We start from the raw sequence: 52,804 nt of genomic DNA, 5'->3' as shown, positions 1-52,804 counted from the left end.
GCGTCACCAGCCATCCGCCACGCCGATTTCGCGCAAGCCTTTTTCAACGGTCTCGGTCATTTCTGACACCCCCAATTAGCAAGGCAATCAACACGACCGCCTTGTGGTAACTGGCTTATCACCGTTAATGGTAAAGATGGGCTTAACGCAGATTGCCGGAATCTAAATGATTGTTTTCGCTCAATATTAGGCGGTTCCGGCGGCGCGCGCCAGCGACAGGAACAGCCAATAGAGGCCGCCGGCGAGCGCCATTACCGCCGGCAATGTCAAAACCCATGCCAGCGCCATGTTGCGGATTGTCGAGGCTTGCAGCCCGGCACCGCTTGCTACGGTCGCCCCCGCGACACCTGATGACAGGATGTGTGTGGTCGACACCGGCAGGCCGAAGCGGTCGGCAAGCAGGATCGTCGCCGCCGCCATCATCTCGGCCGATGCGCCCATGCCATAGGTCATGTGCGTTTTGCCGATTTTTTCGCCTACTGTCACAACGATACGCTTCCAGCCGACCATTGTGCCGAGCCCGAGCGCAATCGCCACGGCGATTTTCACCCAGGTGGGGATGAAGCGCGTGCTGGTTTCGAGGCCCTTCTGGTAGCTCGATATCGTCGTGCGATCGCTATCGTTGAAAATCGCGTGATCCTTATCGCCCTTGAGCGCCAGTTTGCTGGCGTCGAGCGTCAGATACATGTCGGTGCGGAGCTTGGCGGTTGCCGCCGCTGGCACATTGGAAAGCGCACCATATTGCGACAACCGAGCACCGACGTCGCGGGCGACCGTGCCGAGCGCGGCATAGACCACCGGATCGCTCGCCGATTTGGTCTTCAGCGCGCTTGCGAGAACGTCCCGCGCCGTCCCGGGCGCCAGGCTCGCGGTGCCCGCGCGCCCGTCGAACACCTGCGCGGCGGCATTGGCTTGCGCAACGATCGCGACGGTGTCCCGCGCGCTGAGGCTGCGATCGAGCGCATAGGCGGTCGGCGCGCAGCCGATCAGGATCAGCATGATCAGCCCCATGCCCTTCTGCCCATCGTTGCCGCCATGGGCAAAAGAGACCGCCGTGCAGGTGAAGATCAGCAGTGCGCGGATCCCGGTCGGCGGCGGCTCGTTGGCGGCGGGACGTGCATAGAGTTTGGGATTGCGCAGGACCGCCTTCATCACGAACAACAGCACCAGCGCGCCGACGAAGCCGATTACCGGCGCGATCAGCAAGCCCGTCAAAACCTTCTGCGCCTGGCTCCATTCGACGCCCGAGGTGCCGCCGGTGCCGGCCGACAGCAGTTGGTTGGCGAAGCCCACACCCAGGATCGATCCGATCAGGGCGTGGCTGGACGAATTCGGCAGGCCCACGTACCAGGTCGCAAGATTCCACAGGATCGCCGCCAGCAGCAGTGCGAAGGTCATCGCAAAGCCGGCATTGCTGCCGACATTCAAAATCAATTCGACCGGCAGCAGCGTCACCACCGAATAGGCTACCGCGCCGCTCGACAACAGCACGCCAAGCAGATTGAACAACCCCGACCAGACCACCGCGACGGGCGCCGACAGTGAATTGGTGTAGATGACGGTCGCAACCGCATTGGCGGTATCGTGGAAGCCGTTCACGAATTCGAAGCCGAGCGCGATCAGCAGCGCGAGCGCGAGGAAAATCAGCACACCAGCGCCCAGCGTCTCGCCGACCTGCGCTGTGTCGCTCATCACGCTGTACCCGGCGTAAATCACGCCGCCTAGCAGCGTCCCCAGAAACAGCCAACGTCCCGCTGCGGGCAGCCCGCGGTCCATGTCGGGCCGGTCGGGGGGCACGGCCGCGCCGCCGGTTGCATCTATCGGGGAAGTTGCCATGGGTCGCCGCGTTGCCTGTCTAGTGTGTCAAACCGATGACGATCGGATCGATCATCCGTGCGCGGCCAACACCGCCGCCATTGCCGGCATTACTGCCTGCAGCCCCTTCACGGGGCGGATCATGACCCGGAAATTGGTGATCTTGTCGTCGGCATTCCAATGAATGATGTCCACGCCATTGACATGGATGCCGTCGAGGTCGAGTTCAAATTCGAGCACGGCGGATGCCTCGCCGATCCATTCCTCGATGTAGCGAAAGCTGGGCCGGCCAAGCACTGCCTGCGCCGCGCTCAGATATTTGATCGTGATCGCCTTGCCGACCTGCGGACTGTGCACCGCCGGGGACTGGAACACGCAGTCATCGGCAATCAGATCGTGAAGACCAGCCGCGTCGCGCGCCGTCATCAGCCGGTGCCAGTGATCGATTGCTACCGCCATATGCCCTTTTCCCCATCGGTGCTCTGCCGGTCCGCCTGCGCGCGGTCCGGCGCTGAACATGCTATCGGTGCAGCTTATGACTTGTCTATGCCGCACCGTGCCGCGTAACCCGGACTATCGCAAGCGTGCGGCGGCGGGGTAGCGGGGGCGCTAGGGGATGAAGGTGAGCGAATTGACGGGCGTGTCGCCGTGGACGCCAGATGCGCATGCCAATCAGCTTGATGACGATAATGTGTCGCCGGCGCATGCAACACCGGTCGCGCCGACAACGCTCGTCAAGCCGATCAAGATTCTGACCTGCCTGCACAGTTTCGACCCGGGCGGCGTCGAGCGCGTCGCCTTGCGGCTCAATAGCCGCTGGCATGAATCGGGCGCCGAAGTCCGCCTCGTCATCGGTCGTGATACCGATGCGTCGCGCCCGGGGCTGAGGACGCTCGCGCGCGGTCTGCCTTGCGAGATCATTCCCGGCGGCGAGCATATCGATCGACGCACGCAATTGCCCTGGATGCTGCGCCATCTGCCCGCGATCATCCGGCGCGAACGGCCCGATGTACTATTTTGCGCGGGCAACACCTATAGCTCGGTTGCGGTCGGCATGAAGATCATCCTCGGCCGCCAATGTCCGCCGATCATCGCCAAGGTGAGCAACGACCTCGAGCGGCGCGACATGGGGCCGCTGTTGCGCTTTTCCTATCATCGCTGGTTGCGGGCACAAGCGCGCTACATCGAACTCTACGTCGGCATGGCGCCTGCGATGACAGCCGAAATCGCGCATGCGACAGGCCTGGGCGGCGATCGGATCACGATCGTCAACGACCCCATCCTGCGCGCCACCGAGCTCGAGCGCTTCGCCGGCATCCACGTCGCGCGCGGCGTGCCAAACGGCGCGCGGCGTTTCGTCGCAATCGGCCGCATGATGCCGCAGAAGAACTTTGCGCTGCTGCTGCGTGCCTTCGCCCGGATGGCGACGGCGACCGATCGGCTGACAATCCTGGGCGAAGGGCCCGAGCGACCGATTCTGACCGCGCTTGCCGCCTCGCTCGGCATTGCCGATCGGGTGGCGATGCCGGGGCATGTCGCCGACCTCCCGATCTGGCTGAGCGATGCCGATGTCTTTGTCATGTCGTCGGACTATGAAGGCGTGCCCGCCGTGCTGATCGAAGCGATCGCTGCCAATCTTGGCGTCGTCGCCACCGATTGCAGCGTCAGCATGCGCGATTTGGTCGGCAATGGCGCCTTCGGGGAGCTGGTCCCGGTCGGCGATGAGGCAGCGCTGGCTGCGGCCATGGCGCGCGCGCCGCTGTCGCAGCGTGACCAGGCGGCAGCGCTTGACCACGCGCGCCATTTCACGCTCGAACAAGGCGCGGCCGACTATCTGTCGCTGATGCACGATCTCGTCGCGCGCACGAAGCGGGGCTGATCGCGCTATTCACTGGTTGCCCGTCGCGTTTGCGTTCCCTAATCGTTCGCTGATGACCCTGCCTGCGCCTTCGCCCGACGATCCCCCCTATCTGCGCGGCCTCAACCCGCCGCAGCGCGAAGCCGTGCTCACGACCGATGGCCCGGTGCTGGTGCTCGCAGGCGCCGGCACCGGCAAGACGGCAGCGCTGACCGCGCGGCTCGCGCATCTGCTCTACACACGCAAAGCCTATCCGAGCGAGATCCTGTCGGTCACTTTCACCAACAAGGCCGCGCGCGAAATGCGCGAGCGCGTCGGGCGGCTGGTCGGCGATGCCGTCGAGGGGATGCCATGGCTCGGCACCTTCCACGCGATCGGCGCGAAGATGCTGCGGCGCCACGCCGAGCTGGTCGGGCTGCAGGCCAATTTCACCATTCTCGATACCGACGATCAGCTGCGCGTCCTGAAGCAGCTGATCATCGCTGCCGATCTCGACGAGAAGCGCTGGCCCGCGCGCCAGCTCGCCGGGATGATCGACGGGTGGAAGAATCGTGGGCTGGTGCCTGCTGACCTCGACGCCGGTGAGAGCGAGGGCTTCGCCAACGGGCGCGGGCAGGAACTCTACGCCGCCTATCAGGCGCGGCTGGCAGCGCTCAACGCCTGCGATTTCGGCGACCTGCTGCTCCACATGCTGACGATCCTGAAGCGCGAGCCCGCCGTGCTCGAGCAATATCAGCAGCGCTTCCGATACATCATGGTCGACGAATATCAGGACACTAACACCGTCCAGTATCTCTGGCTGCGGCTGCTCGCGCAGGCGCGCAAGAACATCTGCTGCGTGGGTGATGACGACCAGTCGATCTATTCGTGGCGCGGCGCGCAGGTCGAAAACATCCTGAAGTTCGAACGCGATTTTCCTGGTGCTGCCGTGATCCGGCTCGAACAGAATTATCGCTCGACGCCGCACATTCTTGCCGCTGCCTCGGGCGTGATTGCCAACAACAGCGGGCGGCTCGGCAAGACGCTGTGGACCGCCGAACAAGCCGGCGAAAAGGTCCGCGTGATCGGCGTCTGGGATGGGCCCGAGGAGGCGCGCCGCGTCGGCGAGGAAATCGAAAGCGCGCAGCGCCAGGGGACGAGTCTCGACAAGGTGGCGATCCTCGTGCGCGCGCAGCACCAGACGCGCGAGTTCGAAGACCGTTTCATCGCGATCGGCATGCCGTACCGCATCGTCGGCGGCGTCCGCTTCTACGAGCGGATGGAGATCAGGGACGCCCTCGCCTATCTGCGGATCGCCCACCAGTCGGCCGACGACCTTGCGTTCGAGCGCATCGTCAACGTCCCCAAGCGCGGGCTGGGTGACAAGGCGGTCGCCAAGCTCCACATGCTGGCGCGCGCGACCGGCGTGCCGCTGTCGACCGCGGCGGCACGCATTCTCGACACCGACGAACTGACGCCGCAGGCACGTCGTAGCCTGGGCAATTTCGTGCTCGATCTGGCGCGCTGGCGGCAGATGGCGAACGACCTGCCCCACCCCGACCTCGCCCGCCAGATTCTCGACGAAAGCGGCTATACCGGTGCGCTCCAGGCCGAGAAATCGGTCGAGGCATCGGGGCGGCTCGAAAACCTGACCGAACTCGTCCGCGCGATGGAGGAATATGAAACGCTCGGCGCGTTCCTCGAACATGTCAGCCTCGTCATGGACAATGACGCCAATGCGGAGGAAGCGAAAGTCACGATCATGACGATCCACGCCGCCAAGGGGCTGGAATATGACACGGTCTTCCTCGTCGGCTGGGAGGAAGGGCTGTTCCCTTCGCAGCGCGCGCTCGACGAAGGCGGGACCGCGAGCCTCGAAGAAGAGCGGCGGCTGGCCTATGTCGCGATCACGCGCGCACGACGAAAGGCCGTGATCATGCACGCCGCCAACCGCCGCATCTATGGCCAGTGGACGTCGAGCATCCCCAGCCGTTTCGTCAACGAGCTGCCGCCCGCGCACATCGACAGCGAAACGAGCATGACGGGTGGCGAAAGCCTGTGGCGCGCGAATTGGTCCGAACGCGCCGACCCCTTCGCCGATGTCGCGCGCGGCACCGGGCGCGGCCCCGGCTGGCAACGCGCCGCGGGCACGGGATCAAGCTTCGTGCGCGAACCCGCCCGCGTGGTCGAAGCCCGCGCTTCCGCCGTCAGCCTCGGCAACAAGGGGCGCAGCGACCTGAGCGTTGGGATGCGCGTGTTCCACCAGAAATTTGGCTATGGTGCGATCGCCGAGATCGAAGGCAACAAGCTCGAGATCGATTTTGAGGAAGCCGGCCGCAAGCGTGTGATCGACAGTTTCGTCAGCGTTGCCTGATTGCTACGCGCGATCGACTGCGAGCAGCGTTTCGCCTTGATAGCGCTCGATGCCCGGATCGAACTCCTCGATCACGAAGAATGCGCGGTCGGTGATCTCGATGTCGTTGAGGCCGGTGAGCCGATAGGTACCGATCTTCGCCTCGCGCGGGGGCTTGCCGTCGCGTTCAACCGCGACCGCGTCGATATGGAGCTCGCCGTGGCGGGTGTAGAGGATATGCGGCGCGAGCACGACGCGCTGGCGATTGTAGGTGACGGCGATGCACAGGCGACGCACGATCGCCTCCAGGATCGTCGGCACGGGGCCGGTCGGCGTCGCGGTGTCGGGCGCACTGCTCATATCGATCTTTTACGGCATTTTGCTGCGTCGCAGCAAGCATCAACCCGATCCCTGCTTGCGATTCCTCGATCGCGGCTCTAGGCGCACCGCCAGTGAGCATCGGCTTCCCTTCCTGGCACCGCCTGGCCCTTGTGTTTGCTGCAATTGCCGACGCGCAAGGCGACCATCGTTATTATCTGACGCGCCGATGACGCCACTACGCTCACCGCCGCGCTCCGTCGCGCCAGCCGGTCGTTCGGCACGATCGACAACAGCGATCCGATCGCCAACACTTTTCAGCGCTTCGACGGCTTTACGGTCGTTGATCTGGGCGCGAGTTTTCGGGTTGCCAAGCAATGGCAGCTGGCGTTCGGGATCGACAATGTGAACGGCGCGAAATATTTCCTGTTCCATCCCTTCCCGCAGCGCAGTTTCGTCGCAGAATTGCACTGGCAACTTTGACAACTGGGTACACTGCTCCAATATCGCGGGCATGGGATCGGGGGCAGGATGGGTGGCCGCGACGGCGGCCGCACTGGCAATCATGGGCATCGGCTGGGTGCTGGCGGCGGCGTTTGTTGCTGCTCGCTTCCGCCGTCGCCTGCGGGCGCCGCGCGCTGCCGTCGCGCCCGAACCGGCAACGATCCTGAAGCCGCTCTATGGCGCCGAGCCGCGCCTCGGCGACAATCTGCGCAGCTTTCAGGATCAGCATTGGCCTGCGCCCGTGCAAATCGTGGCAGGCGTGCAGTCGAGCGACGACGGCGCGCTTCCAGCCTTGGACATTTTCGGCACGAGCATCGATACGGTGATCGAGCCGCGCCGTCATGGCGCCAATGCAAAGATCGGCAATCTGATCAACATGGCGTCGGCAATCCGCCACGATCTGGTGTTGCTCAGCGACAGCGATATCGCGGTGCCGAAGGATTACCTAGACCGGGTCGCGGCCACGCTCGCGGCACCCGGTGTGGGGGCCGCGACCTGCGCCTATGCCGGGCGCGGCGACAGCGGTATTTGGTCGGTGCTGGGCGCGGCAGGGATCAGCTATCACTTCCTGCCCAGCGTGTTGCTGAGTGTCGCGCTGCGCACGGGCGACGTGTGCATGGGATCGACGATTGCCATGCGGCGCGAAACGCTCGACCGGATCGGCGGCTTTGCCCGCTTTGCCGACATTTTGGCGGATGATCACGCGATCGGGGCGGCGGTGCGCGAGCTCGGGCAGAGCGTCGCGATTGCGCCCGTCATCGTCACGCATGCCTCGGCCGAGCGGAGTCTTGGCGAACTCGTGCGCCACGAATTGCGCTGGGCCGCGACCGTGCGCGATCTCAATCCGGGCGGTTATGTTGGCCTTGTCCTCACGCACCCCCTGCCCTTCGCGCTGCTCGCTGCCGCGCTGGCGCCCGGCTGGAGCACGTTGGCGCTGGTGGCGGCCGCCGTCGGCGCCCGCCTGGGTGCTGCGAGCGTGATCGACCGGATGGTCGGCCGCAAGACCGCGCCGCGCTGGCTCTTACCGCTGCGCGACTTGCTGAGCTTCGGTGTCTTCGTCGCCAGCTTTTTCGTGCGCAACGTCAGCTGGCGCGATACCCAGCTGGCGATGCGCAAGGCGGGCCGGATCGAGATTAAGCGCGCGTGAAAACGCTGATCGTCACTGCCGATGATTTCGGCGCCGCCGTCGAAGTAAACGAAGCGGTCGAGCATGCCCACCGGAACGGCGTACTCACCTGCGCCAGCCTGATGGTGACGGGTGCCGCCGCCGACGATGCCGTGGCGCGCGCGCGCCGCCTCCCCACGCTGGGCGTCGGCCTTCATCTCGTGCTCGTCGAAGGCACACCGGCCTTGCCGCCCGAAGCGCTTCCCGATCTCGTGGGTAGCGACGGCAAATTCCGCACCGACATGGCGCGCTTTGGTGCGACCTTGTTCTTCAAGCCCGCCGCCCGCGCGCAACTTCGCGCCGAGATCGAAGCCCAGTTCGCGGCTTTCGCCGCAACCGGCCTGCCGCTCGACCATGTCAACGCCCACAAGCATTTCCATCTGCACCCGACGATCGCCGGACTGGTCATCGAGATCGGCCGCCGGTACGGCATGAAAGCGGTGCGCGCGCCGGTCGAGCCGCGCGCGATTGTCGCGCAGGTTGAACCAGTGCCGACCGGCCTCAGCATCCGCATCGCCGATATCTGGGCGCGACGTCTGCAGGCGCGGCTGCGCGGTGCGGGACTGACGCTGCCCGACCAAGTGTTCGGCCTGGCGTGGAGTGGCGCCGTCACCGCCGAGCGGCTCGCCGCGTTGATCCCGCAACTGCCGCCTGGCGTGACCGAAATCTACAGTCACCCTGCAACCCGCGACGATTACCCTGGCCACTATCCGGGCTACCGCTACGCCGACGAATTTGCGGCCATGGTCGATCCGCGAGTGCTCGACGCGGCGGCACAGTCAGGCGCCTGTCGCGCCCGCTTCGCCGACCTCGCCTGACGCCCGTCTAGTTCAGACCAAACGCACTCGGCCGCGCTTCCTTCAGCATTGCCTGCCGCACCAGCGGCACTGGCGGTCCGCCGAAACTGAGAAAAGCGTCGTGGAAGGCCTTGGGATCGTCCTTCCCGCCATGCGCTGCGGCATAGTCGCGGCGCAGCGCCAAGATCATCAGCTTGCCGAGCGTGTAGTTGAGATAGGCAGGGTCATAAGTCCCCCGCGCCGCCTGCTGCTTGGCCGTGCCTTCGTCCTGATAGCATTCATTGCGGAACATCTTTTCCATCGCTTCCTGGCTCTCGCCGCCCGCATGCAGCTTGATCGCGGCGAGGAAGCGGCAGTTGCGCAGCAGCGCATTGGCAAGCTGGCCGATGTGCGTTTCGGGATCGTCCTTGTTGAGCCCCGCATCCCACATCATCTGCTCGGTGTAATGCGCCCAGCCTTCGGCAAAGGCATAGCCGACGAACAGTCGCGCAAAGATCGACGGCGAACGATTGGCGTGCAGAAACTGGACGAAATGGCCAGGCATCACTTCATGGACCGAAGTGAACAGCAGGTCCTGCTTGCCGGGGACGAAGCCGTCCTGCACCGCCTTGCTCCAACTCGGGTCGGGCGGCGAGATGTAATAGACCGACGGAATGCCCTTATCGAACGGCCCCGGCGGATCGATATAGGCCGAATTCTGCCGGTTATAGGGTGGGCTTTCCTCCACCAACGCCTGTTCGGTGCCCGGGATCGACACCAGCCCGGCCTTTTCGACGAAGGCACGCAGCATCGGAATCTGGCGCCGCGCTTCGGCAACGGGACCGCCGACCGGCTTGTTGGCGTTCATCTTGGCAATGCACGCAGTGATCGGCTTGCCCGGCACAAACAAGGTGCAGGCCTCGGTCAGCGCATCCTGATTGGCCTTCAAATCGGCCTCGCCGATCCGCTCAAGCGCAGCGAGCGGGACATCGACCATCTCGGTCGCCCACAGCATCCGCTGGAACCTCTCAGCCCCGAGCGCGAAGTCAGTGGTCGCCCGCGACCGTTCGCTTTCGAGCCAGTCGGCGATGCCCTTCATCGCAGCGGCAGCCTTGGCAGAGCTCGCCATGAAGCGACGTTGCAGTTCGGCGTCCTTCACATCGGCAAAGGCCTTGCGCGCGTCGCCCGCGTAGAAATCGGCGAACCCCTTGAAGGCATTGACGCCGTAATTGACGAAGCTGGCCGGCATCGGCGTCTTCAGGTTCGCGCGGATGTTGGCGGCCGCGGTCGGAATATTGTCGAAGAAGGCAATCATCGCCTTCATCCGCACCGCTTTGTCGGCATAGGCGCGCGCGATATAAACATTGGGATCAAGCCCGCCGCCGACATAATAAGCCGGGTTGGTGTGTGGCTGGTCGGCATCGTCGAGCCAGAACAGCTTACCCTCGGCGACCTTGATCAGATATTGGCGCTCGAACCGGTCCGCCTCCGACAGCTTTGCGGCATCGAAGCGCTTGGCCTCGGCGATAGCGCCGCGCAGGAAGTCGCTTTGCGCTTGCAGCCCTGCCGCGCTCCAGTCGGGCAATTTGCCGTCGAATTCATGCTTGCCCTGATAAACCGCATTGGCCGGATCGAGCTTGAACCAGTCGGCGATGAACTTGTCGCGAAAGCCTGCCCAATCGGTCGGGCGCGCGGCGTCGGCGGGCATCGTGAGGTTGGCCGCGCTTTCGGACGATGCCGAAGGGCTGCACCCTGCCAGCAGCGCCAGCGCTGCCACCCCCGCAAACACATTACGCATAACAACTTCTCCCCGTACCGATTCGCGGCGCGGCGAAACTGGCAGGTTGATCGCCGGGAGGCCAGACCCCGCACCCGCCGGGCGATAGCGTGGCTCGCAAGCCCTGCGAGCAAAGCTTGATTGCCCGCCGCCCCTTGCCCGGCCTAAGGCTGGCACGATGACTGCTGCGCCGCATCCGTTCCGCATCCCTGCTTTCCGCGCTTATTGGGCCGCGCGTTTCGCGACGACGATTGCGCAGAACGGCATGATCATCGTGATCGGCTGGCAAACCTATACGATTGCGCGGCTGACGATGAGCCCGCGCGAGGCCGCGGCCCAGCTCGGGCTGATCGGGCTGCTCCAGTTCCTGCCGCTGTTCCTGTCAACGCCGATTACTGGCTGGGTCGCCGATCGTTTCGACCGGCGCTGGATCGCGCGACTGACCGTGCTGCTGCAATTGAGCTGCGCGCTGGTGCTCGCGATCGCGACCTATTCGGGCACGATGACGCTGCCGTTGATTTTCGCGGTTGCAGTCGCGCTTGGCTTCGGACGGGCTTTCGCCGGTCCGGCGCTCGGCGCGCTCGCGCCCAATCTGGTGCCGCGCGAAGTGCTGCCGACCGCGATCGCGCTCAGTTCGATCTCATGGCAGGTCGGGACGATCATCGGACCGGCGCTCGGCGCCCAAGCCTATGCGCTGGCGCCGTGGAGCGCTTATGCGATTGCGGTCCTGCTGTTCGCCGTCGCCTTTGTGTGCCTGCTGCTGATCGGCCCAGTGCCGCGCACGGTGGCACCCGGCAAGGCCAACCCCATCCGCCAGATCATCGACGGACTCGCCTATGTTGGCCAGAACAAGCTGGTCCTCGGCGCGATCACGCTCGATCTGTTCGCGGTGTTCCTTGCAGGGACAAGCGCGCTGCTCCCCATTTACGCCGCCGATATCCTGAAAGTCGGGCCAGAGGGGCTGGCGCTGCTCGGCGCCGCGCCGGCGGTCGGCGCCAGCCTGATTGCGATCCTGTTCTCCTTCCGCCCGATCAAGCATGACGTTGGCCGCAAGATGCTGGGCGCAGTGCTGATCTATGGGATCGCGACGATCGTGTTCGGGGTCTCGACCTGGCTGTGGCTCAGCCTTGCCGCGCTGGCCGTGGCGGGCGGCGCGGACATGTTCTCAGTCTACATCCGCCAGTCGCTGATCCAGCTTTACACCCCCGACGACAAGCGCGGGCGTGTCGGCGCGGTGTCGCAACTCACCATTTCCGCCTCCAACGAACTCGGCGAGGCCGAGTCCGGCTTTCTGGCGGCGGCGATGGGGCCAATCGGCGCCGTGATCGTTGGCGGCAGCGGCGCGATTGTCGTGACCCTGCTGTGGGCCTATCTCTTCCCCAGCATTCGCAATGCCCGCAGTTTCGAACCCCCGGTCTCGCCCGAGACCAAAGCGATGGAGTCCGTGTGACATGAAAGCGCAAACGATCCTCGAGACGATCGGCAACACGCCGCACATCCGCATGGCAAAGCTGTTCCCGACTGCCGAGGTCTGGATAAAGTCTGAACGCTCGAACCCCGGCGGATCGATCAAGGATCGGATCGCGCTCGCCATGATCGAGGCAGCCGAAGCCTCGGGCGCGCTCAAGCCCGGCGGCACGATCATCGAGCCGACCAGCGGCAACACTGGCGTCGGCCTTGCCATGGTCGCGGCGGTCAAGGGCTATAAACTCGTGCTGGTGATGCCCGAGAGCATGTCGATCGAGCGGCGTCGGCTGATGCTGGCCTATGGCGCGACCTTCGACCTGACGCCGCGTGAAAAGGGCATGAAGGGCGCGATCGAGCGCGCGGTCGCGTTGGTCGAGGCAACGCCCGGCGCGTGGATGCCGCAGCAGTTCGAAAATCCTGCGAACATCGGCGTCCATGTCCGCACGACGGCGCAGGAAATTCTCGCCGATTTTGCCGATACTCCAATTGATGCGATCATCACCGGCGTCGGCACTGGCGGGCATATTACGGGTGTTGCCGAGACGCTCAAAAGCCATTGGCCGCAGCTCAAAGTTTATGCCGTAGAGCCTGAGGCATCGCCGGTGATCTCAGGCGGTGCGCCGGGGCCGCATCCCATCCAGGGTATCGGCGCGGGCTTCATCCCGACAAACCTGCACACCAGTGCAATCGACGGCGCAATTCAGGTCGCAGGCGACGCCGCCAAGGACATGGCCCGCCGCGCCGCCGCCGAGGAAGGCATGCTGGTCGGCATCAGCTCGGGCGCGACGCTCGCAGCGATTGCGAAGAAGCTGCCCGATCTGCCAAGCGACGCGCGTATTCTGGGCTTCAGCTATGATACCGGCGAACGCTACCTCTCGGTGCCGGACTTCCTGCCCGAAGCCTGAAGCCAATCGAACTTCGCTTCGCGCGCGCGCCGAATTGCGCTAAGGGCGCGCGCCATGAATTCGCTTCCCCTGCCGACCCGCGCGCGCGCCACCCCCTCGCCGGTGATGATCGGCGTGCTGGCGCTGACGTCTGTGCTGGCGATTGCGGTCCCGGTCGCGATCGTTGGCACCGCCGATTGGCGCCCGACCGCCGCGCGCAAACTCAACATGCCGCGCGCCAAGGTCGTGCCGCCGTCGCAGCTACCAGCCGTCGAGCCGGTCGCCTATGCACCGGTCACGCCTGCGGACGCCGTCGCCTTCAATGCGGCAATCCCCTTTTCAACCGCGCCCAATCCGCCTGCCCGGCCGTTCAGGCTTGCCGACACGCCGGCGGCGCTCGACCGGGCCGTTGATTGCCTCGCCGCTGCGCAACTCTACGAAGCCGGTGACGACGCCGAGGGCGAGCGCGCGGTGGCCCAGGTCGTGATCAATCGTGTCCGCCACCCGGCCTTCCCCAAGTCGATTTGCGGCGTTGTGTTTGAAGGGGCCGAACGCCCGACCGGCTGCCAATTCACTTTCACTTGTGACGGGGCGCTGGCGCGGCACCGCTTCAGCGATGCGGCGTGGGCGACCGCGCGGCTGATTGCGCGCGCGGCGCTGTCGGGCGCAGTGTACAAGCCCGTTGGCCATGCCACGCATTACCACACCAATTGGGTCGTTCCCTATTGGAGCGCCAGCCTCGACAAGGTGACGGCGGTCGGCACGCACCTCTTTTTCCGCTGGACCGGCTGGTGGGGGACGCCCGGCGCCTTCACGCGCACCGTCACGCCCGACGAGCCGGTAATCACGGCGATGGCCAGCTACTCGCCCGCACACCGCGCCGCGCTCGAATTGCAGGCCCCCGGCATTGCTGCCGACCGTGCGCTCGCCGCTGGGCTGAAAATTGCACCACCGCTCGCCGGCGATCCGGACACGATCATCGCCACACTCGATGCGACGATATCGCTCGCCGACTTGCCGACGATTGCGGCGGCGAAGTGCGGCGACCGCGCTTATTGCAAGTTCATGGCGTGGCGCAGCACCGGGGCTGGTGCCACGCCAACCAAGCTGCCGCTCGCCGTCGAAGAAATTCGGTCAATGGCGTTCAGCTATCGCCGCGACCAGAAGCTGGCGATCGAGCGCGCCTTGTGGAATTGCACGGTCTATCCGCGCAGCGACCGCCGCGATTGCATGAAACCGCAGCTCATCGACGACAATGGCGCCAGCGCCCTTGCCGCCAAGCCCGAGCTTCTTTCGGCCAAGCCGCAATTGCTGGTGCCGAAGCCCGAACTGATCCGGCCCGGAACAAAGACGCCAGCATCGCCCGGCCCCGGCGCGGAGCCGGGGCCGCAAGCGACGCCGCCGTCCGCGCCCCGGCGTTAGGCGGCTTCGAACATCTCGGGTTCGAGCGCCATCAGCGCATCGGCACCGCCTTCGATCTTGCGGCGGAGCGCCCCGGCATCGGGCAGGATCCGCTCGGCGAAGTAGCGCGCCGTCACCAGCTTGGCTTCGAGGAACTTGGCATCGCCCTCGCCCGCGTCGAGCAGCGCCGTTGCCGCCGTTGCCATCCGCAGCCACATCAGCCCGACCGCGACGATGCCCATCAGGTGCATATAGCTGTGCGCACCCGCGCCGACATTGTTCGGGTTCTGCATGCCATTCTGCAGGAACCAAACCGTTGACGCCTGCAGGTCGCCGAGCGCGCGTTCGAGCCGGGTCGCGAAATCGGCGAGCTTCGGATTGGCTTTGGCAACCGCAATCTCGTCGCCCACGATCTTGAACAGCAACTGCACCGCACGGCCGCCGTTCTGCGCCAGCTTGCGTCCGACGAGGTCCATCGCCTGCACGCCGTTGGTGCCTTCGTAGATCATCGCGATCCGGGCATCGCGGACGTACTGCTCCATGCCCCATTCGGCGATGTAGCCGTGGCCGCCGTACACCTGCTGGGCGTTGGTCGCGATTTCATAGCCCTTGTCGGTGCCGTAACCCTTGATGACGGGCGTCAGCAGCCCGATCAGGTCGTCGGCGGTCTGCCGCTCTTCCTCGGTCTGCGCCATATGCGCGAGATCAACCTGGAGCGCGCCCCACAGGCACAGCGCGCGCAGGCCTTCGGTCATTGCCTTGGCGTCCATCAGCATGCGGCGGACGTCGGGGTGGACGAACAGCGTGTCGGCCTTTTCGTCGGGCTCGGCCGCACCGGTGAGCGCGCGACCCTGACGACGGTCATGCGCATACTGGACGGCGTTCTGGTACGCCGTCTCGGCAACGCCCAGACCCTGCAGCCCGACACCGAGCCGCGCGGCGTTCATCATGATGAACATGGCAGCAAGGCCCTTCATCTCCTCGCCGACCAGCCAGCCCTTGGCGCCGTCGTAATTCATCACGCAGGTCGAATTGGCGTGGATGCCCATCTTGTGCTCGATCGACCCGCAGCTCAGCGAATTGCGCTCGCCGAGCGATCCGTCGTCGTTGACGATGAACTTGGGCACGACGAACAGCGAAATGCCCTTCGAGCTTTCTGGCGCGCCCGGCGTCTTCGCCAGCACGAGATGGATGATGTTCTCGGTCAGGTCATGCTCGCCCGACGAAATGAAGATCTTGGTGCCGGTGATCGCCCAGCTGCCGTCGGCATTAGGCTCGGCGCGGGTGCGGATCAGGCCGAGGTCGGTGCCGCAATGCGGTTCGGTGAGGTTCATCGTGCCGCCCCATTCGCCCGACACCATCTTGGGGACGTATTTCGCCTTCTGCTCGGGCGAGCCCTTGACGAGCAGCGAGGCAATCGCGCCGTGGGTCAGGCCCGGATACATGGCGAAGGCCATGTTGGCCGAGATCATATATTCCTCGAACGCGGTCGAGACGGTGTGCGGCATGCCCTGCCCGCCGAATTCCTCGGGCGCGCCGAGCGTCGACCAGCCGCTTTCGACGAACGCCTTATAGGCCTCCTTGAAGCCCTTCGGCGTGGTGACGCTGCCGTCGGGGTGGCGCGTGCAGCCTTCCTGATCGCCCGACTGGTTGATCGGGAACAGCACCTCAGCGACAAACTTGCCGCCTTCCTCGAGCACTGCCGTCACCACATCGGGCGTCGCATTCTGGAAGCCGGGCAGGTTGCTGTAACGATCGATCCCGACGACATGGTCGAGCACGAAACGCGTATCGCGGACGGGCGGCGTATATTTCGGCATGATTCAGTCCTTCTGGTGGTCGAGCCCCGGCTCGATAAGGTCGATGAATTGGCTGAGTTCGGCGATCGCCGCATCAATATCATGTTTTTGCGCTTCAAGCAGCGCGATCCGGTCGCGGCAACGCGCGATTGTGGCCGATCGCTGCGACCGCCGCCCGTCGCCGATGTCGTAGAGATCGAGCAGCTCGCGAATCTCGCCGAGGCTGAAGCCCACGCGCTTGCCCCGCAGGATCCAAGCCAGCCGCGCCCGGTCGCGGTGCGAATAAATGCGCGTCGTCCCGCGCCGCTCGGGCCGGATCAGCCCTTCATCCTCATAGAAACGCAGCGCGCGCGCGGTAACGCCAAATTCAGTCGACAGATCGGAAATGCTGAAGGCTTCGCGATCAGGGCGCGGATCGATCGGCGCATAGGCCGCAAGCGACGGCAGCGAAGACATGCAATCTTACTACCTCACCTTTACGTGAACGTCAATCAATTCCGATCAACTCTGGCAGAGCAATTTGCCTCGCGCGTTGCGTAGCGTTTTCGCCTCGGCAATCGAATCGCTCAGCCGCCGCACATCCAGCGCCGCAAGCGATGCCCGTTGGGTGCAGAGCCGCTCGCATCCGCTCGGCAAACGACCAGGGAAAACGATCCGGTCGCCTTCGAACCGGGCATCGAACGCGCAGCCCGACGCGCCGTCGAACGCTACGTGCAGCGTTTCGCCGACCCGCGTCACCTTGCCGCTGCCGCTGCAACTCTGGTCCTCGCCATAATCGACGTAAACGCCGATCCGGAAGTCGAGCGCGGCGGGCACAATGCAGACGCGGTCGGTATCGCGCGCGAACAGGCCGCTGATATCGGTGCTGTTGGGGTCGGCGATCACACCGGCGCCAATCGCCGCCGTTTCCAGATCGGGCACCGGCGTTGCCGCAGGCTGCTGTGTCCCGCGCTTGCCGCAACCCGCCAGCACGATGGCCAGGAGCGCGACTGCGACCCGCTTCCCCCTCATGCTACCGGCGCGAGCGCCCCGCCTTCGATCCGACGGTAGAAGCAACTCCGCTCACCAGTGTGGCAGGCGGGCCCTGCGGGATCGCAGATCAACCACAGCGCATCCTGATCGCAATCGATCCGCGCCTCGACGACGCGCAGGACGTGTCCCGACGTCTCGCCCTTTTTCCAAAGCCGGTTGCGACTGCGCGACCAGAAAGTGGCCTCGCCGCTCGCCATTGTCGCCGCAAGCGCATCGGCATTCATATGCGCGACCATCAGCACCTGCCCCGCGCGGTCGGTTGCGACGGCGGTGATCAGCCCGTTCGCGTCAAATTTGGGATCGAGGGTCAAGCCGGTTTCGCGCGGGTCCATGCCCGGTCCCTAAACCAAGCAGCCGCCTGAGGGAATCACCCATCGCCGCATCGTCACAGACATCGCACCGCGAATGATGACAAACAGGCGACAAAGGCCTCTGCCGTCCCTATATGGCGGACGCGACAGCCACCCGGCGGGATTCGATGCTGACCACAAACCCTTTCGACGACGACAAGCTGCGTGAAGAATGCGGCATATTCGGCGTCTCCGGCACCGGCGGTGAAGCCTCGGCGCTCGTCGCGCTCGGCCTCCATGCGCTCCAGCATCGCGGTCAGGAAGCAGCGGGCATCACCAGCTGGGACGGACAGCAATTCCACACCCACCGCGCGATGGGGCATGTCGCCGGCAATTTCGACCGCGACGACGTGATCCGCGGGCTTCCGGGCACTGCCGCATGTGGCCATGTCCGCTATTCGACGACCGGCGAGACGGCGCTGCGTAATGTCCAGCCGCTCTATGCCGAGCTTCAGTCGGGCGGGTTCGCGATCGCGCACAACGGCAACATCTCGAACGCCGCACGGCTGCGGCGTGAGCTGGTACGGCGCGGATCGATCTTCCAGTCGACCAGCGATACCGAGACGATCATCCACCTCGTCGCGACCTCCAATTACCGCACCCTGCTTGACAAGTTCATCGACGCGCTCAAGCAGGTCGAAGGTGCCTATTCGCTGGTGGTGATGACGCCCGAGGGGATGATCGGCTGCCGCGATCCGCTCGGCATTCGCCCGCTGGTGATGGGCACGCTCGACGGCGCGATCATCTTCGCTTCGGAAACGGTGGCGCTCGACGTCGTCGGCGCGAGCTTCGTCCGCGCGATCGATCCCGGCGAGCTGGTGATCGTGCAAGGGACCGAGACGCGCTCGATTCACCCCTTCCCCGCCCAGCCATCGCGGCCGTGCATCTTCGAGCATGTCTATTTCTCACGGCCCGACTCAATCGTCGACGAACAGTCGATCTATTCGGTGCGCAAGGCGATCGGCGCGCAGCTCGCGATCGAATCGCCGGTCGATGCCGACCTGGTGATCCCGGTGCCCGATTCAGGCGTGCCGGCGGCGATCGGCTATGCCCAGCAATCGGGCATTCCGTTCGAACTCGGCATCATCCGCTCGCACTATATCGGCCGCACCTTCATCCAGCCGGGCGACAAGGTCCGCCACCTCGGCGTCAAGCTGAAGCACAACGCCAACCGCGCGCTGATTCAGGGCAAGCGCATCATCCTGATCGACGATTCGATCGTGCGCGGCACCACCAGCCTGAAGATCGTGACGATGATGCGCGAAGCTGGCGCTGCCGAAGTGCATATGCGCATCGCCTCGCCCCCGACCCGCCACAGTTGCTTCTACGGCGTCGACACGCCCGAGCGGGCGAAGCTGCTCGCGGCTCAGCTCGATGTCGGCGGCATGACCGACTTCATTCATGCCGACAGCCTCGCCTTCGTCTCGATCGATGGGCTGTACAAGGCGCTCGGCGAAGAGCGCCGCTACGATGCCTCGCCGAGCCACTGCGACGCCTGCTTCACCGGCGATTATCCGACGACGCTGACCGATCAGGACGAAAGCGCGACCGTCGACCAGTTCGCGCTGCTCGCCGAGCGCGTCAATTAACGCTTCCGAGGAAAAATGCCGTGACCGATAAGCCGCTTGCCGACCGAATCGCGCTCGTCACCGGTGCCAGCCGCGGCATCGGCGCGGCGACCGCCAGGGCGCTCGCTGCTGCCGGCGCGCATGTGATCCTGACCGGGCGTACGGTCGGCGGGCTTGAGGAAGTCGAGGACGCGATTTTTGCAGGCGGCGGATCGGCGACCATCGCGCCGATCGACTTTCTGGAACCCGATGCGGTCGCGCGGCTCGGCGTCGCGCTCGGCGGACGCTGGGACCGGCTCGACATTCTCGTCCTTAACGCCGCGATGCTCGGCACGCTCGGCGCCGTCTCGGCGATCGACCCGAAGGAGTTGGCGCGGGTGCTGACGCTCAACGTCAGCGCGCAGGCGTCGCTGCTCGCCGCGTTCGACGCGATGTTGCGCCGGTCGGCGCACGGACGCGTTATCGGCCTCACCTCAACCGTCGCGCGCAAACCGCGTGCCTATTGGGGTGAATATGGCGCATCGAAGGCGGCGTTCGAGGTACTGCTCGGGGCCTATGCGGCCGAAGTCGCGAACATCTCCAAGATCCGCACCGCGATCATCGATCCCGGCGCGACCCGCACGGCAATGCGCGCGCGCGCCTATCCCGGCGAGGATCCGGCGTCGGTCAAACCGCCCGAAACGGTGGCGGCGCGCATCGTCGAATTGCTGATTGCCGATTTCGAAACCGGCCATTTCGAAGCAATCGGAGCGGTCACCGCTTGACGAGCGTGACCTGCGCAACCTCAAGGCCGCCGCCGCGGAACCCGCCTTCGCAATACATCAGATAATATCGCCACAGGTCTATGAAATTACTATCGAAGCGCGGCGGCAGTGCCCCGGCCGAAACGGCTTCGTCGAACTGCCTCCGCCAGCGCCGCAGCGTTTCGGCATAGTCCGCACCGAAAGCCACCCGATCGACCCAGTCGAAGCCCGCGGCCTCGGCCAGCGCGCGGAACCGGCTTTCGGACAACAGCATGCCACCCGGAAAAACATAGGCCTGCACGAAATCGACGTTGGCGGCGTAGCTGTCGAAGATCGCATCGTCGATCGCAATGAATTGGATCGCCGCACGCCCGCCTGGCTTCAGCAACCGGGCAATCGCCGCCAGATAGGCGGGCCAGTAATCCTGCCCGACGGCTTCGACCATTTCGATGCTGACGACCGCATCGAAGCTGCCGGTGACGTCGCGGTAATCCGTCAACGCTACCGTGACCCCCGGCAACCCGCGCGCGGCAACGAACGCTTCCTGCGCCGAAGACAGCGTGATCGCATGCACTTGTCGGCCGGCTGCTGCCGCCTGCGCCGCAAAAGAGCCCCAACCGCAACCGATTTCCAAGATGCGCTCGCCCGGCGCAGTCGCCGTGCGGTCGAGCATCGCGGCAAGCTTGCGCCGCTGCGCCGCTTCAAGACTGTCGGCGGACTCGCCATCGAACAGTGCGCTCGAATAGGTGAGCGTCGGATCGAGCCATGCGGCATAGAAATCGTTGCCGAGGTCGTAATGCGCCTCGATATTGCGCCGCGCGCCACCGCGGTTGTTGCGGTGCAGCCAGTGGAACGCGCGTTTGGCGAGCCGCGCGACGCCGCCCGATCGCCCGGTCTCGCCCAGCGTCCGGCGATTGCGGCTGAACACTTCGAACACCGCGACAGGATCCGGGCTCGCCCATTCGCCCCTGGTCCACGCGACATACCAGCCAGACGACCCGCCGATCGCGAGCCGCGCCAGCGCTTGCCAACTCCGGAGCTCGACGTGCGCCGCCGGTCCCTCACCACGCCCACCGAGCAGCCGCGTCTGCCCATTCGGCAAGCGTGCTTCGATGCTGCCAGCGGCAATTCCGGCGTCGACCTTGTCGATCAGGCGCAGGAAGAACGGCGCGATAAAGCCGATCAATTCGCGCCTTTTGACGGATGAAACGGGAATCGTGGCATTCATCGTCGGATCCCCGTTGCGCCGGTTCGCCGCCCTTAGCCGATTTTCTTCACCGCTTCCAAGGCGCGCGCGCGCGCGTCGCGGTGCCCGATCCGTTTCGGCGGATAATCGCGCGGGCGGCGGCCATATTCATCGGGATCGTGCAGCGCGGGCTCGGGCACGTCGCGCAATTCGGGCACCCAGCGGCGGATGTAACCCGCGGCGTCGAACTTCTCCGACTGGCTGAGCGGGGCCATGATCCGCACGAACATGTTCGAATCGACGCCGGTACCGGCATTCCATTGCCAATTGACCGCGTTCGATCCGTAATCGGCATCGACCAGACAGTCCCAGAACCATTGCTCGCCACGCCGCCAGTCGATCAGCAGATGCTTGATCAGGAACGAGGCCGTGATCATCCGCACGCGGTTATGCATCCACCCGGTTGTCCAGAGCTGCCGCATCCCTGCATCGACGATCGGATAGCCGGTCTGCCCTTGCTGCCATGACGTCAGATCAGCGTCCGCCTCGGGTCCCTCGCGCCACGGAAAGGCGTCGAAGCCAGTGCGGGCATTGGCCGATCCATAGTCGGGCAGCTGGAGAATGACGTTCTGCGCGTAATCGCGCCAGCCGAGTTCGGCGAGGAACTTGTCGACCGACCCGCCGCGCCCGGCCGCGCGATGCCAGATCGTCGTGGGCGAGATTTCGCCGAAGTGCAGATGCGGCGACAGGCGCGACGTGCCCTCGATCGATGGCAGATCGCGCCGGTCGCCATAGCCCGGTGCCGCGTCGAGAAAGGTCTCGAGACGAGTCATCGCCCCCGCCTCGCCCGGCATCCATTCGCTCTCGAACCCGCGCGCCCAATTGGGTCGCGTGGGCAGCAGAGCCCAGTCATCAAGATAATCGCTCGCCGGCCAGGTCGAGGGCGCCGGGATCGATGCAGGCGCCGCAATGGGTCGCGCAGGCGGCATGGTTGCCGAAAGTGCCCGCCAGAACGGGGTGAAAATCTTGTACGGTGCCCCTGCCCCGGTCGTGATCGACCCCGCCGGTGCAAGGTAATTGCCGTCGTGCAGCCTCAGGTCGAGCGCCTTGGCAACCGCCTTTTCGGCATTGCGCCACCACGGCTCGTAATGGCGCAGTGCGTGGATGCGGGTTGCACCAACCTCTTCGGCAAGCGCCGCCAGCACCGCTTCGCTGCGCCCGCGCCGCAGGATCAGCCGCGATCCCTTGGCGCGCAGATCGCGATCGAGGCTGGCAAGGCTATGGTGCAGCCACCAGCGTGAAGCCCCGCCCATCCTGCGATGCTTCGGCGTTTCGTCATCGAGTACATAGACCGGCACCACCGGCCCTTCGGCCACGGCCCCGGCCAGCGCCGCCTGATCAATGAGCCGAAGGTCGCGCCGCAGCCACAGGATCGTGGCCATCAGCTCTCCTGATGATGCGCGTTCTCGACCGTCCAGGTCTGCCCCTTGGCGACGAGCTTCTGCAGATCGGCGACCTTGCCGCGCGACGCCGACTCATTCTGGCCAACCACGGCCTCCTCGAACGTCGGCTTCGGGTCGTCGTAAAGCACACCGAGGGCCATCGGGAAGTCGCCGAAGGGGAGTTCGACCAGCATATGCGCCACGGTGCGGTTGGTGACGTCGTGAACGATCACGCCCGCCGCTTCCCAATTGCCGTCGATGACATCGACGACGATCGGCGTCAGCGTCATGTGATCGATCGCGATGCCCTTCGATCCGTCCGCGAACAGCATCGGCTTGCCATGTTCGAGCCAGAGCTGATGCCCGGCCGCATTGGTCTTCGCCGTGAATTCCTCGAACACTTCATCGTTGTAGACGATACAGTTCTGAAAGATTTCGACGAAGGCTGCGCCCTTGTGGTGGTACGCCGCCTTGAGCACGCTCGGCAGGTTCTTGTGCACGTCGATGCCGCGCGCGACGAACCGGGCGCCCGACCCAAGCGCAAAGGCGCAGGGCTTGGCGGGATGGTCGACCGAACCATAGGGAGTCGACGGCGAGCGCGTGCCTTCGCGGCTGGTCGGCGAATATTGGCCTTTGGTCAGGCCATAGATCTCGTTGTTGAACAGGATCAGCTGGCAGTTCAGGTTGCGCCGCAGCAGGTGCATCGTGTGATTGCCGCCGATCGACAGCGCGTCGCCGTCGCCGGTGATGATCCACACGTCGAGCGCCGGATTGGCGAGCTTCACCCCTGTCGCGACCGCGCAGGCGCGGCCGTGGATCGTATGGAAGCCATAGGTTTCCATATAATAGGGAAAACGCGACGAGCAGCCGATGCCGCTGACAAACACCGTGTTTTCCGGCGTCGCGCCAATCTCGGGCATCGTGCGCTGCATCGCCTTGAGGATCGCATAATCGCCGCAACCGGGGCACCAGCGCACTTCCTGATCGGACTCCCAATCCTTGGGGGTCGTGGTGCGGGCGATCGGGGTCATGTCGTTCATGGTGTGCGTCCTTATGCCAGCATCGCGTCGATCGCTTCTTCGATCTCGAAGATGCGGAAGGGCTGGCCTGAAACCTTGTTGAGCGGCTTGGCGTCGACCAGAAACTGGTCGCGCAGCAAGGTCTTGAGCTGCCCCGTGTTCATTTCGGGTACGAGGATCCGCTCATAACCCTTCAGAAGATCGCCCAGATTGGCGGGCATCGGCCAGATGTGGCGGATGTGGATGTGCGCGACATCCTGCTCGCGGCGCAATGCACGGCGGACCGCCTGATGGATCGGGCCATAGGTCGATCCCCAGCCGACCACCGCCAGCTTGCCCGAGGTCGCGCCCAGCGACACGTCCTGGTCGGGCACCTTGACCCCCAGCACCTTGTTCATGCGGGTGTCGGTCATCGCCTGGTGGTTGGCGGCGCTATAGTCGATGTTGCCGGTGCCTTGCGCCTTTTCGATCCCGCCGATGCGGTGGAGCAGTCCCGGCGTCCCCGGCTTTACCCAAGGCCGTGCGAGTTTCTCGTCACGGCCATAAGGCAGGAAGCCGCCTTCGGGCACATGATCGAGGAACGTCACCGGGAACGGCGTGTAACCGCTCATGTCAGGCACTTTCCACGGCTCGGCGGCATTGGCGATATAGCCGTCGGTCAGCACCATCACGGGCGTCATATATTGCGTGGCAATCCGCACCGCCTCGATCGCAACGTCGAAGCAATCGGCGGCGGAGCGCGCGGCGATGACCGGCATCGGCGCATCGCCGTTGCGGCCATAGACAGCTTGGTAAAGGTCCGACTGCTCGGTCTTGGTCGGTAGGCCGGTCGACGGCCCGCCACGCTGCGAATTGATGATGACGAGCGGCAGCTCGGTCATGATCGCAAGGCCCATCGCCTCGCCTTTCAGCGCAATGCCGGGTCCGGACGACGAGGTGACCCCGAGCTGGCCGGCATAGGACGCGCCAATCGCTGATGCGATCGCGGCAATCTCGTCCTCGGCCTGGAAGGTCGTGACGTGGAATTCCTTCAACCGCGCCAGATGGTGCAGGATCGCCGACGCCGGCGTGATCGGATAGCCGCCGAAGAACATCGGCAGATCGGCAAGCTGCGCGCCCGCCACCAGCCCGAGCGACATCGCCTCGGCGCCCGTCACCGTCCGGTAGAGGCCCGGCTCGACATCGGCGGGGTCGACATGCTGCTGGCGCAAGCGGTGCGCACCGAGCCCGCCGCCGCCAATCTCGGCCGTCTCGCCATAAGCGTGCCCGGCGTTGAGCGCAGCGATATTGGCCTCGGCCAGGACTTCATTCTTGGCGAATTTGGTGCGTAGCCAGTCGATGATCGGCTGACGTCGCCGGTCGAACATCCAGAGCGCCAGCCCCAGCGTCCACATGTTCTTGCAGCGCAGCGCTTCCTTGTTGCCGAGCCCGAACGGCTTCACCGATTCGAGCGTCAACGCCGAAATGTCGAAGGCAAGAAGCTGCCACTTTGCGAGGCTGCCGTCCTTGAGCGGATTGCTATCGTACTTCGCCTTGGCGAGATTGCGGTCGCCGAATTCGCCTTCGTCGGCGATCACCAGCCCGCCGGGCTTGAGCTGATCGATATTGGTCTTGAGCGCCGCCGGGTTCATCGCGATCAGCACGTCGGGCGCGTCACCCGCGGTCTCGATCTCGGTCGAGCCGAAGTTGATCTGGAACGCCGACACGCCGAACAGCGTCCCCTGCGGTGCACGGATTTCTGCCGGAAAGTCGGGGAAAGTCGCCAGATCATTGCCCGACAGCGCGGTCGACAGCGTGAACTGCCCGCCGGTCAGCTGCATCCCGTCGCCCGAGTCGCCCGCGAAACGAACCACCACTGATTCGGCGGGCGGCGTAGCGTCTGGTTCTTCGGGAAGGAGCGTATGGGTGGCGGTCGCCATTGTCGTGTTCCTGTAATCTTCAGTGTGCGCGGTCTAATCCGGTGCTGCCCGGTCCCCAAGCCGAAAAATGCGTAAGTGGCCTAAAGTCGCGGTTTGTGAACGCCGCGCCGAGCGTGAGGATCGAGGTTGTGTGGCGCGCGGCAACTTCGCGCGCGTCGCTGCCGTAGCCGCCGCCGAGCGTCGAGGCGAGTGGCAGCCCCCGCTCGATCGCAACCTGCGCGACCAGCCGGTCGCGCGCGATCAATCCTTCGGCGGACAGGTTCAGCCGCCCCAGCCGGTCCCCGCCGAACGGGTCGACACCCGCTTGGTAGAGGATCAGGTCGGGCCGCACCTGCTCGACGAGCGGCAGCAGCGTCGTCTCGAGCGCGTCGAGATAGGCAGCATCGCCAATACCGTCCGGCAGCGGCACGTCGAGCGTCGAGCGGCCTTTTCGCACCGGAAAATTCTTGTCGGCGTGGATCGAATAGGTGGCGATCCCCGGCCGGCCTGCCGTTAGCGCCGCGGTGCCGTCGCCCTGATGAACATCGCAATCGACGATCAGCACTTGCCCAACCCCTTCGGCGACCAGCCGAACCGCGGCGATCGCGAGGTCATTGAACACGCAATAACCCGCGCCGGTATCTGCCAGCGCATGATGGCTGCCGCCTGCGCTGTTCGCGGCAAAGCCGTGTTCCAATGCCAGCCGCGCGGCGAGGTAAGTGCCGCCTGGCACCGTGACGGCGCGCCGCGCCACCAGCGGGGTTACCGCAAAGCCGATGCGCCGTTCTTTCAACGGCGGCACGCGCGCTTCGATCACTTCATCGACGTAATCGGCATCGTGCACTGCCTCGATCCAGCGGCGCGGCATCGGCTCGGGCGTGTGCCATGCAACCGCCGCGCCGCTCTCGACCAGCAAGTCGCGGACAAGGCTGTTCTTGTTCCACTGATGGGCCGACCGCGCCGGCGCCGGCGCGACGTAATCGGGGTGATGGACGACGGCGAACACGCCGCCTAGGTAGGACGCCGAGGCGCTACGCGCCAGTCGATCAGGAGAGCCCGCATGACCGAGCATTTTACCCGCCCCGATGTCGCCCAGTTGCTGGCGATGCTCAACGTCCTGCCGGGGCCGAAAATGCACGAGCTACCGCCCGAAGGCGCCCGCGCGATTTATGTTGCGAGCAAGGACATGGTCGACCTGCCGCTCGGCGAGCTGGCCGTGATCCGCGATCTCGAAGCGCCCGGCCCGGTCGGGCCGATTCCGCTTCGCCTGTTCGATGCGCGCGCCGACCGCGCGGCCGGTCCGGTGGTTGTATTCTTCCACGGCGGCGGCTTCGTGATCGGCGATCTCGACACGCATGCCAGCTTTTGCGCGGAGATGAGCCGCCAGCTCGATCTGCCGGTAATCGCTGTGCATTACCGGCTGGCGCCCGAACACCCCTTCCCCGCCGCGCCCGAGGATTGCGAGGCGGCCGCGCGCTGGATCGCGAGCAGCCCCGCGGAACTGGGGCTGACCGTGACCGGGCTGGTGCCGGCTGGCGACAGCGCGGGCGGCAATCTGACGGTCGTAACGGCGATGGCGCTGCGAGATGCGCCTGCCGCTGTGCCCGTGATCGCCCAGTTCCCGATCTATCCGACGGTCGACAAGGCCGAGCATTACGCTTCCTACGACCTGTTCAACCAAGGCCGGGTGCTGACCAAGGAAGGCATGGCGTGGTTCGACGCGGCCTATGCGACAATCGAAGGCGACTGGCGCGGCGCGCCGCTCCACGCGAGCCACAAGGACATGCCGCCCACCGTGGTGCTGACCGCCGGACTCGATCCGCTGCGCGATCAAGGCCGCGCCTATGCCTCGGCGCTGATCGCGGTGGGCGTGCCGGTCGTGTATCGCGAGGCGGCCGGCAACATCCACGGCTTCGTGACGATGCGAAAGGCGATTCCCTCGGCCCAGCAAGATGTCGCCGGGGCGCTTGCTGCGCTCAAGGCGATCATCGCCGAGGCGACTGCATGAGCGACCTCCCCTATCGCCCCTGCGCCGGCATCCTCATCCAAAACCGTGCGGGGCAGGTCTTCGTCGGGCAACGCATCGATACCGCCGTCGAGGCTTGGCAGCCGCCGCAGGGCGGCATCGACGATGGCGAGGACGGGCTGACCGCGGCGCTGCGCGAGATGCGCGAGGAAACCGGCATCTTGCCCGACAAGGTGGCCCTGATCGCCGAGGCCCCGGGCGAATTCTTCTACGATCTGCCCGAGGAGTTGATTGGCCGCCTCTGGAAAGGCAGATGGCGCGGCCAGCGCCAGCGCTGGTATCTGTTCCGCTTTCACGGGCAGGACAGCGACATCGACATCGCCACCGAGCATCAGGAATTCCGGGCGTGGCGCTGGGTCGAGCCCGCTCAGGTGATCGAGCTGGCGGTGGACTTCAAGCAGCAACTTTATCGTGACGTTATGGCGGCGCTCGCCGACCATCTCGGCCCTCAATAAGGCTTGGCGATCATCAGCCAGGTCGCCGCGACGAGCGGCACCGTTGCGATTAAGCCCCATATAATCCAGCGCCAGCTATCGCGGCGATAGCTGTCGGGAATATCTCCACCCTTGGCAAAGCCACGCGCGGTCTTTGCCTGCCGGATCTGGATCGGCACCAGAATTGCCAACCACATCAGCCCGGCAATGACGAACAGGACCTGGCTCCACAGCAGCCATTTCGGCCCGAATGGATCGACGCCGGCGATCCATGCCGCGCCATAACCGCCGACCATCGTCAGCACGACACCCCAGAATGTCAGACTCCAGTCGGTGATCGTCACCAGCCGCTGGGCAAAGCCGATGATCCGCGGGTCGCCGGTGCCGTCGGCAAAGACTTTCCAGATCGCGCTGGCAGTGATGTTGCCCATCAGCATCACGACGCCGGTGATGTGCAGGAATTTCGCGATCTCATAGGCCATTGTCGGCGATCCAACTCTGCGGGGCCGCCGTCGTCAAGCAAATCGGTGGAGTGCCGCGTGCGAAACGGCTAAGCCGCCGCCCATGCCGACGCTTTCAGCCGCCGAAACCGCGCTTATCGATCACGCCCGTGCGGCGCCGATGCTCGATCAGGTGCTCGCATGGTGCGCGGTCAACTCAGGGACGCGGAATCTGGCGGGCGTCGCGGCAATGGCGGACCTGCTCGCCGATGCCTTTGCGGTGCTGCCGGGCAGCGTTGAACTGATCGAGCCGGGGCCGGTCGAAACCGTGCTGCCAGATGGCAGCCGGACAGCGATCGACCATGGCCGCCATCTGCTGGTGACAGTGCGGCCGACGGCATCGCTCCAGCTATTGTTCACGGGCCATCTCGACACTGTCTATCCCGTCGACCATCCGTTTCAGGCGACGCACTGGATCGAGCCCGGCGTGCTCGGCGGTCCCGGCGTTGCCGATATGAAGGGCGGCATTGCGTTGCTGCTGGCGGCACTCAAGGCCATCGAAGCCAGCCCATTTGCTGACGACCTCGGCTATCAGGTGATGATCGGGTCGGATGAGGAAACCGGATCGCTATCGTCGGCGGCGCTGATCGCCGATGTGGCACGCGACAAGCTCGCCGCCTTCACTTATGAGCCCGCGCTGCCCGATGGCACGCTCGCGGGCGCGCGCGGCGGCACCGGCAATTTCTCGATCACAATTCATGGCAAGAGTGCCCATGCCGGGCGCAATCCGGACGAGGGGCGCAATGCCGTGCTCGCCGCCGCGGACCTCGCGCTGCGGCTGGCCGAGGCGCGCGGGCCGATGCTGGCGGTCAACCCGGCGCGGATCGAAGGCGGCGGACCGAACAATGTCGTCCCCGATCTCGCGATCCTGCGCGTCAATTTCCGCCCAAAGGACGAGGCAGCGATTGCTGCCGCCCGAGCGCATCTTGATGCGAGCATCGCCGCCGTCGCCGCCGCGCATGACGTGCGCATCGACTGCCACGGCGCCTTCAACCGGCCACCCAAACCGATCAGCCCCGATGCCGCAAAGCTGTTCGATGTCGTCAAATCCGCCGGCGCCGATCTTGGTCTGACGATCGGCTGGCGTGACACCGGCGGTGTGTGCGACGGCAACAACATCGCCGCCTGCGGTGTCCCCGTTGTCGATACCATGGGCGCGCGCGGCGGCGCGATCCATTCGAGCGACGAATATCTGATCGTCGAATCGCTGCCCGAGCGCGCCGCGCTGTCCGCGCTCGCCATTGCCCGCATTGTCCAGAAAGGCCGTTTGTGAGCTTCGTCATCCGCGCCGCGCGCGAATCCGACCTTCAGCCGTTGTATGAGATGGCGAAGCTGACCGGCGGAGGCTTCACCAACTTGCCCGCCGACCGCGGCGCCTTGCGCGCCAAGCTCGATCGCAGCAACGCCGCCTTTGCCCGGACCGAAGGGCCGCTCGCCGATGAGCTGTTCGTGCTCGTGCTCGAAAACACCGCGACCGGTGATGTACGCGGCACCTGCCAGATCTTCACGCAGGTCGGGCAGAGTCATCCTTTCTACAGCTACCGGCTGGGCACGCTGACGCAGCACAGTCGGGAATTGGGGCGCACTTTCCGTGCCGAGATGCTGGCGCTGACCACCGATCTCGAAGGGTGCAGCGAAGTCGGCGGGCTGTTCCTCCACCCTGCCGAGCGCGCTGGCGGCCTTGGCATGCTGCTCGCGCGCAGCCGCTATCTGTTCATGGCGGAACACCGCGCACGCTTCGCCGACCGCGTGCTCGCCGAACTGCGCGGCGTGATCGACGAAGCCGGCGGGTCGCCCTTCTGGGACGGGTTGGCCGGGCGTTTCTTCGGGATGAATTTTCAGGACGCCGACCAGTTCAACGCGACGCACGGCCACCAGTTCATCGCCGATCTGTTCCCCAAGCACCCGATCTACACCGCGATGCTGTCGGAGACGGCGCGCGCGGCGATCGGCATTCCGCATCCGTCTGGTCGCGCCGCAATGCGGATGCTGGAAAATGAAGGCTTTGCGTTCGAAAAATATGTCGACATCTTCGATGGCGGTCCGACGATGATCGCCAAGACCGACCAGGTGAAATCGATCCGTGACGCGCGCCGGACGACGCTGATCGCGACTGATCTCGACGGCGGCGACGCGGCGATCATTGCCAGCGGCAGGCTGCAAAACTTCCGATGCACCTATGGGCGGCTGCGCGAAGCGGGGCCGGGCGCGGTGATCGATCCCGATTGCGCGGCCCGGATTGGCGCGGACATCGACGGCCAAATCCTTTACGTATCGCGCGCATGATCGAAATCAACTTCGACGGGCTGATCGGCCCCAGCCACAATTATGCCGGGCTCAGCCTCGGCAATCTCGCCGCGACCGGCAATGCGGGTCAAGTGTCGCACCCGCGCGCGGCGGCGCTCCAAGGCATCGCCAAGATGCGCGCCAACATCGCGCTCGGGCTAACGCAGGGAATCTTGTTGCCGCATGCCCGGCCCGACCATCGCTGGCTGGCGAGCCTCGCGACCGACTATGCCGCGGCACCGCCCGAGATGAAGGCGCAGGCACTGTCGGCATCGGCGATGTGGGCCGCGAACGCCGCGACCGTCTCGCCCGCGCCCGATACAGCCGATGGCAGGACCCATCTGACCGTCGCCAACCTGCTGACCATGCCGCACCGCAGCCACGAATGGCCAGAGACGCTTGCCCAGTTGCGCATCGCCTTCGCTCACCCCGCTTTCGCCGTGCATTGCCCGGTGCCGCCGCCGTTCGGTGACGAAGGCGCGGCCAATCACATGCGGATGGCGACAGCGCATGATGCGCCCGGCATCGAGATCTTCGTCTATGGCGAGCGTGGCGGCCCCTTCCCTGCGCGCCAGAGCCGGGTCGCCAGCGAAGCGATTGCCCGCGCGCACCGGCTCGACCCTGCCCGCACGATCTTTGCCGAACAGAACCCCGAAGCGATTGCCGCGGGCGCGTTTCACAATGACGTCGTCGCGGTCGCGAACGGCCCGGTGCTGTTCGCCCATGAGCAGGCCTTTGCCGACCGCGACGCTGTCTATTCGGCAATCACTGCTGCCCTGCCCACCGCGCAGATCGTCGAAGTTCCGGCGAGTGCTATCAGCCTTGCCGATGCGGTCAGCTCTTATCTGTTCAACGCGCAGCTGGTGGCGTTGCCTGATGGCACGATGGCGTTGATCGTGCCCGAAGAGGCGCGCGCCAACGTCCGCGTCTGGGCGTGGTTGCAGGCGATGCTTGCGGGCAATGGGCCGATCCGCCGCGTCGAAGTGGTCGATGTCCGCGAATCGATGGCCAATGGCGGCGGCCCGGCCTGTCTGCGGCTGCGCGTGGTCGCCGACCCGGCCACGGTCGATCCGCGCTTTCTGGTCGATGACGCCAAGCTCGACCGGCTTGCCGATGTCGCCACGTCGCATTGGCCCGAAACGATTGAATCTCGAGACATCGCTTCGCCCGCGCTGGTCGCCGACATCGAACGCGCCCGCGCTGCCCTTCTCGATGCGCTCGACCTGTCGGATTCATTGACAGTTAACCACGTCGCTTAAGCCGAAATCGGCGCAAATCCACGCTTGGCCCGCCGCTTGCTTAAAGCTTGGACATGTGGCGCAAGTTCATCAGCCTGTTCGTCATCAAGAACAAGTTCGAAGCGTTTGTCGTGATCTACGCGCTCGGCCTCGGCGCGGTCGAGCGCGGCGCGCATTATCTTCAGCAATATCCGGGCTTCGGTGGCTGGCTGTTGTTCAGCGTCTGCCCGATCGCGGTGTTCATGGCGGGCGCGCGCATTCTCGACTCAGTCGAACGGCGCGACATGGACTAGCCGCGAAATCGGCATCGCCGATGACATAGGTTTCAGTGACGACAGGATAACTTCGTCGCATTGCCCGCTCCGGCGACTAACTAGCGCCCATGCTACCGCTCACGCATTTGCAGCGGCTTGAGGCCGAAAGCATCCACATCCTGCGCGAAGTCGTCGCCGAAGCCGACAAGCCGGTGATGCTCTATTCGGTCGGCAAGGATTCAGCCGTGATGCTGCATCTCGCGCGCAAAGCCTTCCATCCCGCGCCGCCGCCCTTCCCGCTGCTCCACGTCGACACGACATGGAAGTTCAAGGCGATGTACGCGATGCGCGAACGCGCCGCTGAAACCGCCGGCATGGAACTGATCGTCCACCGCAATGCCGAGGCGGAAACGCTCGGCATCAATCCATTCGACCACGGCAGCCGTCACACCGACATGTGGAAGACTGAAGGGTTGAAGCAGGCGCTCGGCGCCCACGGGTTCGACGTGGCCTTCGGCGGCGCGCGACGCGACGAAGAAAAGAGCCGCGCCAAGGAACGCATATTCAGCTTCCGCTCGGCCAGCCAGCGGTGGGACCCGCGCCAGCAGCGTCCCGAACTCTGGCGGCTCTGCAATGCCCGCAAGCACGCAGGCGAGAGCATCCGCGTTTTCCCCCTCTCCAATTGGACCGAGCTCGACATCTGGCACTATATCCAGGCCGAGGGCATCGACATCGTCCCGCTCTATTTCAGCGCGCCGCGCCCGACCTTCGTCCATCAGGGCCAGTTGTTGATGGCCGACGACATCGACCGGGTAGAGCGCGCGCTCGGTCGCCGAATCGAGATAACCGAACGCTGGGTTCGCTTCCGCACGCTCGGCTGCTTCCCGCTGACCGCCGCGGTTGAAAGCCGGGCGACGACGCTGTCCGACGTCATTCAGGAAATGCTGCTGACAACCACCTCCGAGCGCGAGGGTCGCCTGATCGACCATGATCAGGCCGCGAGCATGGAAAAGAAAAAGGCGGAGGGATATTTCTGATGGCAACCGCGCCAGCCTATGCACCCGACCCGGCGATTGCCGAGGATGTCGATGCCTATCTCGCGCGGCATTCGGCCAAATCGCTGCTGCGGTTCATCACCTGCGGCTCGGTCGATGACGGCAAGTCGACGCTGATCGGGCGGCTGCTTTACGATACGCGGATGATCTTCGACGATCAGCTTGCGGCCCTGAAGGCCGACAGCAAGCGCGTCGGGACGCAGGGTGGCGACATCGATTTCGCGCTCCTCGTCGATGGTCTTGCCGCCGAGCGCGAACAGGGCATCACGATCGATGTCGCCTATCGCTTCTTCGCGACCGACAAGCGCAAGTTCATCGTCGCCGACACGCCGGGGCACGAGCAATACACCCGCAACATGGTGACCGGCGCATCGACCGCCGATCTCGCCGTGATTCTCGTCGACGCGCGGAAAGGTCTGCTGACGCAGACGCGGCGGCACAGCTATCTCGCCAAACTGATCGGCATCGGTCGGATCGTGCTTGCGGTGAACAAGATGGACTTGGTCGGCTATCACCGCGCGACTTTCGACGCGATTGCCGCCGATTATGCCGCCTTCGCCGAGTCGATCGGATTGGCGAACGTCACCGCCATTCCAATCTCGGGCTTCCGGGGCGACAATGTTGCCGCGCGATCGGCCGCGATGCCCTGGTATGCGGGGTCGACGCTGATCGAGTATCTCGAAAGCGTTGAGGTCGATGGCGATGCCACGACCCGGCAGCCGTTCGCGCTGCCGGTGCAATGGGTTAACCGCCCCGATCTCGATTTCCGCGGCTTTGCCGGGCAGATCGCGCGCGGCACCGTCCGCCCGGGTGACCGCGTGCGGGTGCTGCCGTCGGGCAAGCTCAGCACGGTCGATCGCATCGTCACTTTCGACGGCGACCTGCCCCAAGCTGTCGCCGGGCAATCAGTGACGCTGACGCTCAGCGACGAAATCGATTGCGCGCGCGGCGACGTGATTGCTGCCGCCGACGCCCCGCCGGAAGTCTCGGATCAATTCTCCGCAACGATCGTCTGGATGGACGACACGCCGATGCTGCCGGGTCGACCCTATCTGATGAAGATCGGCGCCCAGACGGTTTCGGCGACATTGCGCGCGCCCGACCACCGCATCGACGTCAACACGCTCCAGCGGCTGTCGGCGCGCACGCTTAGCCTCAACGACATCGGCGTGCTCGATTTTGCGATCGACCGGCCAATCGTGTTCACGCCCTATGCCGACAGCGTCGATCTGGGCGGGTTCATCCTGATCGACCGGGCGACCAACGCGACGGTCGGCGCGGGCATGATCCGCCACGCACTCCGCCGCGCGAGCAACGTCCACTGGCAAGCGATTGACGTGACGCCGCAAGCCCGCGCCGCGATCAAGGGGCAGCAACCGCGGCTGCTGTGGTTCACCGGCCTGTCGGGATCGGGCAAGTCGACGATTGCCAATCTGGTCGAACGCAAGCTGCACGCGCTCGGGCGGCACAGCTTCCTGCTTGACGGCGACAATCTCCGTCACGGGCTCAACCGCGATCTCGGCTTCAGCGACGCCGACCGCGTGGAGAACATCCGCCGCGCCGGCGAAGTGGCGCGATTGATGGCCGATGCCGGGCTGATCGTGATCACGGCCTTCATCTCGCCCTTTCGCGCCGAACGTGCCATGGTGCGCGCGATGCTGCCCGCCGACCAGTTCGTCGAGATTTTCATCGACACCCCGCTGAACGTTGCCGAAGCGCGCGACGTGAAGGGGCTCTATGCCCGCGCCCGCGCCGGCGAAATCCCCAACTTCACCGGCATTTCGAGCGCCTATGAAGCCCCCGAATCGCCCGATCTGCACATCGACACGACCAAGGAAAGCGCCGAGGAAGCCGCTAATCGCATCGTCGAGCATATCGTCGGCGTCTGGAGCTACGCGCTGTGACTCCTTTGGCTGCGTCCGATGTCGTGCGCGCAGCCCATGCCGCCGATGCCGACCTGGCCGAGACGATTGCCACCGAAGCCGGGGCGCTGCTCCGCGAGATCATGTCGAGCGCGACCTGCTCGCCGGTCGAGCTCGGCAAGCGCGGTGACCTTGAGGCCAACAGCCTGATCCTCGACCGGCTCCACGCCGCGCGACCGCATGATTTCGTCCTGTCCGAGGAATCGCACGACGATGGCGCGCGGTGCGGCGCGCGACGCGTCTGGATCATCGATCCGCTCGACGGCACGCGCGATTATTCGGACCGGCTCGGCGATTATGCCGTACATGTCGGGCTCGCGGTCGATGGCGTGCCGACGCTGGGCGCGGTGTGTCTGCCGGCATCGGGCAAGACCTATTGCAGCCTGCGCCCGCCGCTGCTGCCGCCCCCCCACGATGGCCCGCCGCGCATCGCCGTCAGCCGCACCCGCGCGCCGCTGCTCGCGCAAGCCGTCGCCGATGCGATCGGCGGCGTGCTCGTGCCGATGGGGTCGGCGGGGTACAAGGCGATGGCAGTGCTGATCGGCAAGGCCGACATCTACCTTCATTCGGGCGGCCAGTTCGAATGGGACAATTGCGCGCCCGCAGCCGTTGCGATGGCGGCTGGGCTGCACGCCTCGCGCATCGACGGCAGCCCGCTCGTCTACAATTGCGCCGATCCGTTGCTGCCCGACCTGCTGATCTGCCGCCCGGAATGGGCGAAGCCGGTGCTGGAAGCGATTGCGGCGGCTTAGCGCGGCTCCCCCCAGACTTCGAGATGGCCGTGCCGCAGCACCGGCCGGCTGGTACGCAAGGCCAGCATCGCCCCCAACCCCGCTGCCTCAAACGTCGGCTTGGCAGCGGGTGCGACATTCGCCCGCAATCGGTCGAGCAGCCAGAAGCGATAGGGCATCACTGCCGAGGCAATCCGATGCCCGCGCCAGTCGAACTGCGCGAGGCCGATCCCCCGCGCGCCGGGATTGTCGAGGCCGTTGGTGCCCGCCACCAGATCAGGCCGCGCCGCCAGCCAGTCGTTCGCGAACGCGACATGCGCGGCCAGTTCGGGCAGGAAATCCGCGGCCACGAAGCGCATCAGCGCGGCCAGCGTCTCCGGCACGCTATCGCCCGCGATCAGCGCTTCTCCCCGTGCGGCATGTCCGCCGAGCTGCGCTTGGGCTGAATTCATCCGCTCCACCCAGCGCCAGACATGGTGATAGCCCGATTTCATGATCGTCGCGGGATGCGGATCGCGCCCCAGATGCGGATAGAGCGGTGCGATCAGGCCATAATCGCCGCGAGTCGGCCGCCCGCCAAGCAGATAGGGATAAGCGGCAAAATGCGCGTCGAGCAGGGCCAGCAAGTCGAGATAGCTCGCCTCGATCGTCGGGATGGTCTCGGGCTCGATGCCGAAACTCAGCCCCGCCTTGCGCATCCGACCGCTGGCGGCGGCGAAGACCGCCGCCTCGGCATCACCGGCCGCCTGCGGCATCAGGCCGCTCACAAAATCGCGCCGCAGGAAGGCGAGATTCTGCGCATCGAAATTCCAGCGATAATGCATCGCCGCGCGCAGCATCCCCTCGCCGCCGAACATCTCGAACAAATGGCCGATCGCGCGGTGAACCGGCGTATCGGGGTCGGCCGGCATGCGCACGCCCTGCGCTTCATAATGATCGATGATCGCAACGCCGTCCTGGATGATCGTGCCGTCGGGCAACACCAGCACCGGGATGATCCAGCGCCCGACCGCCTGCGTGATCGCGGGCCAGGCTGGATCAGCGGGGATCGCTTCCTCGAAATCGATCCGCTGCTTGATCAGATAGCTGCGCGCCCGCGCCGTATAGAGCGAGCCGGGCATGCCGAACAGCTTGGCGGTCACATCTTTCCTCCCCGATTGTCGGGAGAGGATGTGGACCGGCTATGCGGCCCTGCGCAAGCGCTCAGGCAGCCGCCTTGCGTGCCTTGGCGAGTTTCTTCAGCACCATCTCGCGCTTCAGTCGCGACAGATGGTCGATGAAGACGATGCCTTCGAGGTGATCCATCTCATGCTGGATGCAGGTCGCGAGCAGCCCGTCGAGCTGTTCGTCATGGGCGACACCCTGTTCGTCGAGCCACCGCACGCGGCAGGTCGCGGGGCGTTCGACATCGGCATACTGATCGGGCACCGACAGGCAGCCTTCGGTATAGACGTTCAGCTCGGGCGCGGTCTCGACGATCTCGGGATTGATGAAGACGCGCGGAGCCTTCACCGGCTTGCCGTCCTCGCCCTCTTCCTGAAGGTCGATCACCAGCACGCGCTCGGGCACGCCGATCTGGATCGCGGCCAGACCGATGCCGCGCGCGGCATACATGCTGTCGAACATGTCGGCGATCAGCGCGCGCGTCGCGTCGGTCACTTCGGCGACGGGCGCCGAAATGGTGCGCAGACGCGGATCGGGAATCTCGATGATCGGAAGGACGGCCATGGGGTTCAGCTAGGATTGACCGGGGGAATCGTCAAGTAACCGGGCGCCTTGCGCGCAGTGCCTGGGCAAGCGTTCCTTCGTCGAGATAATCGAGTTCGCCCCCAACCGGCAGGCCATGCGCAAGCTGGGTGATCCGCACCGGGAACCGCTCGATCCGGTCGGCGATGTAATGCGCGGTGGTCTGGCCTTCGAGCGTCGCGTTCATCGCGAGCACGACTTCGTCGATCCCGCCCGCCTCGATCCGGCGGACGAGCGCATCGATGCTCAAATCCTCGGGCCGTACGCCGTCGAGTGCCGACAATTTGCCGCCAAGCACGTGGAACTTGCCCGGAAACAGCCGCGACCGATCGAGTGCCCAGAGATCGGCGACTTCCTCGACCACGCACAGCGCGCGCGGATCGCGGCGCGGGTCGGCACAGATGCCGCACGGATCGGTGGTGTCGACATTGCCGCAGGTCGAACAGCGCGTCAGCCGGTCGGATACTGCGGCCAGCGCAGCCAGCAGGGGTTCGAGTGCAGTCTCGCGCTTCTTGAGCAAGTGCAGCACCGCGCGCCGCGCCGATCGCGGCCCAAGCCCGGGAAGCTTGGCCAGCGCCTGCGTGAGGGCGTCGATTTCGGGGGAAGCCATGCGGTCCAGATAAGGGCTTGCATCGCCCCCTGCCAAGCGTTGATGGAAGCGCGATGCGGATCGTCTTCATGGGAACGCCCGACTTTTCGGTGCCGGTGCTGCGGGCCTTGGTCGATGCCGGGCACGAGGTGGTGGCCAGCTACAGCCAGCCGCCTCGCCCCGCCGGTCGCGGCAAGGCGCTCGCGCCCACCCCGGTGCATGCGGCGGCGGACGCCTTGTGCATCCCGGTGCGCACCCCGCTAACCTTGCGCGATCCGCAGGCACAGGCCGATTTCGCGGCGCTCGGCGCCGACGTCGCAGTGGTCGCGGCTTATGGCCTGATCCTGCCCAGGCCGGTCCTCGCGGCCCCCCGGCACGGTTGCATCAACGTCCATGCCTCGCTGCTGCCGCGGTGGCGCGGGGCGGCGCCGATCCAGCGCGCGATCCTCGCGGGCGATGCCGAAACCGGCGTGTGCATCATGGACATGGAAGCCGGGCTCGATACCGGGCCGGTACGGCTGCGCGAGGCGACGCCGGTCGACGGCAAGACGGCTGGCGCGCTTACCGACCAACTGAGCGCGATGGGTGCGCGGCTGATGGTCGAAGTGCTGCGCGATCTCGCTGCCTACCCGCCGGTGCCGCAGCCCGAGGACGGCGTCACCTACGCGGCCAAGATCGACAAAGCCGAAGCCCGCATCGACTGGACCCAGCCCGCCGAGGCGATCGAACGCCAGGTCCGCGCGTTCCATCCGACGCCGGGGGCTTGGTTCGAGGTCGCGGGGGAGCGTGTGAAACTGCTCGCTGCCCAAGTTGCCGTCGCGGCTGGCGCGGCTGGCGAGGTGGTGGACGACACGCTCACCATCGCCTGCGGCAGTGGCACCGCGCTCAGTCCTACGCTCCTCCAGCGAGCTGGACGTGGTGTCATGACGTCAGCCGAGTTGCTGCGCGGCTTTCCCATCCCCGCCGGCACCCGCCTCACGTGACGCGCTTCGCGCTGACGGTCGAATATGACGGCCGCCCCTTCATGGGCTGGCAGCGGCAGGCACACGGCCCCAGCGTCCAGCAGGCAATCGAGGAAGCGATCGTCCGCATCGTCCGCGAGGACACCGCCGTCCACGCCGCCGGCCGCACCGATGCCGGCGTCCACGCAGCGGGCATGCGCGCGCATGTCGACATCGCGCGCGCAATCACCCCGTTCCGGCTGATGGAGGGTCTCAACGCACTGCTCCGCCCTGCCCCGATCGCGATTCTCGGCTGCGAGATCGTCCCCGACGACTGGCACGCGCGCTTTTCGTGCACCGCGCGCCATTACGAATATCGCATCGCCAACCGCCGCGCGCCGCTGACCTTCGACAAGGGACTCGCGTGGCGCGTGCCCGCCGATCTCGATGCCGACGCGATGGCGGCGGGGGCGGCGCGACTGGTCGGGCGGCATGATTTCACCACGTTCCGATCGGTGCATTGCCAGGCCGACAGCCCGCTGCGCACACTCGACCGGCTCGAGGTGGTGCGCGACGGGGAGACGATCCGCGTCTTCGCGTCGGCGCGCTCGTTCCTGCATCATCAGGTGCGGTCGATGGTCGGGTGCCTCGCGCTCGTCGGCCAGGGGAAATGGTCCCCCGACGACATAAGCGCCGCGCTCGAAGCCCGCGACCGCGCCGCGCTCGGCCTCAATGCCCCGCCCGACGGGCTGTTCTTCCTCCGCGCGGATTATCCCTGAGCTTGGCGTGCTACCACCCGCCCCGTTCGTGCTGAGCTTGTCGAAGCACCGTTCTTCTTTCGCAAGCCGGAGGCAAAGGAAGGACGGCCCTTCGACAAGCTCAGGGCGAACGGGGAGAGGTGCGTCGCGCTATCTGCGGCTCACCGGCTGAACCGTCCGACCAGCTCGACATGCGTCGACCAGCGGAACTGCCCGACCGGCTGGACCCAGTCCAGCCGGTAGCCACCTTCGCAAATTGTCTTCGCATCGCGCGCGAAGCTGCTCGGGTTGCAGGAAACATAGGCGATCACCGGCGCCTTGCTCGCCGCCAGTTGCTCGGCCTGCTCGCGTGCGCCCGCGCGCGGCGGATCGAGCACGATCGCGGCGAAGCGGTCGAGCTCAGCGGGCATCAGCGGGCGGCGGAACAGATCGCGGTGCTCGGCGAACACTTGCCGCTGCGCGCGCCCTGCTGCCGCCTTCAGCGCGAAGAAGGCATCGCGCGCGCCTTCCGCCGCGTAAACCTTGCCCGACAGCGCGAGCGCGAAGGTGCCAAGGCCCGCGAAGAGGTCGGCGACCGTCGTCGCGCCCCCGACCGCCTCGCGCACTGCCGCGACCAGCGCCGCCTCGCCCTCGGGCGTCGCCTGCAGGAAGGCGCCCGGTGGCAGCGGCACCGCCAGCCCGCCGAGCGTCACCGTCGCCTCGACCGGCTCATAGCGTGTCTCGACGCCCAGCCCGCCGTCGATCGACAGCCGCGCGAGACCCTGCGCCTGCCCGAACGCCGACAGCGCTTCCGCCGCCGCCAGCCCATCGGCCTCGACCCCGCGCAGCAACAGGTCGACGCCCTGATCCGCCAGCGTCATGACGATCTCGACCCGGCGCTTGGGCCGCATCAAGGGCGGCAGCAGCCGCCTGAGCGGCGCGACTAGCGCGAACAAGCGCGGATCAAGGATATGGCATTCGCTCAGATCGACCAGCGCATGGCTGCCCTGCTCGCTGAAGCCGATCACCAGCTTGCCCAACTTCTCCGCATGGAACGTCGCGCGGCGCCGGGTGCGCGGCGGCGATACGATCGCGGGTCGCACCGCGGTGTCGAGCCCTTGCGCGGCGAGCCCGCCGATCACCCGGTCGCGCACGAAATCGGCATAAGCCGCATCGCCCAGATGCTGGAGCTGGCAGCCGCCGCAGGTCGGAAAGTGGCGGCAGGGCGGCGTCTGGCGGTTGGGTCCCGGCTCGACCGAACCATCGGCGCGCAGCCAGTCGCCGGGGGCAGCGAGCGCGGCATGGCGGCCGTCGGCGGTCACGCCATCCCCGCGCGCGGCGACCCGGACGATGCGGTCCTGCTCGCTCATCGGCCGGCAATCACGGCAGTGATGGCGGGCAGCAGATCGTCGGCGATCAGCCCCGGGCCGGCCCGACGCGCGGCGGCGGCGTGCAGCCAGACCGCCGTCTCAATACGAGCCCGAGCGATCCAATCAGGGGCATCGGGGAAACCGAACCACGTATGGCTCGCGCCTGTCGCCATTGCCGCCACTATGCCGGCAAGGACGTCGCCCGTCCCCGCGGTTGCCAGCCAAGGCGACCCGTGGGGGGCCACGATCGCTCGGCCCGACGGGTCGGCGATGACTGTGTCCGCTCCCTTGAACACCACCACCGCGCCGATCCGCGCGGCGGCGGCGCGCGTCGCGTCGATCTTGCTGCCGCTCCAAGCGCCGAACAAAGCGCTGAATTCGCCGCCATGCGGAGTCAGCACCACGGGTGCTGCACGATCGTGGAACGACCGGTCGCCGAGCAAGTGGAGTGCATCGCCATCGATAACGAGCGGGTGGTCGCTGGCCAGTGCCACGTCGAGCTTGCCGCGCGCCGCATCGTCGCGGCCCAGCCCCGGCCCGACCAGCACTACCCCGATCCTTGCGTCATTTAGCGCTTCGGGCGCCCAGCGGCGGTGCACAACCGCGTGCGGCACGCCCGCCGGCATGGCCTCGACGAGGTGGAGGACATAGCCCGCGCCGCCACGCAATGCCGCCGCTGCCGCCAGCGCGGCCGCACCCGGCATCGCGCCGCCGATCACCACGACCATGCCGCGGGTATATTTGGTGCTACTGCTGTCAGGCTCGATCAGGAATGGCTCACCGATCACCCGTGTCTGCGCGCCGGCCAGCGGCGCAACCGGCAAGGGAACCACGCGCACGGCGCCGCAAAGCGCAGCTGAAGGCGCGAGAACATGCACCGGCTTGATCGCGCCCAGCGCCAGCGTCAGGTCGAACGGCGCCAGCGACGCCCGCAGCAGATCGCCGGTATCGGCATCAAGCCCGCTCGGTAAATCGACCGCGATCGATCGCTGCGCCTGGTGCTGCAAGGCATTGGCTCGATCGACCAGCGCGTCATCGAGCGCGCGGCTGAGCCCGGTCCCGAACAGCGCATCGACCAGCACCGGCGCTGCAGCGGCCGTCGCAATGTCGTCGACGGGTCCGTCCCACGCGGCGCGCGCGCGAGCGGCAACCTCGCTGGCGGGCACACCGGTAGCAGCCACCCTCACATCGACGCCGCGCGCGCGCAGGATGCGGGCGGCGACATAGCCGTCGCCGCCATTATTGCCCGGACCGCACAGAATTAGCACGGGAGCGCCGCCACCGAAGCGCCAGACCGCCTCCGCCACGCCAGCACCCGCCTGCTCCATCAGCGAATCGACGCTGGTGCCGGCCGTGATTGCTGCTGCTTCTGCCGCGCGCATCTGGGCGGCAGTGAGAATCGGCTGGCCGTCGATGCCGGTCATTGCCCCGCCTGGGCAGCCTTGCTCTTCACCGTCGCAGGCAGCCGGTAGCGATCGTCCCCTAGCGCGACTTCGATCTGGTCGGCGCCGACGATGCTCACTTTGGCGACTTCCGCGCCATCGGCGGCGACCACGCCGCGCCCGTCCTTCGTCACCAGCAGCCGGTGGAAGCCGCCATCGGGATGGCCGACGGTCAGCACCAACCCGTCGGGGCTTGTCACCCGGTCGAGGGTGCAGGTGCGCGTGAAGTCGCTCGCTCCGTCGTGCGCGCACAGGATGCGGCCCGCCTCATCAGCCTCGGCACCTTGGCGAGCCTCGGCCTTGGTCAGCACATCGGCACTTGACTGGGGCTGCCCACATCCGGCGAGCAGCAGCGGCAACAGGATCAGGAAACGCATGGCGCGGCTATAGCCCGGCGGCGGCGACCGGCGCCAGCCTCGCCGCGATCGTCGGCAGCAGCGGTGCGAGCGTTTCGGCCCATTGCTGGACACCCGCTGCTGTCGCGATACCGTCATTGCGGACTTCGACCGCGAAGCTGGGGATGCCGTTCGCCTCGGCATGGCGGTTGAGCGTCATATTGAGCTGCCGCCCCGAATAGGGCTCGTTGTCACCGACCAGCAGGCCCTGCGCGCGTAGCATCTCCATCGCCAGCCGCGCTGCCCGCGTGTCGCGGTTATACAGGATCCCGACCGGCCACGGCCGCGGCGCGCCACCGATCGCCAGCGCGGGCGTGAAGCTGTGGATCGCGACAATCAGCGCGGGCTGGCGCTCTCGCACCATCTCTGCAATCGCGCTGTGATAAGGTGCATGGAAACGCGCTATCCGCGCCCGCCTGTCCGCGCCGACATTGCCGGGGATCGCATGGCCGTCGCTGATCGTCGGGATCAGACCGGGGTGATCGGGCGGCCGGTGGAGATCAATCACCAGCCGCGACACCGTCGCCAGCACCGCCGGCGCCCCAAGACGCGCGGCAAGCGCAACCGTCAGCGCACCCGCACCGATATCCACCGCGATGTGTTCGTCTAGTAGCGCAGTGGAAATGCTCAGATCGATGTCGTCAGGAACGGCATTGGCGGCGTGATCGCACAACAACAGGACCGGCCCGGTCCCCGTGACGATATCCGGGACCGCAGGGCCGGCGGAGGGCAGCGACTTGATCACTGCCCTCCGCGCCCAATGACGCCCGGGATGCGGGGGCCATCTGCGAACGCGCCGGGGGAAATGGCGGATTCGCAACGGCCCGGGCGCAGCAAGACTCGCGCCAATCCCGGTTCCCCGCCATTGCAGGCGATCCGGGCAGCTGGCTGTCCCGGACTGGCACGCCAAAGTGTCACGCGAGTGTCGATTCGAGACACCACCAATCGGGGTGATCGCGGCGGATCAGCGCGGCAGCGGCGGTGCGGCTCGCGATCTGGTCAAACAGCGCAAAGCAGGTCGCGCCCGATCCCGACATGCGCGCGAGTGTTACACCCGGCATCGCCGCCAGCCGTGTCACCACTTCCCCGATCACCGGCGCAATCGCCCGTGCAAGCGGCTCGAGGTCATTGCGTCCTGCCAGGGCGCGGTCGAGCAACGACCCGCTGCCCAGCGGCCCACGATCAACGCCGTCCCACATCCGGAACACGGTGCCGGTCGAAACCGCGACGCCCGGATTGACCAGCAGCACCGGCACGTCGCTGAGGCCGTCGACCGGCACGAGTTGTTCACCCTTGCCTGTGCCGATCGCGCTCCGCCCGAGCAGACAGGCGGGCACATCGGCACCCAGCGTTTCGGCGATTCCGAACAGCGGCGGATCATCTACCGGCACGCCACCAAGCCTTGCCAGCGCGCGCAGCGTCGCTGCGGCATCGGCGGACCCGCCGCCGATGCCTGATGCGATCGGCAGATGCTTGTCGAGCGTGATCGCCCACGGCCCGCCGCCATAATGCGCGGCAAAGGCGCTGGCGGCTCGCGTCACGAGATTGTCGCCCTCACCCTCGAGCACGCTGCCGAAGGGACCGGTGAGCGCAAATGACGCGGTCGCACTGGGCGCAATGCGGACGGTGTCGCCGTCGCGAAGGAAAGCGAACAGCGTTTCGAGCGCGTGATATCCGTCGTCACGGCGCGAGCGCACGTGCAGCGCCAGATTGATCTTCGCGGGCGCCGCTTCGACGATCATGTCAGCGCTGCGCAGGGCCGTCGGCGATCTTGGCGGCGATGCGCGCCATGTCATTGTCGCTGGCGAGCAGCTTGGCCGCCGCCCAGGCATAACGCGCTTCGAACCGGCGCCCGACCTGCCAGTAAGCATCGCCGAGATGCTCGCTGATCGTGCCATTGTTGGGCGAGCCCGCAGCCGCACGTTCGAGCAGCGGCACCGCGCGCGGCGCATCGCCACCCAGCACATAGGACCATGCGAGCGAATCGAGAATCGAATCGTCTCCCGGCCGCAACGCCGCCGCACGTTCAAGCAGCTTGCGCGCCGCCATGACGTCACCGCCATTTTCGAGCGCGCCATAACCCAGATAATTGAGCGCAATCGGCTGATCCGGCGACAGCGCGACCGATTTCTCGATCAGCGGCTTGGCCTCGCGCCAACGCCCGGCGCGGTCGAGCGCACTCCCGGCCTGGAGATAGAGCAGCCAGCCCGCATCGTCCCCGGCCAGCGCAATCGCCCGGCGATAGGCGCTCGCGGCATCGTCAAACCGCGCATTCGCCATCAGCAGATCGGCCTCGCGCCGCACGGCCGCCACGTCCGCATCGGGGGCACGGGCGAGCTTTGCCGCTGCGGCCAGCGCTTCGGCAGAGCGCCCCGCGCGCTGCAACAAGTTGATCCGCTCGACCTGCGCGTCGTCGAACCACAGGCTCTGCGATCCAGTCGCATCAATCGCCGCAAGCGCCGCCGGAAACGCCTCTTCCGCAGCAAGCGCTTGCGCCAGCACCAGTCGTGCCGGATCATATCCGGGATCAAGCTTCAGCGCGCCGCGCGCCAGCACGACTGCCAGTGGCGCCGTCTCCCCTTCGACGAGTTCTGCGCCCAACCGGACATAGAGCCGGGCAATGCCGAATGCGGCAATGGGCTTGGCGGGCAGTGTCAGGCGGCTGCCAACGCTGGCACGCGGCCGATCGCCGAGCAGTTGCTGCGCTTCTGCCGCTGCGCCGTCGGCTGCCAGCAATTGCGCCGCGTTCAGCCGCAGGTCGCGGTCGTCGGGTTCGGCCGCCAGCAGGGCCTGGACCGCGATCAATCCTTCGCGCCGACGCCCCGTCGCCAGCATCAGCAGCGCGCGAGCCTCGGCGGTATAGCGGGCGGCGATGTCGCGCCGCGGCATGGCGTCGAACTGGGCGAGCGCGCGCTTGGGATCGCTCGCCGCCAGCGTCCAGGCCCGCAGCGGCGGCACCACGAAGTCGAGCGGCCCCGCCCCGACTCTCGTAACCGCTGCCTGCACCGTTGCGGCATTGCCGCCGCGCACGGCGTCGGCCAGCGCGAGCAGTGCGGTATCGCCGGGTTCGACATCGGCGCGTTCGAGGATCGCCCGGGCACGCGTCACCAGCGCGTCGTCGCCCGTCAGCAAGCCGGCCCGATAGGCGCGGATCGCGATCACGACATTGCCCGGCGCGGCATCGAGCGCGCGCGCATAATCCGCCGCCGCGCGATCGCCATGGCCGTCACCATCAGCAGCGCGGGCACGGACATAGGCCGCCAGCTCGCCCGGATTGCTCGACGCCAGCGCGGGCGTGGCTGCGCCCGCCACGGCCAGCGCAAGGGCGATCCGCTTACATATTCGGGTAATTGGGGCCTCCACCGCCTTCGGGCACCACCCAATTGATGTTCTGGGTCGGGTCCTTGATATCGCATGTCTTGCAGTGGACGCAGTTCTGCGCGTTGATCACGAACTTCAGCTCGCCCGTGTCCTGACCGACGACTTCATAGACACCGGCCGGGCAATAGCGCTGCGCCGGCTCGTCATAGAGCGGCAGATTATGGGCGATCGGAACCGCCGGGTCCTTCAGCGTAAGGTGGATCGGCTGATCCTCCTCATGATTGGTGTTCGACAGGAACACTGACGAAAGCCGATCGAAAGTCAGCACGCCGTCGGGTTTGGGATAGGTTGGTGCCTTCACCAGATCCTTGCGCCACAATGTCTCATTGTCGGGATGGTGGTGCAGCGTGAAGGGGACGCCGATGCCCAGATGTTCGAGCCACATCGTGATCCCGGCCAGCCCCGACCCGATGAAGTCGCCGAAGCGCTTCACCAGCGGCACGACGTTGCGGACAACGCGGAGTTCCTTTTCGACCCAGCTGCCCTTGTAGGCGACGGGATAGGCGGTCAGCTCGTCGTGCTGGCGCTGCGAGGCGATTGCTTCGACGGCGGCATCGGCAGCCATCATCCCGCTCTTCATCGCCGTATGCGATCCCTTGATTCGTGGCACGTTGAGGAAACCCGCCGAACAGCCGATCAGCGCGCCGCCGGGGAACACCAGCTTCGGCACCGACTGCCATCCGCCGTCGTTGATCGCACGCGCACCATAGGAAACGCGCTTCCCGCCCTCGAGAATCTTGGCGATTTCGGGATGCGTCTTCCAGCGCTGCATCTCGTGGAAAGGCGAGAGATGCGGGTTGGTGTAGTTGAGCCATGTCACGAAGCCGAGCGCGACTTGCCCGTTCGCCTGATGATAGAGGAACCCGCCGCCATTCGAGTTGGTCTCGCTGAGCGGCCAACCCTGCGAATGGATGACGCGGCCTGACACATGCTTGTCGGGCGCGATGTCCCACAATTCCTTGATGCCGATGCCGAACACCTGCGGGTCGCAATCGGCACGCAGATCGAACTGCCGCATCAGCTGCTTTGACAAATGTCCGCGCACCCCTTCGGCAAAGAAGGTGTATTTGGCATGGAGTTCGAGACCGGGCTGATAATCGGGCTTGTGGGTGCCGTCGCGCGCGACGCCCATGTCGCCGGTTGCGACGCCCTTCACCGATCCGTCTTCATTGTAGAGGATCTCGGCGGCGGCAAAGCCAGGGAAAATCTCGACGCCTAACCCCTCGGCCTGCTCGGCGAGCCAGCGGCACAGGCTGCCGAGGCTGCCAGTGTAAGTGCCGTGGTTGTTCATGAACGGCGGCAGCAGGAAATGCGGTAGCTCGCGCTTGCCCTTCTTGCTCAGGATCCAGTGCTGGTTGTCCGTCACCGGCGTTGCCGCGAGCGGGCAGCTCATGTCGCGCCAGTCGGGCAGCAGTTCGTCGAGCGCCTTGGGATCGATCACTGCGCCTGACAGAATGTGGGCGCCGACTTCGGACCCCTTTTCGAGCACGCAGACTGCCAGCTCGAGCTCTTTGGCCGCCGCCGCCTGCTTCAGCCGGATTGCCGCTGCCAGCCCGGCCGGACCTGCCCCGACGATGACCACGTCATAGGGCATCGACTCGCGTTCACTCATCATCTTCTCCCGTCCGGTGCGGCGCATCGCAGTGTCGTCGCGCCCTGACCACGTTCCGTCAGAAACGGGGTGCCCAAAGATTGACCGCGCCGTCAACTCCGCAGTCTAAGGAAATGATGGGGTTTGAGCAGAAAATCGATACGGCGATCGGGGCAAGTGCGCTCGAATGGTGGCGAGAGGCGGGCGTCGATACGCTGATCGACGAGGCGCCGCGCAACTGGCTGGCGGCCGAACACGCGCCCGCTCCTGTCCGTGCGGCGCCCGCAGCCCGCACCGCAGCGTCTGCTCCACCCGCGCTGGCGTATCCCGATACGCTGGCAGCGTTCGAGACCTGGCGGCTGAGCGATGCCGCGCCCGAGGCGCGCTGGCCCGGCGTGCGTATCGGCACGCAGGGGGAAGCCAAAGGCGGGCTGATGGTCCTGCTCGAAATGCCCGAGCGCGACGATACGCCCGATCGCCTGCTCGGCGGCGCGCCCGGCGCGCTGTTCGACCGGATGCTCACGGCGATCGGGCAAAGCCGCACCAGCATCTATCTCGCGCCGATGGCGGTCGTCCGGCCGATCAGCGGACGCATCCCCGCCGATGCCGAACCGCCGCTCGCCACGCTGATCCGCGCGCAGCTGCGGCTGGCGGCGCCCAAAGCCTTGCTGATCCTTGGCAATGCGGCGAGTCGTGCGCTGGTCGGGACAGATGTCGCTCGCGCGAGAGGACATTTGCATGTCATTAACCATGAAGGCGGAAAAGCGTCGGTAACGGCGGTTACGAGCTTTCATCCGCGCTTTCTGCTCGAGCGGCCCGCAGCCAAGGCGGAAGCGTGGAAAGACCTGCAACTGCTGATCGGGGGACTATTGTGAAACTGCTTACCGGTGCCGTTTTTCTCGCCTTGCTGCCCACGGCCGCGCTGGCGAGCGAAGCAGGTGACACGGCCACCGTTGTCGCGTCGCCCAAGACCGCCGATAGCGTTCCCGAACAGCTCGACCGCGATCAGCGCACGGCCTATCGCGCAGTATTCGACAGCATCCGGGCCGGCAAATGGACCGACGCGCGGCTGCAACTCGCAACGATGAAGCCCGGGCCACTTCACACGATCGCGCTGGCCGAAATCCTGACCGCCAAGGGATCGCCCAAGGCCGAGCTGGCCGACATCCAGAAGATTTTGGTCGAGGCCCCCGAATTGCCGCAAGCGGAAACGCTCGCCCGCCTTGCGAAGGCGCGCGGTGCCGAGGCACTGCCGCAGCTGCCCTATGTTCAGGCGATGGCGTGGCAGGGCGGTGCCCCGGCCCGCAAGCGCGCGAAAAGCCTGAAGAGCGATGCGGTCGCCGCTGACCTAGCGCTGCGGATGCAGCCCTTCATCAAGGAAGATCGCGGCGCCGAAGCACAGGCGCTGCTCGAGGCGACCGAGGGGCTGAGCCCCGAAGCGCTGACCGAATGGCAACAAAAGGTTGCGTGGATTTATTACCTTGCCGGTGATGACGCCAATGCGCGGGCGATGGCTGCCAAGGCCGCTGCCGGCACCGGCGACTGGGCAGTGCAAGCCGATTGGACGGCGGGGCTTGCCGCGTGGCGTAGCGAGGATTGTGCCGGCGCTGCGGCGGCATTCGAGCGCGTTTCGACGCGCGCCGCCGATGTCGATATGCGCGCGGCCGGGCTTTATTGGGGCGCGCGCGCGGAAATCCGCTGCGCGCATCCCGAGCGGGTCGACGCCAAGCTGCGCAGCGCCGCGCAATATGACGAAACCTTCTACGGCCTGCTCGCGCGTCAGGCGCTCGGTATCAAGCAACCCGCCGATCGCGCGGTCGCCCGGCGCACGATCGGCGACTGGCAGGCATTGCAGCGGCGCCCCAATGTCCGCGTCGCCGCCGCACTGAAGGAAATCGGAGAGGATTCGCTCGCCAGCGAAGTGCTCAAGCGTCAGGCGCGGATCGGCGATGCTGCCGAATATGCCCCGCTGGTTCGGCTCGCAGGCGTGCTCGAATTGCCATCGGCCCAGATCTGGCTGGCGCACAATGCCCCGACCGGCGCTGCGCCGGCGCTCGAGGCACGCTATCCGGCGCCGCACTGGACCCCCGATGGCGGCTGGCGCGTCGACAAGGCGCTGGTCTACGCGCACACGCTGCAGGAATCGAATTTCCGCACTGATGTAGTGAGTTCAGCCGGCGCTTATGGCCTGATGCAGATTCGCCCTGCCGCCGCCGCCGACATCGCGCGCGCCAAGGGCCTGCGCGCCGACCGTGCCGCACTGACGCGCCCGCAGACCAATATGGAAATCGGCCAGAGCTATCTTGAGCTGCTGCGTGATCAGGGCTGCACCGAAGGGCTGCTGCCCAAGGTCATCGCCGCCTATAACGCCGGTCCGGTGCCGGTGCAGGCGTGGAACAGCCTGGTCAAGGACGGTGGCGATCCGCTGCTCTACATCGAAAGCATCCCCTATTGGGAAACGCGCGGTTATGTCGTGACGGTGCTCCGCAACTATTGGATTTACGAGCGCGAGGGCGGCAAGACGGTGTCGCCCAGCCGCGCCGCGCTGGCGCAAGGATTGTGGCCGCGCTTCCCGGGCCTGCCGGGGGCAAGCGCAGTCAAGGTCGGCAAGCGCAAGACTCCGGTCGAGCTCAGCCGTGCCGATTGATCCGGCGGCGACTTTCCTGCCTGTCCGCATTGCCGTCCTCACCGTTTCCGACACCCGCAGTCTTGCCGATGACCGGTCGGGCGACACGCTTGTCGCGCGGTTGACCGAGGCAGGCCATGTGCTGGCTGATCGTCAGATCGTCAAAGACGATGTCGACACGATCGTTGCAACGCTGGGCAGCTGGATCGACGACCCGCAAGTCGATTGCGTCATCACCACCGGCGGCACCGGCGTCACCGGGCGCGACGTGACACCGGAGGCCATCGAGCGCATGCAGGACAAGCCGATTCCGGGGTTCGGCGAGCTGTTCCGATGGCTCAGCTTTCAGTCGATCGGCACGTCGACCGTGCAGTCACGCGCCTGCGCCTGCGTCGCGCGCGGCACCTATATCTTCGCGCTGCCGGGGTCGACGGGCGCAGTTAAGGACGGGTGGGACGGCATTTTGCGCGACCAGCTCGACAGCCGCCACAAGCCCTGCAATTTCGTCGAGCTGATGCCGCGGCTGATGGAGCGCTGACCTATTTGGCGGACTTGGTGTCCCCGCGCGCCTGCTGCACGAACTTGGCGAGTTCATTGTCCATTGTCACATACCAGTCGATCAGATCGGCAAAGTTGGTCTTGGTCAGCTTGCCGCGCGTACTGACATCGAACCAGAGGCGCAGCTCGCCACGGCTGTTGATGGACACCTTCAAAAAGCGTTTTTCCTGATTCCACTGATTGGCAAAGGCCGGGGTGAAGATCGGCTCGGGCTTGTAATAGGCCTGAAAGCTCAACCCGTCGCACTTCAGCGCCTTGCAATCGGTCAAGTCGATCGTGAAACCCTCGCCGTTGGCAGCGCTCAGGATATAAAGCGAACCGTCGTCATTCTTCTTCAGCTCGGCCTTATAGCCCGCTTCCTGCACGGCCACCTGCACCTGTTCGGCCGTCGACAGGTCAAGCAGCACATCCTGCGCCCGCGCCGGTGCGGCCAGCACCGCCAGCCCAGCGACCAGCACCAACATTGTCCGCCACATCCACATCATCGCCGTCCCCTCGCTCATCGACCCAGCCCCGGCCGCCCGATCAGGGCTTTGCCGGCACCGGCGCCAGCTTGTCGTTCTTGTTGAAGAAATTGGATGCCTCGCCCAGTATCGACGCCCACCAATTGAGCACATCGCTGAAATTGGCCTTGGTCAGCCCGCCGATCGTCGACAGGTCATAGCTCAGGATGATCGTGCCATCGTCGCGCACCGCCATCTGACTGAACCGCCGCTCGCGGTTCCAGTCGTTCATACGGACGACGTCGCTCGCGCTGTTCTTTTCGAAAGTCGCGCGAAACTGCAACGAATCGCAGCGCTTGTGCTCGACGCAGCCATAGAAGAGCACATCGAAATTATATCCGGAGGCCGCCGAGCTGATCGCGGGATCGCCTTGATTGTCGGCATCGATCTTGGCGCGATAGCCCTCCGCCGCGATCGCATCGGCCACAGACTTGGGATTGGTGGCGCAGATAAGGCCGGCCGGACAACTTCCCTTGTCCTCCGCATCGGCGCTCCCAGGTGCAAGCAACAGCCCGATCAGCACCCACCCTTTTGCCCAGATTCGCAAACCGCTGCTCCTCGCCCATCGCAACCCTATCATGCCGCGCCCGAGCGAAAACTCCAGTGCCAGCGTTGCCTTCGCAGCTATAAGTGTTCTTTCTTTGTTCCGTCGATCCTGCTAGCCATTCCCAATGGTCGATCGATCCCGCCCGGCGCGTGGCGCAACGCTGAACGAAGCCAGCCGCCGTTTCAACTTGCCGCAGACCGAAGCGGACGGCGACTGGCTCGACGCACGCGAAAGCGTCGATGGCGCACCGCCGAAGCTGCGCACCAGCGTCTCGATCGAAAAGCCGCGCACGATCATTACCCGCAACCAGTCGCCCGACATCCCCTTCGATCGATCGATCAATCCCTATCGCGGCTGCGAGCATGGCTGTATCTATTGCTTCGCGCGGCCGACCCATGCGTTCCACGATCTGTCGCCGGGGCTCGATTTCGAGACGAAGCTGTTCGCCAAACCCGACGCGCCCGACCTGCTCCGCGCCGAACTCGGCAAGCGCGGCTATGTCTGCGCGCCGATCGCGTTCGGGACCAACACCGATCCCTATCAGGGGTCCGGTGAGAGAATGTTCGAAAACGTACGCTAAGGGATCAGAGCGATTGCA

General features: G+C 66.0%; 50 protein-coding genes and 1 pseudogene. 24 read left to right on the top strand and 27 right to left on the bottom strand.

Annotated elements, in window-relative coordinates; genetic code table 11:
* Positions 1-186: 186 nt before the first annotated feature.
* On the bottom strand, positions 187-1,836 hold the full coding sequence (locus AX672_RS09780) for an inorganic phosphate transporter (RefSeq protein ID WP_443026234.1): 1,650 nt from the start codon (positions 1,834-1,836) through the stop codon (positions 187-189).
* A gap of 51 nt (positions 1,837-1,887) precedes the next feature.
* Positions 1,888-2,274 carry a nuclear transport factor 2 family protein gene (locus tag AX672_RS09775; RefSeq protein ID WP_066650956.1) on the bottom strand — a complete coding sequence of 129 codons (387 nt, stop codon included), beginning with the start codon at positions 2,272-2,274 and terminating at the stop codon, positions 1,888-1,890.
* 163 nt (positions 2,275-2,437) lie between these two features.
* Between AX672_RS09775 and AX672_RS09770 the strand changes: the two genes are divergently transcribed.
* Together AX672_RS09770 and AX672_RS09765 are read left to right on the top strand one after the other, a co-directional pair.
* Positions 2,438-3,694 carry a glycosyltransferase gene (locus tag AX672_RS09770; RefSeq protein WP_202189295.1) on the top strand — a complete coding sequence of 419 codons (1,257 nt, stop codon included), beginning with the start codon at positions 2,438-2,440 and terminating at the stop codon, positions 3,692-3,694.
* A gap of 52 nt (positions 3,695-3,746) precedes the next feature.
* Positions 3,747-6,026: an ATP-dependent helicase gene (locus AX672_RS09765; RefSeq protein WP_066650954.1), complete on the top strand. Its 2,280-nt coding sequence runs from the start codon at positions 3,747-3,749 to the stop codon at positions 6,024-6,026.
* A gap of 3 nt (positions 6,027-6,029) precedes the next feature.
* Here AX672_RS09765 and AX672_RS09760 read toward each other — a convergent pair whose 3' ends face one another.
* Together AX672_RS09760 and AX672_RS19060 are read right to left on the bottom strand one after the other, a co-directional pair.
* On the bottom strand, positions 6,030-6,365 hold the full coding sequence (locus AX672_RS09760) for a hypothetical protein (protein WP_066650953.1): 336 nt from the start codon (positions 6,363-6,365) through the stop codon (positions 6,030-6,032).
* Positions 6,366-6,404: 39 nt separating this feature from the next.
* Positions 6,405-6,890 (bottom strand): hypothetical protein, encoded by a 486-nt coding sequence (locus tag AX672_RS19060; RefSeq protein WP_231731255.1) that lies wholly within the window; start codon positions 6,888-6,890, stop codon positions 6,405-6,407.
* Between AX672_RS19060 and hpnI the strand changes: the two genes are divergently transcribed.
* Together hpnI and hpnK are read left to right on the top strand one after the other, a co-directional pair.
* Positions 6,859-7,974, top strand: coding sequence for a bacteriohopanetetrol glucosamine biosynthesis glycosyltransferase HpnI (hpnI, locus tag AX672_RS09755; protein WP_231731253.1), 1,116 nt, complete (start codon positions 6,859-6,861; stop codon positions 7,972-7,974). The genes AX672_RS19060 and hpnI overlap by 32 nt on opposite strands.
* The gene (gene hpnK / locus AX672_RS09750; protein ID WP_066650951.1) at positions 7,971-8,810 is read left to right on the top strand and encodes a hopanoid biosynthesis-associated protein HpnK; all 840 of its coding nucleotides are present in this window, start codon (positions 7,971-7,973) and stop codon (positions 8,808-8,810) included. The genes hpnI and hpnK overlap by 4 nt, the downstream gene beginning before the upstream one ends.
* A 7-nt stretch (positions 8,811-8,817) precedes the next feature.
* Here the strand turns inward: hpnK and AX672_RS09745 are convergent, their stop codons facing one another.
* Positions 8,818-10,566: a DUF885 domain-containing protein gene (locus AX672_RS09745; protein ID WP_066650950.1), complete on the bottom strand. Its 1,749-nt coding sequence runs from the start codon at positions 10,564-10,566 to the stop codon at positions 8,818-8,820.
* Positions 10,567-10,723: 157 nt separating this feature from the next.
* On the opposite strand from AX672_RS09745, the gene AX672_RS09740 reads away from it, so the two are divergent.
* The 3 genes from AX672_RS09740 to AX672_RS09730 are packed head-to-tail and all read left to right on the top strand — an operon-like array spanning position 10,724 to position 14,318.
* On the top strand, positions 10,724-11,995 hold the full coding sequence (locus tag AX672_RS09740) for an MFS transporter (protein WP_066650949.1): 1,272 nt from the start codon (positions 10,724-10,726) through the stop codon (positions 11,993-11,995).
* Position 11,996: 1 nt separating this feature from the next.
* The gene (gene cysK / locus AX672_RS09735) at positions 11,997-12,917 is read left to right on the top strand and encodes a cysteine synthase A (protein ID WP_066650948.1); all 921 of its coding nucleotides are present in this window, start codon (positions 11,997-11,999) and stop codon (positions 12,915-12,917) included.
* A gap of 54 nt (positions 12,918-12,971) precedes the next feature.
* Positions 12,972-14,318, top strand: a complete 1,347-nt coding sequence (locus tag AX672_RS09730) for a cell wall hydrolase (protein WP_066650947.1) — start codon at positions 12,972-12,974, stop codon at positions 14,316-14,318.
* Here AX672_RS09730 and AX672_RS09725 read toward each other — a convergent pair.
* The 4 genes from AX672_RS09725 to hisI are packed head-to-tail and all read right to left on the bottom strand — an operon-like array spanning position 14,315 to position 17,460.
* Positions 14,315-16,117 (bottom strand): acyl-CoA dehydrogenase C-terminal domain-containing protein, encoded by a 1,803-nt coding sequence (locus AX672_RS09725; protein ID WP_066650946.1) that lies wholly within the window; start codon positions 16,115-16,117, stop codon positions 14,315-14,317. The genes AX672_RS09730 and AX672_RS09725 overlap by 4 nt on opposite strands.
* Before the next feature lie 3 nt (positions 16,118-16,120).
* Positions 16,121-16,552, bottom strand: a complete 432-nt coding sequence (locus tag AX672_RS09720; RefSeq protein WP_066650945.1) for a MerR family transcriptional regulator — start codon at positions 16,550-16,552, stop codon at positions 16,121-16,123.
* Positions 16,553-16,597: 45 nt separating this feature from the next.
* A complete protein-coding gene (locus tag AX672_RS09715) occupies positions 16,598-17,107 on the bottom strand; it encodes a hypothetical protein (protein WP_066650944.1) in 510 nt (169 codons plus the stop codon).
* Positions 17,104-17,460: a phosphoribosyl-AMP cyclohydrolase gene (gene hisI / locus AX672_RS09710; protein WP_066650943.1), complete on the bottom strand. Its 357-nt coding sequence runs from the start codon at positions 17,458-17,460 to the stop codon at positions 17,104-17,106. The genes AX672_RS09715 and hisI overlap by 4 nt, the downstream gene beginning before the upstream one ends.
* A gap of 146 nt (positions 17,461-17,606) precedes the next feature.
* On the opposite strand from hisI, the gene purF reads away from it, so the two are divergent.
* On the top strand, positions 17,607-19,067 hold the full coding sequence (purF, locus tag AX672_RS09705; RefSeq protein ID WP_066650961.1) for an amidophosphoribosyltransferase: 1,461 nt from the start codon (positions 17,607-17,609) through the stop codon (positions 19,065-19,067).
* Positions 19,068-19,087: 20 nt separating this feature from the next.
* Positions 19,088-19,810 carry an SDR family NAD(P)-dependent oxidoreductase gene (locus tag AX672_RS09700; RefSeq protein ID WP_066650942.1) on the top strand — a complete coding sequence of 241 codons (723 nt, stop codon included), beginning with the start codon at positions 19,088-19,090 and terminating at the stop codon, positions 19,808-19,810.
* On the opposite strand, the gene AX672_RS09695 is transcribed toward AX672_RS09700, so the two are convergent.
* From AX672_RS09695 to AX672_RS09675, 5 genes are read right to left on the bottom strand one after another with little or no spacing between them, the layout of a single operon-like run.
* Complete coding sequence (locus tag AX672_RS09695) at positions 19,800-21,017, bottom strand: SAM-dependent methyltransferase (RefSeq protein ID WP_066650941.1); 1,218 nt, start codon at positions 21,015-21,017, stop codon at positions 19,800-19,802. The two genes, AX672_RS09700 and AX672_RS09695, sit on opposite strands and share 11 nt — an antisense overlap.
* Before the next feature lie 32 nt (positions 21,018-21,049).
* Positions 21,050-22,417: a cryptochrome/photolyase family protein gene (locus AX672_RS09690; RefSeq protein WP_066650940.1), complete on the bottom strand. Its 1,368-nt coding sequence runs from the start codon at positions 22,415-22,417 to the stop codon at positions 21,050-21,052.
* The gene (locus tag AX672_RS09685; RefSeq protein WP_066650939.1) at positions 22,417-23,457 is read right to left on the bottom strand and encodes a 2-oxoacid:ferredoxin oxidoreductase subunit beta; all 1,041 of its coding nucleotides are present in this window, start codon (positions 23,455-23,457) and stop codon (positions 22,417-22,419) included. The genes AX672_RS09690 and AX672_RS09685 overlap by 1 nt, the downstream gene beginning before the upstream one ends.
* Before the next feature lie 11 nt (positions 23,458-23,468).
* A complete protein-coding gene (locus tag AX672_RS09680; protein WP_066650938.1) occupies positions 23,469-25,355 on the bottom strand; it encodes a 2-oxoacid:acceptor oxidoreductase subunit alpha in 1,887 nt (628 codons plus the stop codon).
* Positions 25,356-25,374: 19 nt separating this feature from the next.
* Entirely contained in the window at positions 25,375-26,340 is a 966-nt protein-coding gene (locus tag AX672_RS09675; protein WP_066650937.1) for a histone deacetylase family protein, read from the bottom strand.
* Between the two features lie 54 nt (positions 26,341-26,394).
* On the opposite strand from AX672_RS09675, the gene AX672_RS09670 reads away from it, so the two are divergent.
* Both AX672_RS09670 and AX672_RS09665 read left to right on the top strand, forming a co-directional pair.
* Complete coding sequence (locus AX672_RS09670) at positions 26,395-27,342, top strand: alpha/beta hydrolase (protein WP_066650936.1); 948 nt, start codon at positions 26,395-26,397, stop codon at positions 27,340-27,342.
* Positions 27,339-27,815 carry an RNA pyrophosphohydrolase gene (locus AX672_RS09665; RefSeq protein ID WP_066650935.1) on the top strand — a complete coding sequence of 159 codons (477 nt, stop codon included), beginning with the start codon at positions 27,339-27,341 and terminating at the stop codon, positions 27,813-27,815. Before AX672_RS09670 ends, AX672_RS09665 begins: the two co-directional genes overlap by 4 nt.
* On the opposite strand, the gene AX672_RS09660 is transcribed toward AX672_RS09665, so the two are convergent.
* Complete coding sequence (locus AX672_RS09660) at positions 27,809-28,276, bottom strand: DUF2269 family protein (RefSeq protein WP_066650934.1); 468 nt, start codon at positions 28,274-28,276, stop codon at positions 27,809-27,811. The two genes, AX672_RS09665 and AX672_RS09660, sit on opposite strands and share 7 nt — an antisense overlap.
* A gap of 82 nt (positions 28,277-28,358) precedes the next feature.
* Here AX672_RS09660 and AX672_RS09655 point away from each other — a divergent pair, with 82 nt between their 5' ends.
* From AX672_RS09655 to AX672_RS09625, 7 genes are all read left to right on the top strand, one after another.
* The gene (locus AX672_RS09655) at positions 28,359-29,567 is read left to right on the top strand and encodes a hydrolase (RefSeq protein ID WP_066650933.1); all 1,209 of its coding nucleotides are present in this window, start codon (positions 28,359-28,361) and stop codon (positions 29,565-29,567) included.
* A complete protein-coding gene (locus AX672_RS09650) occupies positions 29,564-30,580 on the top strand; it encodes an arginine N-succinyltransferase (protein WP_066650932.1) in 1,017 nt (338 codons plus the stop codon). The genes AX672_RS09655 and AX672_RS09650 overlap by 4 nt, the downstream gene beginning before the upstream one ends.
* Entirely contained in the window at positions 30,577-31,839 is a 1,263-nt protein-coding gene (locus tag AX672_RS09645) for an N-succinylarginine dihydrolase (protein ID WP_066650931.1), read from the top strand. The genes AX672_RS09650 and AX672_RS09645 overlap by 4 nt, the downstream gene beginning before the upstream one ends.
* Positions 31,840-31,892: 53 nt before the next feature.
* A complete protein-coding gene (locus tag AX672_RS09640; protein ID WP_066650930.1) occupies positions 31,893-32,111 on the top strand; it encodes a hypothetical protein in 219 nt (72 codons plus the stop codon).
* A gap of 89 nt (positions 32,112-32,200) precedes the next feature.
* Entirely contained in the window at positions 32,201-33,109 is a 909-nt protein-coding gene (gene cysD, locus AX672_RS09635; RefSeq protein WP_066650929.1) for a sulfate adenylyltransferase subunit CysD, read from the top strand.
* On the top strand, positions 33,109-35,031 hold the full coding sequence (gene cysN, locus AX672_RS09630; RefSeq protein ID WP_066650928.1) for a sulfate adenylyltransferase subunit CysN: 1,923 nt from the start codon (positions 33,109-33,111) through the stop codon (positions 35,029-35,031). The genes cysD and cysN overlap by 1 nt, the downstream gene beginning before the upstream one ends.
* Entirely contained in the window at positions 35,028-35,801 is a 774-nt protein-coding gene (locus tag AX672_RS09625) for a 3'(2'),5'-bisphosphate nucleotidase CysQ (protein ID WP_269454046.1), read from the top strand. The genes cysN and AX672_RS09625 overlap by 4 nt, the downstream gene beginning before the upstream one ends.
* Here AX672_RS09625 and AX672_RS09620 read toward each other — a convergent pair.
* From AX672_RS09620 to recR, 3 genes are all read right to left on the bottom strand, one after another.
* Positions 35,798-36,922, bottom strand: a complete 1,125-nt coding sequence (locus AX672_RS09620) for a glutathione S-transferase N-terminal domain-containing protein (RefSeq protein ID WP_066650927.1) — start codon at positions 36,920-36,922, stop codon at positions 35,798-35,800. The two genes, AX672_RS09625 and AX672_RS09620, sit on opposite strands and share 4 nt — an antisense overlap.
* Before the next feature lie 61 nt (positions 36,923-36,983).
* Positions 36,984-37,508, bottom strand: a complete 525-nt coding sequence (gene def / locus AX672_RS09615) for a peptide deformylase (protein ID WP_066650926.1) — start codon at positions 37,506-37,508, stop codon at positions 36,984-36,986.
* Positions 37,509-37,539: 31 nt separating this feature from the next.
* Positions 37,540-38,136 (bottom strand): recombination mediator RecR, encoded by a 597-nt coding sequence (recR, locus tag AX672_RS09610; protein WP_066650925.1) that lies wholly within the window; start codon positions 38,134-38,136, stop codon positions 37,540-37,542.
* A gap of 53 nt (positions 38,137-38,189) precedes the next feature.
* On the opposite strand from recR, the gene fmt reads away from it, so the two are divergent.
* Together fmt and truA are read left to right on the top strand one after the other, a co-directional pair.
* Entirely contained in the window at positions 38,190-39,098 is a 909-nt protein-coding gene (fmt, locus tag AX672_RS09605) for a methionyl-tRNA formyltransferase (RefSeq protein ID WP_066650924.1), read from the top strand.
* On the top strand, positions 39,095-39,835 hold the full coding sequence (gene truA / locus AX672_RS09600) for a tRNA pseudouridine(38-40) synthase TruA (RefSeq protein WP_066650923.1): 741 nt from the start codon (positions 39,095-39,097) through the stop codon (positions 39,833-39,835). The genes fmt and truA overlap by 4 nt, the downstream gene beginning before the upstream one ends.
* 140 nt (positions 39,836-39,975) lie before the next feature.
* Here truA and AX672_RS09595 read toward each other — a convergent pair whose 3' ends face one another.
* The 7 genes from AX672_RS09595 to AX672_RS09565 all read right to left on the bottom strand — a co-directional run bounded on the left by AX672_RS09595 (position 39,976) and on the right by AX672_RS09565 (position 47,993).
* Positions 39,976-41,163, bottom strand: coding sequence for a class I SAM-dependent RNA methyltransferase (locus AX672_RS09595; protein ID WP_066650922.1), 1,188 nt, complete (start codon positions 41,161-41,163; stop codon positions 39,976-39,978).
* Positions 41,160-42,587 (bottom strand): bifunctional ADP-dependent NAD(P)H-hydrate dehydratase/NAD(P)H-hydrate epimerase, encoded by a 1,428-nt coding sequence (locus tag AX672_RS09590; RefSeq protein ID WP_066650921.1) that lies wholly within the window; start codon positions 42,585-42,587, stop codon positions 41,160-41,162. The genes AX672_RS09595 and AX672_RS09590 overlap by 4 nt, the downstream gene beginning before the upstream one ends.
* A complete protein-coding gene (locus AX672_RS09585; protein WP_066650920.1) occupies positions 42,584-42,982 on the bottom strand; it encodes a hypothetical protein in 399 nt (132 codons plus the stop codon). Before AX672_RS09585 ends, AX672_RS09590 begins: the two co-directional genes overlap by 4 nt.
* A gap of 7 nt (positions 42,983-42,989) precedes the next feature.
* Positions 42,990-43,742: an N-formylglutamate amidohydrolase gene (locus AX672_RS09580; protein ID WP_231731257.1), complete on the bottom strand. Its 753-nt coding sequence runs from the start codon at positions 43,740-43,742 to the stop codon at positions 42,990-42,992.
* Positions 43,743-43,914: 172 nt separating this feature from the next.
* Complete coding sequence (locus AX672_RS09575) at positions 43,915-44,742, bottom strand: 4-(cytidine 5'-diphospho)-2-C-methyl-D-erythritol kinase (RefSeq protein WP_066650919.1); 828 nt, start codon at positions 44,740-44,742, stop codon at positions 43,915-43,917.
* A 1-nt stretch (position 44,743) separates the two neighbouring features.
* The gene (locus tag AX672_RS09570) at positions 44,744-46,312 is read right to left on the bottom strand and encodes a tetratricopeptide repeat protein (RefSeq protein WP_066650918.1); all 1,569 of its coding nucleotides are present in this window, start codon (positions 46,310-46,312) and stop codon (positions 44,744-44,746) included.
* Positions 46,313-46,334: 22 nt separating this feature from the next.
* A complete protein-coding gene (locus tag AX672_RS09565; protein WP_066650958.1) occupies positions 46,335-47,993 on the bottom strand; it encodes an electron transfer flavoprotein-ubiquinone oxidoreductase in 1,659 nt (552 codons plus the stop codon).
* A 113-nt stretch (positions 47,994-48,106) separates the two neighbouring features.
* Here AX672_RS09565 and AX672_RS09560 point away from each other — a divergent pair, with 113 nt between their 5' ends.
* Genes AX672_RS09560 through moaB form a run of 3 tightly spaced genes read left to right on the top strand, consistent with a single transcriptional unit; the run spans position 48,107 to position 51,136 of the window.
* Positions 48,107-48,847: a uracil-DNA glycosylase family protein gene (locus tag AX672_RS09560; RefSeq protein WP_331711188.1), complete on the top strand. Its 741-nt coding sequence runs from the start codon at positions 48,107-48,109 to the stop codon at positions 48,845-48,847.
* The gene (locus tag AX672_RS09555; protein ID WP_372587588.1) at positions 48,844-50,619 is read left to right on the top strand and encodes a transglycosylase SLT domain-containing protein; all 1,776 of its coding nucleotides are present in this window, start codon (positions 48,844-48,846) and stop codon (positions 50,617-50,619) included. Before AX672_RS09560 ends, AX672_RS09555 begins: the two co-directional genes overlap by 4 nt.
* The gene (gene moaB / locus AX672_RS09550; protein WP_066650916.1) at positions 50,609-51,136 is read left to right on the top strand and encodes a molybdenum cofactor biosynthesis protein B; all 528 of its coding nucleotides are present in this window, start codon (positions 50,609-50,611) and stop codon (positions 51,134-51,136) included. The genes AX672_RS09555 and moaB overlap by 11 nt, the downstream gene beginning before the upstream one ends.
* A 1-nt stretch (position 51,137) precedes the next feature.
* Here moaB and AX672_RS09545 read toward each other — a convergent pair whose 3' ends face one another.
* Both AX672_RS09545 and AX672_RS09540 read right to left on the bottom strand, forming a co-directional pair.
* Entirely contained in the window at positions 51,138-51,659 is a 522-nt protein-coding gene (locus AX672_RS09545; RefSeq protein ID WP_066650915.1) for a YbjN domain-containing protein, read from the bottom strand.
* 22 nt (positions 51,660-51,681) lie between these two features.
* Complete coding sequence (locus AX672_RS09540) at positions 51,682-52,206, bottom strand: YbjN domain-containing protein (protein WP_202189294.1); 525 nt, start codon at positions 52,204-52,206, stop codon at positions 51,682-51,684.
* 124 nt (positions 52,207-52,330) lie between these two features.
* On the opposite strand from AX672_RS09540, the pseudogene AX672_RS09535 reads away from it, so the two are divergent.
* Positions 52,331-52,750, top strand: a pseudogene (locus AX672_RS09535) (PA0069 family radical SAM protein); the annotation flags it as partial.
* Positions 52,751-52,804: the final 54 nt, after the last annotated feature.

This window comes from Sphingomonas sp. CCH10-B3, assembly GCF_001556185.1.
GTDB lineage: Bacteria > Pseudomonadota > Alphaproteobacteria > Sphingomonadales > Sphingomonadaceae > Sphingomonas > Sphingomonas aquatica.
Note: the sequence above shows the minus strand (reverse complement) of the source record. Positions and strands in the feature narration are given on the sequence as shown.

Bases quoted from the DNA above. Each gene is read 5' to 3' on its own strand.
- AX672_RS09780 (WP_443026234.1), bottom strand. From the start codon at position 1,836: ATGGCAACTTCCCCGATAGATGCAACCGGCGGCGCGGCCGTGCCCCCC.
- AX672_RS09775 (WP_066650956.1), bottom strand. From the start codon at position 2,274: ATGGCGGTAGCAATCGATCACTGGCACCGGCTGATGACGGCGCGCGAC.
- AX672_RS09765 (WP_066650954.1), top strand. From the start codon at position 3,747: ATGACCCTGCCTGCGCCTTCGCCCGACGATCCCCCCTATCTGCGCGGC.
- AX672_RS09760 (WP_066650953.1), bottom strand. From the start codon at position 6,365: ATGAGCAGTGCGCCCGACACCGCGACGCCGACCGGCCCCGTGCCGACG.
- AX672_RS19060 (WP_231731255.1), bottom strand. From the start codon at position 6,890: ATGATTGCCAGTGCGGCCGCCGTCGCGGCCACCCATCCTGCCCCCGAT.
- AX672_RS09745 (WP_066650950.1), bottom strand. From the start codon at position 10,566: ATGCGTAATGTGTTTGCGGGGGTGGCAGCGCTGGCGCTGCTGGCAGGG.
- AX672_RS09740 (WP_066650949.1), top strand. From the start codon at position 10,724: ATGACTGCTGCGCCGCATCCGTTCCGCATCCCTGCTTTCCGCGCTTAT.
- cysK (WP_066650948.1), top strand. From the start codon at position 11,997: ATGAAAGCGCAAACGATCCTCGAGACGATCGGCAACACGCCGCACATC.
- AX672_RS09730 (WP_066650947.1), top strand. From the start codon at position 12,972: ATGAATTCGCTTCCCCTGCCGACCCGCGCGCGCGCCACCCCCTCGCCG.
- AX672_RS09725 (WP_066650946.1), bottom strand. From the start codon at position 16,117: ATGCCGAAATATACGCCGCCCGTCCGCGATACGCGTTTCGTGCTCGAC.
- AX672_RS09720 (WP_066650945.1), bottom strand. From the start codon at position 16,552: ATGTCTTCGCTGCCGTCGCTTGCGGCCTATGCGCCGATCGATCCGCGC.
- AX672_RS09715 (WP_066650944.1), bottom strand. From the start codon at position 17,107: ATGAGGGGGAAGCGGGTCGCAGTCGCGCTCCTGGCCATCGTGCTGGCG.
- hisI (WP_066650943.1), bottom strand. From the start codon at position 17,460: ATGGACCCGCGCGAAACCGGCTTGACCCTCGATCCCAAATTTGACGCG.
- purF (WP_066650961.1), top strand. From the start codon at position 17,607: ATGCTGACCACAAACCCTTTCGACGACGACAAGCTGCGTGAAGAATGC.
- AX672_RS09695 (WP_066650941.1), bottom strand. From the start codon at position 21,017: ATGAATGCCACGATTCCCGTTTCATCCGTCAAAAGGCGCGAATTGATC.
- AX672_RS09690 (WP_066650940.1), bottom strand. From the start codon at position 22,417: ATGGCCACGATCCTGTGGCTGCGGCGCGACCTTCGGCTCATTGATCAG.
- AX672_RS09685 (WP_066650939.1), bottom strand. From the start codon at position 23,457: ATGAACGACATGACCCCGATCGCCCGCACCACGACCCCCAAGGATTGG.
- AX672_RS09680 (WP_066650938.1), bottom strand. From the start codon at position 25,355: ATGGCGACCGCCACCCATACGCTCCTTCCCGAAGAACCAGACGCTACG.
- AX672_RS09670 (WP_066650936.1), top strand. From the start codon at position 26,395: ATGACCGAGCATTTTACCCGCCCCGATGTCGCCCAGTTGCTGGCGATG.
- AX672_RS09665 (WP_066650935.1), top strand. From the start codon at position 27,339: ATGAGCGACCTCCCCTATCGCCCCTGCGCCGGCATCCTCATCCAAAAC.
- AX672_RS09660 (WP_066650934.1), bottom strand. From the start codon at position 28,276: ATGGCCTATGAGATCGCGAAATTCCTGCACATCACCGGCGTCGTGATG.
- AX672_RS09655 (WP_066650933.1), top strand. From the start codon at position 28,359: ATGCCGACGCTTTCAGCCGCCGAAACCGCGCTTATCGATCACGCCCGT.
- AX672_RS09645 (WP_066650931.1), top strand. From the start codon at position 30,577: ATGATCGAAATCAACTTCGACGGGCTGATCGGCCCCAGCCACAATTAT.
- AX672_RS09640 (WP_066650930.1), top strand. From the start codon at position 31,893: ATGTGGCGCAAGTTCATCAGCCTGTTCGTCATCAAGAACAAGTTCGAA.
- cysD (WP_066650929.1), top strand. From the start codon at position 32,201: ATGCTACCGCTCACGCATTTGCAGCGGCTTGAGGCCGAAAGCATCCAC.
- cysN (WP_066650928.1), top strand. From the start codon at position 33,109: ATGGCAACCGCGCCAGCCTATGCACCCGACCCGGCGATTGCCGAGGAT.
- def (WP_066650926.1), bottom strand. From the start codon at position 37,508: ATGGCCGTCCTTCCGATCATCGAGATTCCCGATCCGCGTCTGCGCACC.
- recR (WP_066650925.1), bottom strand. From the start codon at position 38,136: ATGGCTTCCCCCGAAATCGACGCCCTCACGCAGGCGCTGGCCAAGCTT.
- fmt (WP_066650924.1), top strand. From the start codon at position 38,190: ATGCGGATCGTCTTCATGGGAACGCCCGACTTTTCGGTGCCGGTGCTG.
- AX672_RS09595 (WP_066650922.1), bottom strand. From the start codon at position 41,163: ATGAGCGAGCAGGACCGCATCGTCCGGGTCGCCGCGCGCGGGGATGGC.
- AX672_RS09590 (WP_066650921.1), bottom strand. From the start codon at position 42,587: ATGACCGGCATCGACGGCCAGCCGATTCTCACTGCCGCCCAGATGCGC.
- AX672_RS09585 (WP_066650920.1), bottom strand. From the start codon at position 42,982: ATGCGTTTCCTGATCCTGTTGCCGCTGCTGCTCGCCGGATGTGGGCAG.
- AX672_RS09575 (WP_066650919.1), bottom strand. From the start codon at position 44,742: ATGATCGTCGAAGCGGCGCCCGCGAAGATCAATCTGGCGCTGCACGTG.
- AX672_RS09565 (WP_066650958.1), bottom strand. From the start codon at position 47,993: ATGAGTGAACGCGAGTCGATGCCCTATGACGTGGTCATCGTCGGGGCA.
- AX672_RS09560 (WP_331711188.1), top strand. From the start codon at position 48,107: ATGATGGGGTTTGAGCAGAAAATCGATACGGCGATCGGGGCAAGTGCG.
- AX672_RS09545 (WP_066650915.1), bottom strand. From the start codon at position 51,659: ATGAGCGAGGGGACGGCGATGATGTGGATGTGGCGGACAATGTTGGTG.